General features: G+C 70.8%; 53 protein-coding genes and 1 pseudogene. 24 read left to right on the top strand and 30 right to left on the bottom strand.

Translation table 11 applies throughout. The annotated features are described in order from the left end of the window. Window positions 1-326 precede the first annotated feature (326 nt). The gene (locus tag ABZT02_RS37735) at window positions 327-539 is read right to left on the bottom strand and encodes a hypothetical protein (protein WP_356026015.1); all 213 of its coding nucleotides are present in this window, start codon (window positions 537-539) and stop codon (window positions 327-329) included. 532 nt (window positions 540-1,071) lie between these two features. Between ABZT02_RS37735 and ABZT02_RS37730 the strand changes: the two genes are divergently transcribed. Both ABZT02_RS37730 and ABZT02_RS37725 read left to right on the top strand, forming a co-directional pair. Next, a complete protein-coding gene (locus ABZT02_RS37730; protein WP_356026013.1) occupies window positions 1,072-1,629 on the top strand; it encodes a hypothetical protein in 558 nt (185 codons plus the stop codon). Window positions 1,630-1,693: 64 nt separating this feature from the next. Beyond that, a complete protein-coding gene (locus ABZT02_RS37725; protein ID WP_356026011.1) occupies window positions 1,694-2,200 on the top strand; it encodes a hypothetical protein in 507 nt (168 codons plus the stop codon). A gap of 344 nt (window positions 2,201-2,544) precedes the next feature. Here ABZT02_RS37725 and ABZT02_RS37720 read toward each other — a convergent pair whose 3' ends face one another. Then, window positions 2,545-3,732 carry a magnesium and cobalt transport protein CorA gene (locus ABZT02_RS37720; RefSeq protein ID WP_356026008.1) on the bottom strand — a complete coding sequence of 396 codons (1,188 nt, stop codon included), beginning with the start codon at window positions 3,730-3,732 and terminating at the stop codon, window positions 2,545-2,547. A 152-nt stretch (window positions 3,733-3,884) separates the two neighbouring features. Between ABZT02_RS37720 and ABZT02_RS37715 the strand changes: the two genes are divergently transcribed. Then, complete coding sequence (locus ABZT02_RS37715; RefSeq protein WP_356026006.1) at window positions 3,885-4,991, top strand: winged helix DNA-binding domain-containing protein; 1,107 nt, start codon at window positions 3,885-3,887, stop codon at window positions 4,989-4,991. A gap of 19 nt (window positions 4,992-5,010) precedes the next feature. On the opposite strand, the gene ABZT02_RS37710 is transcribed toward ABZT02_RS37715, so the two are convergent. From ABZT02_RS37710 to ABZT02_RS37695, 4 genes are all read right to left on the bottom strand, one after another. After that, on the bottom strand, window positions 5,011-5,658 hold the full coding sequence (locus ABZT02_RS37710) for a LysE family translocator (RefSeq protein WP_356026145.1): 648 nt from the start codon (window positions 5,656-5,658) through the stop codon (window positions 5,011-5,013). 117 nt (window positions 5,659-5,775) lie between these two features. After that, window positions 5,776-6,567, bottom strand: coding sequence for a serine protease (locus tag ABZT02_RS37705; RefSeq protein ID WP_356026004.1), 792 nt, complete (start codon window positions 6,565-6,567; stop codon window positions 5,776-5,778). A gap of 215 nt (window positions 6,568-6,782) precedes the next feature. Then, window positions 6,783-9,599, bottom strand: coding sequence for an AAA family ATPase (locus tag ABZT02_RS37700; RefSeq protein ID WP_356026002.1), 2,817 nt, complete (start codon window positions 9,597-9,599; stop codon window positions 6,783-6,785). A gap of 163 nt (window positions 9,600-9,762) precedes the next feature. Further along, a complete protein-coding gene (locus ABZT02_RS37695) occupies window positions 9,763-10,593 on the bottom strand; it encodes a helix-turn-helix transcriptional regulator (protein ID WP_356026000.1) in 831 nt (276 codons plus the stop codon). 116 nt (window positions 10,594-10,709) lie between these two features. On the opposite strand from ABZT02_RS37695, the gene ABZT02_RS37690 reads away from it, so the two are divergent. Then, window positions 10,710-12,377 (top strand): AMP-binding protein, encoded by a 1,668-nt coding sequence (locus ABZT02_RS37690; protein ID WP_356025998.1) that lies wholly within the window; start codon window positions 10,710-10,712, stop codon window positions 12,375-12,377. Beyond that, entirely contained in the window at window positions 12,374-13,963 is a 1,590-nt protein-coding gene (locus tag ABZT02_RS37685; protein WP_356025996.1) for an AMP-binding protein, read from the top strand. The genes ABZT02_RS37690 and ABZT02_RS37685 overlap by 4 nt, the downstream gene beginning before the upstream one ends. 120 nt (window positions 13,964-14,083) lie before the next feature. Here the strand turns inward: ABZT02_RS37685 and ABZT02_RS37680 are convergent, their stop codons facing one another. Continuing rightward, on the bottom strand, window positions 14,084-14,761 hold the full coding sequence (locus ABZT02_RS37680; protein WP_356025993.1) for a hypothetical protein: 678 nt from the start codon (window positions 14,759-14,761) through the stop codon (window positions 14,084-14,086). 165 nt (window positions 14,762-14,926) lie between these two features. Between ABZT02_RS37680 and gcl the strand changes: the two genes are divergently transcribed. Next, window positions 14,927-16,711 (top strand): glyoxylate carboligase, encoded by a 1,785-nt coding sequence (gene gcl, locus ABZT02_RS37675; RefSeq protein ID WP_356025991.1) that lies wholly within the window; start codon window positions 14,927-14,929, stop codon window positions 16,709-16,711. A 223-nt stretch (window positions 16,712-16,934) separates the two neighbouring features. On the opposite strand, the gene ABZT02_RS37670 is transcribed toward gcl, so the two are convergent. From ABZT02_RS37670 to ABZT02_RS37660, 3 genes are all read right to left on the bottom strand, one after another. Then, on the bottom strand, window positions 16,935-17,174 hold the full coding sequence (locus ABZT02_RS37670) for a hypothetical protein (protein ID WP_356025989.1): 240 nt from the start codon (window positions 17,172-17,174) through the stop codon (window positions 16,935-16,937). A gap of 510 nt (window positions 17,175-17,684) precedes the next feature. After that, entirely contained in the window at window positions 17,685-18,575 is an 891-nt protein-coding gene (locus ABZT02_RS37665) for a 2-hydroxy-3-oxopropionate reductase (RefSeq protein ID WP_356025986.1), read from the bottom strand. A 28-nt stretch (window positions 18,576-18,603) separates the two neighbouring features. Beyond that, a complete protein-coding gene (locus ABZT02_RS37660; protein ID WP_356025984.1) occupies window positions 18,604-19,425 on the bottom strand; it encodes a TIM barrel protein in 822 nt (273 codons plus the stop codon). Window positions 19,426-19,564: 139 nt separating this feature from the next. On the opposite strand from ABZT02_RS37660, the gene ABZT02_RS37655 reads away from it, so the two are divergent. The 7 genes from ABZT02_RS37655 to ABZT02_RS37625 all read left to right on the top strand — a co-directional run bounded on the left by ABZT02_RS37655 (window position 19,565) and on the right by ABZT02_RS37625 (window position 25,202). Then, window positions 19,565-19,816: a hypothetical protein gene (locus tag ABZT02_RS37655; RefSeq protein WP_355746640.1), complete on the top strand. Its 252-nt coding sequence runs from the start codon at window positions 19,565-19,567 to the stop codon at window positions 19,814-19,816. A 47-nt stretch (window positions 19,817-19,863) separates the two neighbouring features. Further along, window positions 19,864-20,172, top strand: coding sequence for a helix-turn-helix domain-containing protein (locus ABZT02_RS37650; RefSeq protein ID WP_356026143.1), 309 nt, complete (start codon window positions 19,864-19,866; stop codon window positions 20,170-20,172). A gap of 84 nt (window positions 20,173-20,256) precedes the next feature. Next, on the top strand, window positions 20,257-20,766 hold the full coding sequence (gene uraD, locus ABZT02_RS37645) for a 2-oxo-4-hydroxy-4-carboxy-5-ureidoimidazoline decarboxylase (protein WP_356025981.1): 510 nt from the start codon (window positions 20,257-20,259) through the stop codon (window positions 20,764-20,766). A 5-nt stretch (window positions 20,767-20,771) separates the two neighbouring features. Further along, a complete protein-coding gene (uraH, locus tag ABZT02_RS37640) occupies window positions 20,772-21,161 on the top strand; it encodes a hydroxyisourate hydrolase (protein WP_356025978.1) in 390 nt (129 codons plus the stop codon). A 4-nt stretch (window positions 21,162-21,165) separates the two neighbouring features. Continuing rightward, a complete protein-coding gene (gene pucL / locus ABZT02_RS37635; RefSeq protein ID WP_356025975.1) occupies window positions 21,166-22,086 on the top strand; it encodes a factor-independent urate hydroxylase in 921 nt (306 codons plus the stop codon). Between the two features lie 115 nt (window positions 22,087-22,201). After that, window positions 22,202-23,581: an 8-oxoguanine deaminase gene (locus ABZT02_RS37630; protein WP_356025973.1), complete on the top strand. Its 1,380-nt coding sequence runs from the start codon at window positions 22,202-22,204 to the stop codon at window positions 23,579-23,581. A gap of 256 nt (window positions 23,582-23,837) precedes the next feature. Continuing rightward, the gene (locus ABZT02_RS37625) at window positions 23,838-25,202 is read left to right on the top strand and encodes a nucleobase:cation symporter-2 family protein (protein ID WP_356025971.1); all 1,365 of its coding nucleotides are present in this window, start codon (window positions 23,838-23,840) and stop codon (window positions 25,200-25,202) included. Here the strand turns inward: ABZT02_RS37625 and ABZT02_RS37620 are convergent. Continuing rightward, a complete protein-coding gene (locus tag ABZT02_RS37620) occupies window positions 25,187-25,933 on the bottom strand; it encodes a chitosanase (RefSeq protein WP_356026140.1) in 747 nt (248 codons plus the stop codon). The two genes, ABZT02_RS37625 and ABZT02_RS37620, sit on opposite strands and share 16 nt — an antisense overlap. A 71-nt stretch (window positions 25,934-26,004) precedes the next feature. Next, window positions 26,005-26,805, bottom strand: coding sequence for a helix-turn-helix domain-containing protein (locus ABZT02_RS37615; protein WP_356025968.1), 801 nt, complete (start codon window positions 26,803-26,805; stop codon window positions 26,005-26,007). A gap of 87 nt (window positions 26,806-26,892) precedes the next feature. On the opposite strand from ABZT02_RS37615, the gene ABZT02_RS37610 reads away from it, so the two are divergent. Continuing rightward, entirely contained in the window at window positions 26,893-27,762 is an 870-nt protein-coding gene (locus ABZT02_RS37610) for an SDR family oxidoreductase (RefSeq protein ID WP_356026138.1), read from the top strand. A 127-nt stretch (window positions 27,763-27,889) separates the two neighbouring features. Here ABZT02_RS37610 and ABZT02_RS37605 read toward each other — a convergent pair whose 3' ends face one another. Beyond that, complete coding sequence (locus ABZT02_RS37605) at window positions 27,890-29,326, bottom strand: MFS transporter (protein WP_356025966.1); 1,437 nt, start codon at window positions 29,324-29,326, stop codon at window positions 27,890-27,892. A gap of 110 nt (window positions 29,327-29,436) precedes the next feature. On the opposite strand from ABZT02_RS37605, the gene ABZT02_RS37600 reads away from it, so the two are divergent. Further along, a complete protein-coding gene (locus ABZT02_RS37600) occupies window positions 29,437-29,832 on the top strand; it encodes a helix-turn-helix domain-containing protein (RefSeq protein WP_356025963.1) in 396 nt (131 codons plus the stop codon). Between the two features lies 1 nt (window position 29,833). On the opposite strand, the gene ABZT02_RS37595 is transcribed toward ABZT02_RS37600, so the two are convergent. From ABZT02_RS37595 to ABZT02_RS37570, 6 genes are all read right to left on the bottom strand, one after another. Next, complete coding sequence (locus tag ABZT02_RS37595; protein WP_356025960.1) at window positions 29,834-30,250, bottom strand: acyl-CoA thioesterase; 417 nt, start codon at window positions 30,248-30,250, stop codon at window positions 29,834-29,836. 55 nt (window positions 30,251-30,305) lie between these two features. Next, window positions 30,306-30,929, bottom strand: coding sequence for a hypothetical protein (locus ABZT02_RS37590; protein ID WP_356025957.1), 624 nt, complete (start codon window positions 30,927-30,929; stop codon window positions 30,306-30,308). A gap of 70 nt (window positions 30,930-30,999) precedes the next feature. Beyond that, window positions 31,000-31,599 (bottom strand): histidine phosphatase family protein, encoded by a 600-nt coding sequence (locus tag ABZT02_RS37585; RefSeq protein WP_356025955.1) that lies wholly within the window; start codon window positions 31,597-31,599, stop codon window positions 31,000-31,002. A 106-nt stretch (window positions 31,600-31,705) separates the two neighbouring features. Continuing rightward, complete coding sequence (locus ABZT02_RS37580; RefSeq protein WP_356025952.1) at window positions 31,706-32,098, bottom strand: hypothetical protein; 393 nt, start codon at window positions 32,096-32,098, stop codon at window positions 31,706-31,708. A gap of 9 nt (window positions 32,099-32,107) precedes the next feature. Then, on the bottom strand, window positions 32,108-34,417 hold the full coding sequence (locus ABZT02_RS37575; protein WP_356025950.1) for a hypothetical protein: 2,310 nt from the start codon (window positions 34,415-34,417) through the stop codon (window positions 32,108-32,110). A gap of 103 nt (window positions 34,418-34,520) precedes the next feature. Then, entirely contained in the window at window positions 34,521-35,729 is a 1,209-nt protein-coding gene (locus tag ABZT02_RS37570) for a pyridoxal phosphate-dependent aminotransferase (RefSeq protein WP_356025948.1), read from the bottom strand. Between the two features lie 87 nt (window positions 35,730-35,816). On the opposite strand from ABZT02_RS37570, the gene ABZT02_RS37565 reads away from it, so the two are divergent. Next, the gene (locus ABZT02_RS37565; protein ID WP_356025945.1) at window positions 35,817-36,443 is read left to right on the top strand and encodes a winged helix-turn-helix transcriptional regulator; all 627 of its coding nucleotides are present in this window, start codon (window positions 35,817-35,819) and stop codon (window positions 36,441-36,443) included. Between the two features lie 44 nt (window positions 36,444-36,487). Here the strand turns inward: ABZT02_RS37565 and ABZT02_RS37560 are convergent, their stop codons facing one another. From ABZT02_RS37560 to ABZT02_RS37550, 3 genes are all read right to left on the bottom strand, one after another. Then, on the bottom strand, window positions 36,488-37,303 hold the full coding sequence (locus ABZT02_RS37560; RefSeq protein ID WP_356025943.1) for a hypothetical protein: 816 nt from the start codon (window positions 37,301-37,303) through the stop codon (window positions 36,488-36,490). Continuing rightward, on the bottom strand, window positions 37,303-38,568 hold the full coding sequence (locus tag ABZT02_RS37555) for a VWA domain-containing protein (protein WP_356025941.1): 1,266 nt from the start codon (window positions 38,566-38,568) through the stop codon (window positions 37,303-37,305). Before ABZT02_RS37555 ends, ABZT02_RS37560 begins: the two co-directional genes overlap by 1 nt. Before the next feature lie 92 nt (window positions 38,569-38,660). After that, window positions 38,661-40,145: an IucA/IucC family protein gene (locus ABZT02_RS37550; RefSeq protein ID WP_356025938.1), complete on the bottom strand. Its 1,485-nt coding sequence runs from the start codon at window positions 40,143-40,145 to the stop codon at window positions 38,661-38,663. Between the two features lie 72 nt (window positions 40,146-40,217). On the opposite strand from ABZT02_RS37550, the gene ABZT02_RS37545 reads away from it, so the two are divergent. Further along, a complete protein-coding gene (locus tag ABZT02_RS37545; protein WP_356025936.1) occupies window positions 40,218-41,735 on the top strand; it encodes an IucA/IucC family protein in 1,518 nt (505 codons plus the stop codon). Between the two features lie 28 nt (window positions 41,736-41,763). Here ABZT02_RS37545 and ABZT02_RS37540 read toward each other — a convergent pair whose 3' ends face one another. Continuing rightward, window positions 41,764-42,420 (bottom strand): hypothetical protein, encoded by a 657-nt coding sequence (locus ABZT02_RS37540; RefSeq protein ID WP_356025934.1) that lies wholly within the window; start codon window positions 42,418-42,420, stop codon window positions 41,764-41,766. Continuing rightward, window positions 42,417-43,295 carry an ABC transporter ATP-binding protein gene (locus ABZT02_RS37535; protein ID WP_356026136.1) on the bottom strand — a complete coding sequence of 293 codons (879 nt, stop codon included), beginning with the start codon at window positions 43,293-43,295 and terminating at the stop codon, window positions 42,417-42,419. Before ABZT02_RS37535 ends, ABZT02_RS37540 begins: the two co-directional genes overlap by 4 nt. A 183-nt stretch (window positions 43,296-43,478) precedes the next feature. Between ABZT02_RS37535 and ABZT02_RS37530 the strand changes: the two genes are divergently transcribed. Together ABZT02_RS37530 and ABZT02_RS37525 are read left to right on the top strand one after the other, a co-directional pair. Beyond that, window positions 43,479-43,742 carry a hypothetical protein gene (locus tag ABZT02_RS37530; protein ID WP_356025932.1) on the top strand — a complete coding sequence of 88 codons (264 nt, stop codon included), beginning with the start codon at window positions 43,479-43,481 and terminating at the stop codon, window positions 43,740-43,742. Between the two features lie 75 nt (window positions 43,743-43,817). Continuing rightward, window positions 43,818-45,383 (top strand): multicopper oxidase family protein, encoded by a 1,566-nt coding sequence (locus ABZT02_RS37525; RefSeq protein WP_356025930.1) that lies wholly within the window; start codon window positions 43,818-43,820, stop codon window positions 45,381-45,383. 213 nt (window positions 45,384-45,596) lie between these two features. On the opposite strand, the gene ABZT02_RS37520 is transcribed toward ABZT02_RS37525, so the two are convergent. Next, window positions 45,597-46,016, bottom strand: coding sequence for an arsenate reductase ArsC (locus tag ABZT02_RS37520; protein WP_356026134.1), 420 nt, complete (start codon window positions 46,014-46,016; stop codon window positions 45,597-45,599). Window positions 46,017-46,421: 405 nt separating this feature from the next. Between ABZT02_RS37520 and ABZT02_RS37515 the strand changes: the two genes are divergently transcribed. From ABZT02_RS37515 to ABZT02_RS37505, 3 genes are all read left to right on the top strand, one after another. Further along, on the top strand, window positions 46,422-46,730 hold the full coding sequence (locus ABZT02_RS37515) for a metalloregulator ArsR/SmtB family transcription factor (RefSeq protein ID WP_356025928.1): 309 nt from the start codon (window positions 46,422-46,424) through the stop codon (window positions 46,728-46,730). Beyond that, entirely contained in the window at window positions 46,727-47,839 is a 1,113-nt protein-coding gene (gene arsB, locus ABZT02_RS37510; protein WP_356025926.1) for an ACR3 family arsenite efflux transporter, read from the top strand. Before ABZT02_RS37515 ends, arsB begins: the two co-directional genes overlap by 4 nt. Before the next feature lie 142 nt (window positions 47,840-47,981). Further along, on the top strand, window positions 47,982-48,104 hold the full coding sequence (locus ABZT02_RS37505) for a hypothetical protein (RefSeq protein WP_356025925.1): 123 nt from the start codon (window positions 47,982-47,984) through the stop codon (window positions 48,102-48,104). A gap of 160 nt (window positions 48,105-48,264) precedes the next feature. Here the strand turns inward: ABZT02_RS37505 and ABZT02_RS37500 are convergent, their stop codons facing one another. Further along, on the bottom strand, window positions 48,265-48,651 hold the full coding sequence (locus ABZT02_RS37500) for a metalloregulator ArsR/SmtB family transcription factor (protein WP_356025924.1): 387 nt from the start codon (window positions 48,649-48,651) through the stop codon (window positions 48,265-48,267). 204 nt (window positions 48,652-48,855) lie between these two features. Between ABZT02_RS37500 and ABZT02_RS37495 the strand changes: the two genes are divergently transcribed. After that, a complete protein-coding gene (locus tag ABZT02_RS37495; protein ID WP_356025921.1) occupies window positions 48,856-50,223 on the top strand; it encodes an FAD-dependent oxidoreductase in 1,368 nt (455 codons plus the stop codon). 97 nt (window positions 50,224-50,320) lie between these two features. Here the strand turns inward: ABZT02_RS37495 and ABZT02_RS37490 are convergent, their stop codons facing one another. From ABZT02_RS37490 to ABZT02_RS37480, 3 genes are all read right to left on the bottom strand, one after another. Further along, window positions 50,321-51,049 (bottom strand): spermidine synthase, encoded by a 729-nt coding sequence (locus tag ABZT02_RS37490; RefSeq protein WP_356025919.1) that lies wholly within the window; start codon window positions 51,047-51,049, stop codon window positions 50,321-50,323. A gap of 108 nt (window positions 51,050-51,157) precedes the next feature. Beyond that, a complete protein-coding gene (locus ABZT02_RS37485) occupies window positions 51,158-52,843 on the bottom strand; it encodes a ribonuclease J (protein WP_356025916.1) in 1,686 nt (561 codons plus the stop codon). Window positions 52,844-53,142: 299 nt separating this feature from the next. Continuing rightward, window positions 53,143-53,574, bottom strand: coding sequence for a MerR family transcriptional regulator (locus ABZT02_RS37480; protein WP_356025914.1), 432 nt, complete (start codon window positions 53,572-53,574; stop codon window positions 53,143-53,145). Window positions 53,575-53,871: 297 nt separating this feature from the next. Between ABZT02_RS37480 and ABZT02_RS37475 the strand changes: the two genes are divergently transcribed. Continuing rightward, entirely contained in the window at window positions 53,872-55,392 is a 1,521-nt protein-coding gene (locus ABZT02_RS37475; RefSeq protein WP_356025912.1) for a SulP family inorganic anion transporter, read from the top strand. A gap of 263 nt (window positions 55,393-55,655) precedes the next feature. On the opposite strand, the pseudogene ABZT02_RS37470 reads toward ABZT02_RS37475, so the two are convergent. Then, window positions 55,656-55,755, bottom strand: a pseudogene (locus ABZT02_RS37470) (3-isopropylmalate dehydratase small subunit); the annotation flags it as partial.

Raw genomic sequence — 55,755 nt, 5'->3', positions numbered from 1 at the left:
GCCCGGGGGAGGACGGGACACGGTGCCGTACCCCCTGCCGCTAGAAGGCAACCAGGGCCTACGCAGACCGACGCCCAGCTCCAGCAAAGCGAACCGCACTTCCACTGGCTGTAAACCCTGGCGCCGTTTCCCCGGGAGCAGTGCGGGAGACGGGTGCGCATGCCACAGCGGCATCTTTCCGACCGGGTTGCTGCTCGCCACCGCCGTCCGCGCCCCATGCTGCTGACGTCACCGCAATTCGCCCGGCTGCTCTGCGCCGCCTGTCCGGCATCATCGTGCGGGCATACGCCCGAGCCTTCCGCAGGAGAGCGCCGTACTCCCTGCTTCTACGCTGCTGCAGGCTGTGGTTCCGGCCGCGGACGCCGGGCCTTGGTTCGTACCGCGCCCTCGGTGTCGAAGCGGGGCCTGTCCGGCCGTTTGGCGTGAGCGGTGACGGCGGACTGAACCCCTCCGGCCAACTGCCGCCAGTGCTGCGAGGCCGTCTCGTACGCGTCGGTCAGCTCCACCGTCCGCTCCGCCTGCGCCATGGGATCGGTCATCGCCTGAGCGCTGGAGTGGGCAAGCCAGGCCGGTGAGGAGTTCGTCGCAGAAGGTCTCCAGTGGCTCGCGGGAGAGAGCGGCGGCGTACGGGCGCAGTGGGGTCATGCACGCATCCAGACCTTCGCCGCGGCGTTCGATCAGTCCGTCGGTGCGGAGCAGCACGGTGGTGCGGGCGGGCAGACATTCGGTGGCATGCGGGCGGTGAGGTAGCGGGCGTCGCCGTCGTGGGTGATCAGCAGGGGTGGCGGGTGCCCGGCCCTGGGAACTCCAGCATCCACGTACCGTCGTCGCGCTAGGCGGAGCAGGATGTTCCCGGGCGGTTCCTGACGGTCGCGGCCGATGCCGCGCAGCCGGCTCATCTCCGGTCTTGAGCTGTCCGGCACCCGCACTTTCGCAGTCGATGTTGTAGACCCCCTAGGGCCGGATATGCCTGTTCGTGGCGATTCGCCTGCGCATCTCCGTTTCAACGCGGAAGCAGCGGCAACTTGTCATAAAGAGGGCATATAGGGCGCGCGTTAGGGGGTCTGCCCGATGTCAACTGGGACGATGCTAGCGATCATCATTCCCATCGTGGTGGTGATCGCCGTGGTGGCCGTCATGGCCTGGCTGGTCGTGCGCCGCAAGAAGCTGCGCGAACGCTTCGGTCCGGAGTATGCACGAACGATGGAGGATGCCGACAGCCGCGCGGCCGGCGAGCGTGAGCTCAGGGCCCGCGAGAAGCGGCATGACTCGCTGGACATCAAGCCGCTGGACGGCACTGTCCGGGATCGGTACACCCGGGACTGGACCAATGTGCAGGAAGAGTTCGTGGACCGTCCAGAGGACGCCGTTCACGACGCGGACCGCCTGGTGACCTCCTTGATGCACGAGCGCGGCTACCCGACCCAGGACTTCGAACAACAGCTCAGGGACCTGTCGGTCGAGCACGGCCGCACGCTCGAGCACTATCGGGCCGCCCACGATGTCGATGCGCTCAGCACCCGGCACGAGGCGACCACCGAACAACTGCGGGGTGCCATGGTGCACTACCGGGCCCTGTTCGACGAGCTGCTCTCCGACGGTGGCGAACCCCGCCACGCCCGGGCCTGAACGGCTCGGCGAACAGCCCGTCGCCGCGATCCGGGAAGCCCCGGCGTCCGGGAACGGAGAAGATATGCAACGCAAAGACACACCGGACACCGCCGCCGCGAGCGGCCTGTCCACCGAGGACCTCGCCGAGCCCCGCGATACGTCCACGCGGGAGAGCGCGGCGAGCACGTCGGCCGAAGTGCCGACCTTCCCCGGCGAGAGCACGAACACGCCGAGCAAGCCCGTCGAGGACGGGGCCGCGGGAGCCGACCCGGGCAGTCAGCACCAAGCCAACGATTCTGGCGCGCGCTCCGAGGACGAGGCCCCCCAGCTGCTTACCCCGGAGGACGAGGAAGCGTTCCGCACACGCTGGCAGGAGGTGCAGAACGAGTTCGTGGACGACCCGCGCGACGCCGTGCACACCGCCGACGCCCTCGTCGCCGACGTGATGCAGAAGCTGGCCGCCACATTCGCCGACCACAAACAGGAACTGGAAGGACAGTGGAACCGGGGAGAACAGGCGAACACCGAGGACCTGCGTCTGGCACTGCGCCACTACCGTTCGTTCTTCAACCGCCTGCTGGTCACCTGACACGACCCTGGACCTGGAGCGCCAGCACTCGTTCTTGCTGACGCATCCACCCAGGAGGACGCCTGGCCCCGAAGTGGCGTAGCTGATTTCTGGCATGGCCCACGATCTCCCCGGCGCGGCGCGGCGCGGCTCGGTGTACAGGACAACCACACGAGCATCAGCTGGGACAGCCGGTCCGACGCGGGAGCGAGCACGCTGAAGGGCCGTACCGGGGTCGGGGCTCCGGCGGAGACTCGGTGTGCTCCCAGCCCGCGCCTCAGCGGCAAGGCTTCCACAGGTCAACGCCCCGTCTCGCAGGAGACCGCCCGCATCGGGGCGCGTCTCATTCTCCCCAGGGCGATTACTCAGAGCCAGTCTTTCCGCTTGAAGATGACGTACAAACTGGTGCATACAACCGCCATGAGGAGGATTGCGAACGGGTATCCAAGTACCCAGTGCAACTCCGGCATCCGGTCGAAGTTCATCCCGTAGATCGTCCCCACCAGCGTCGGGGCGAACAGGATCGCCGCCCACGACGAGATCTTCTTGATCTCCTCGTTCTGTTCGAACCCCGCCTCCGCCAACGCCCGCATCTCCGCGTTCTGTTGCTGGGTGACGAGGGTCGCGTTGACCGTGAGGATGTCGGTGAGGGCCTGGCGGAAGCCGTCGACGCGTTCGCTGGTGTGGGTGACGTGGTCGGCCACGTCCCGCAGATACCGTTGGAGTTCCTCGTCCGTGCCGTACTTGGCGAAGCCGGCCATCAAGGCGTGCAGCATGCCGACGAGGGGCCGGGTGGCGCGCTGGAACTCGACCATTTCGCGGGAGAGTTCGTAGATGCGGCGAGAGACCTCCGGGTCGCCGCGGAAGACCTCCGTCTCGATCTCGTCGATGTCGTTCTGGACGCCCGCGACGACCGGCGCGTAGCCGTCGACCACCGCGTCCAGGATGGCGTAGAGGACGGCCTCGGGGCCGAGTCGCAGCAGCTCAGGTGTCTTCTCCATGCGGTGACGGACCGCCGTGAGGTCGGGGGCCGCCCCGTGCCGGACCGTGATCACGAAGTCCGGGCCCACGAACACATGCAGCTCGCCGAAGTCGACCTCCTCGGGGGCGTCCAGATAGCGGGCCGCCCGGAGGACCACGAAGAGCGTGTCGCCGTAGCGCTCCAGTTTGGGGCGCTGGTGGGCCTCCATCGCGTCCTCGACGGCCAGGGGGTGCAGGTCGAACTCCGCACCCAGAGAAAGGAGTTCGCTTTCCGGCGGGCGGGCCAGGCCGATCCAGGCCATGCCGGACGGCTGTTCGCGCAGTTCGCGGAAGGTGTCCGCGAGCGTCGCGGGGGAGGACACGCGTACGCCGTCCCGGTACAGGGCCGCCTGGACGATGCTCGGCGGCTCGGCCGTCTCGGAGGCGGGTGGCCCGTCGGCGGGCAGCGCAGTCTCCGGGGGCGCGGTGGGCGGGGTCAGGGCGCGGCGCCAGACGGACTTCCTCGAGCCCTTGGAGGCGGAGTTCTTCGCGTCGGAGTTCTTCGCGGCGGGGCGGGCGCGTCGCTCGGACATCGTGGCTGCCTCTCGCTCTCGGGTCGAGCCGATGTCGGCGTGATCACGGAGCAGGGTATACGGGGCGAATCGCATCCAGGTGGGGTGCGACTCGGAAATCCGCAAGGGTTTGCGGACAGGACTTGTCCGCAAGGGCCTCTAGCGTGTTCCTCATGACGAAGACGACCACGTCGGCCCCCGTGCTCGGCGTCCGCGCCCTGAACCGCGCGACCCTCGACCGGCAGCTGCTCCTGCGCCGGTCCGGCCTGTCCGCGAAGGCCGCCGTCGGGCATCTGCTGGGACTCCAGGCCCAGAACGTCAGGCCGCCGTACTACGCGCTCGCCGCCCGACTCGATGGCTTCACCCCCGAGGCGCTGTCGGAGCCGATGGCCGACCGCGAGGTCGTCCGGATCGTCACCATGCGCTCGACCATCCACACCCACACCGCCGCGGACTGTCTCACCCTGCGGCCCCTCGTGCAGCCCGCACGCGACCGCGAACTCACCAACTTCCGCAAGGGACTTCAGGGCGTCGACCTCGACCGTCTCGCCGTTCTCGCCCGGGAGCTCGTCGAGGCCGAGCCGCGCACCATGAAGCAGCTGCGCGAGGCCCTCCTCACCGAGTGGCCGGACGCCGACCCGCAGGCCCTCGCCATCGCCGCCCGCTGCAAGCTGCCCCTCGTCCAGGTCACCCCCCGCGGGCTGTGGGGCAGGAGCGGCCAGGTCGCGCTCACCACGGCGGAGCACTGGCTCGGCCGTCCCGCCGAGCCGGCCCCCACCCCCGACGCCACCGTCCTGCGCTACCTCGCCGCCTTCGGCCCCGCCTCCGTCAAGGACATGCAGACCTGGGCCGGACTCACCCGCCTGCGTGACGCCTTCGAGAGGCTCCGCCCCCAGCTGCGGATCTTCCGTGACGAGAACGGCGTCGAGCTCTTCGACCTCCCCGACGCCCCCCGCCCCGCCGAGGACACCCCGGCCCCGCCCCGCTTCCTGCCGGAGTTCGACAATCTGATGCTCTCCCACGCCGACCGCACCCGCGTGGTGCCGAAGGAGTACTGGGGCCGCAGCTGGCAGGGCAACCAGGCCCACTGCACGCTCCTCGTCGACGGCTTCCTCGCGGGCGTCTGGAAGCTCACCGCGGACGCCGTCGTCGTCGAGCCCTTCGGCCGGCTCACCAAGGCGCAGCGGGAGGACGTCACCGCCGAGGGGGAGCGGATGCTCGCCACGCTGTACCCGGGGGCGTCGTACGACATCCGGTTCGGGACCGTCGTAGGGGAGTGACCCGACGGTCAGGGGACTCTCAGTCCGCCCGGCCCGTGACCGCGACCGTCAGTCCCAGCCCGATCATCGTGAAGCCGCCCGCGCCGCCGATCATCGAGAGGCGTCGGTCGGACCGGGCGAACCAGGTGCGGGCGGCCGAGGCGGTCAGGCCCCACAGGGTGTCCGTGACCAGGCCGATGGTGATCGGGACCAGTCCGAGCAGCAGCATCTGCGCCGGGACGTGGCCCGCGGAGTGGTCCACGAACTGGGGGAGCACGGCGGCGAAGAAGACGATGCCCTTCGGGTTGGTGACGCCGACGAGGGCGCCGTCGAGCACGGTCCGCAGGTCGCCCCGCGCCGGCCCCGCGGACCGGGAGGCGATCGCGGAGGCCTTCAGCTCACCCCGGTGGCGGAAGGCCTGGACGCCGAGGAGGACCAGATACGCGGCGCCCGCCAGTTTCACCGCCAGGTAGACGGCCACCGACCGTTCCACCAGGGAACCGATCCCGATCGCGACGGCCACGACGAGCAGATAGGAACCGAAGACGTTGCCGAGCGCCGTCGCCACCGCGGTGCGCCGGCCATGGGCGAGGGCCCGGCCGATGACGAACAGCACGCTCGGTCCCGGGATGACGATCACGAGCAGTGACATCGCGGCGAAGGCGAGAACGCGGTCCGTGGACACCATGGCGGTCATTCAAACACGGTTCGCCCCCATGGATAGGGGGCGCTGCGGGCCGCTCGTGGTGGCCCGCAACGCCCCCGGTCTCTCACCTGAGGAATGCTCAGGAGAACCTCTGGGGACCTATGAGTTGACCTGCGCGGTCACGAGGCTGGAGAAGGTGGTCAGCCGGGTGTAGACACCCGGGTAACCGGCCTGCGCGCAGCCCTCTCCCCATGAAGTTATCCCTGCCAGGACGCCCCCGATGAGCAGGGGGCCGCCGCTGTCGCCCTGGCAGGTGTCTACGCCGCCGGATGTGTATCCGGCGCAAACCATGTCGCTCGCGACGAAGTCGGAGCCGTAGGAACCGGCACAGCTGGAGTTGGACACGATCGGGACGGTCGCGGTCCGCAGCTGGTTGGAGGAGTTGCCGTTCTCCGAGGTGGTGCCCCAGCCGACGATGCGGGCCGTGGTGCCGGCCGCGTACACGCTCGTCTGGGAGGAGGAGACGTACGACGCCGTCGTGTACGGCATCGACGTCGACAGGGTCAGCACGGCCACGTCGTCGCCGTTGGTGGCGTCCGTGTAGCCCGGGTTGATCCAGATCTTGCTGACCTTGCTGACCGTGCCGTTGGTGCCGTTGAGGTAGGTGCGGCCGCCGACGACTCTGACGCTGCTGGTGGTCTCACCGACCATGCAGTGGGCCGCGGTGACGACCTTGGTCGCGGAGACCAGGGTGCCGCCGCAGAACTGGTTCTGCGAGGCGTCCGTGATCTGCATCATGAACGGGTACGAGCTCGTGGTCGTCGTCGTACCGCCGACGATGGGCTGGGGAGCGGCGACGGCGGTGGGGGCGCCGAGCAACGCGGTGGCGGCGGCGGCGGAGGTCGCGAGAGCGACGGCGCCGGCCTTCTTCGCACGGGTGAGACCGAACATCGGTGAGTCTCCTCAGGGTTGCCGGTGGGGGGTCGCGCGGGTGTGGGGGGTGGTACACGGGGGTCGCGGGACCGACCCCCGTATGCCCGGGCGAGCGGCATGTTCATAAGCTAGAACGCGGAAGTTCCCCCTCCCAATGAGGGAACCCCCTAAGGGAGTTGGGCAGGGAAAACCCTCGGTCGGCCCTGAGGAGAGCTGCGTTGAGGGACCCTCGGCTACGGTCGGCGGCCCGCCGCCAGCCGAACGATGTCCACGCGGGAGCGGATCCCGAGTTTGCGGTACACGCGGGTGAGTGTCGCCTCGACCGTCTTCACACTGATGAACAACCGGGCCGCTATCTCCCGGTTGGTGGCGCCCTCCATCACCAGCGCGGCCACCTGACGCTCCATCGAGGCCAGCCCTTCGAGGGTTTCCAGTCCGTCCGGCGCGATCGTCGGCGCGGGCTCCGGCTCCACCGGCCGGGCCAGCGCGGCCGCCTCCACCTGACGCAGCCACGGCAGCGCCCGGCAGCGCCTGAAGAGCCGGGCCGCCTCGTCGTACGACGTCGGACCGGGCCGTCGGGTGCGCAGCTGGGCCAGGGCGAAGGCGGCGCGGGCCTCCTCCAGGCCGTGCCCCAGCTTGGCGAGACGATCCTGCACCGACGTCAACTGCACCAGCGCCGCGTCGTGTTCACCCCGCGTCGCCCGCACGAGTGCCTCGGCCCGGTCCAGTACGGCGAGCACGCTCTCGCGGCCCAGCCGGAGCGCGTTCACCCGCGTCACGTCGATGACGTCCTGTGCCTCGCCGGTCTCGCCGATGCGTACGAGGGCCTCGGCGAGGTCGCCCTGCCAGCGGCCGCGCGCCGGGTCCGTGATGCCGAGCCCGTGCTCCAGCTCGCGCACCCGGCGCAGCGAACGGACCGTGCCCTGCGCGTCCCCGGCGACGAGCTGCGCGTACCCGAGGGCGGCCAGGCCCCGGGACTCGTACATCTGGTCGCCGTTCTCCTCGGCGTGGTCGACCGCCTCCCGGGCCAGCTCCAGTGCGCGCTCGACATTGCCGCCCGAAGCCTCGGCGAGGGAGGCGAGCACGGCCGAGGCCACTTCGCCGATCCCGGTGTCCCGGGCCATCATCAGGCTCTCCCGGGCCAGGTCGAGCGCCCGCCCGCAGTGTCCTGAGCGCAGTTCGGTCTCGGCCACCCCGCGCAGGAAGTGCACCTCGCTCTCGACCGACCCGCGCCGGCGCACCTCGCGCAGCAGCGCGGTGACCGTCGCGCGGGCCTCGGGCAGCTGGTCGCTCATGATCAGCCAGCGGAAGCGGGAGTAGCCGGCGCCGTTGTGATGGATGGCCACCCGGGGGTCCTGGGGTTCCTTCAGAGCGCGCTTGATGGTCGCGGGGGCGTCCGGGTGGCCCATCAGGGTCTCGATCTGGGCCTGGAAGGACAGCGCCATCAGCTCGTTGTACCGGTCGCCGCCCTGCGCGGCCAGCGCCGCCGAGCGGGCGGCCTCCTCGCGGGCCTCGTCGAAGTCGCCCTCGACCAGCAGAGCCCGCCAGGCCAGCTGGTAGCGGATCAGGGCGAGCAGCTCGGGGTCGTCGCCCGCGTCGGCGAGTGCCTGCGGGAAGACCGCGTCGACCTCCGTCATGGCGTGGCCCGCGGTGTCGATCACGATGATCCAGGCCCGCACCCGGTCCGCGGGCACGGTGGCCCGGGTGAGCACGTCCCGGGCTATGTCCCGGGCGAGGTCCAGCTCACCGGCCGTGATCGCGTCCTCGGCCGCGGTGAGGCGCCGTACGTCGGGCGCGGGCACGCTGTCGGCCGGAGTGTGCCGGGCCGACAGCAGTCCGAGGGAGGCGGCCATCGAGGGCGCGCCGCGGTCCCGGGCCAGGGCAGCGGCCTCGGCGAGCCGGGCGGCCACCTCCGGGTCGGTGCCGGTGGTCGCGAGGGCCAGATGGCGGGCCCGCTCGATCGGGTCGGAGGCGGCCGTGGACAGCGCCCGGTGCGCGTCCCGCCGGTCCTGCGCGGGCGCCTCCGCGTACAGCGCGGCCGAGATCAGCGGATGCGCGAACCGGACGGCGGGCCCCTCGGGCTCCGTCGCGAGCAGGCCCAGCGCGGCCGCCTGGGCCATCTCGGCCTCGGCGTCCCCGCGGCCGGCCGCGTGCAGCAGGGCCGGGGTGGGGCGGGCGCCCGCGCTCGCCACCAGGAGGGTGCGCCGGGCCTCCTCGGACAGCATCTCCAGGCGGCTGAGCACCAGAGCCCGCAGCGAGGTGGGCACCGGCAGCGGCTCGCCGGGGCGGGGCGGGGTCGGGTTCTCGGAGAGCGCGCGGCCGAGTTCAAGGGCGTAGAACGGGTTGCCACCACTGGTGCGGTGGATGTCCCGGACGGTGGAGCGCTGCAGGCCGGTGTAGCCGCGGTGGTCGAGCAGCGCGGCCACTTGGGCGCGGGTGAGCGGGTTGAAGCGGACGGCGAGAGCGTCCGGGGGCAACACGCGTAGATGGCGGTCGTACTCGGGGCCGTCCGTCCGGACCGCGCACAGCATCCGTACGGGGATGTCGCCGAGCCGGCGGGCGGCGAAGCCGAGCAGTTCCAGACTCGCCGGGTCCAGCCACTGCACGTCGTCCGCGACGACCAGGACCGGCCCCTCGGCGGCGAGGGCGCGCAGCGCCGACAGCACCGCCAGGCGCAGGGCGAGGCCGTCGCGCTGGAGAGTGGACTCGCCGCGTCCGGTGAGCGCCGACTCCAGCGCGGTGCGCTGGGCGGCGGGCAGCTTGTCGGAGATGTCGTCGAGGGCCAGGCCGAAGAGGTCGGCCAGCGCCAGGAAGGGCAGGTGCGATTCCGACTCGGTGGCCGAGCAGCGCAACACGGTGTGGGCCGCTTCGCCGTATTCCGCGGCCAGGGCCCGCAGCACGGTCGACTTTCCTATTCCGGCCGGACCGTGCAGCAGCACGCTGCCGCCGCGGGCCAGCTGCTCACGGGCCTGGCCGAACAGCTCGTCCCGGCCGATGACCAGGTCGGGGCGGCATCTCGCAGGCTCCTGGAAGTCGCGTGGCACGGTCACCGCTCCCCTCCCTGTGTCGTGTCCTGGCCAATATTAGGCAAGGTGCTTCGAAATTCGGCGAGAAGATGCGGTGAGGGAAATAACAACCGGTTCCGCATGGAGAGATTCAAAGCGCCCGTGAATGAATGGGATGTCTACGAATGTTACGGGAGCCGCCGGGTTGTCACGGGAGCAGTCCCGCCCGGCGTGCGGCGACCACCGCCTCGCCACGCGTCCTGGCCCCGAGCTTGCGCATGGCCGACCGCAGGTACGCCTTGACCGTCTCGGCGGTCACGCCCAGCCTGTCCGCCGCCACCGCGTTCGTCGCCCCGGTCGCCACACAGGACAGGACGTCCAGCTCACGAGGGGCCAGGGCGACCCCCTGCGAGGGCGCGGGATCCGTGCTCAGCAGCGCGCAGGCGTCGAGCAGCTCGGCCCGCAGCGCGGGGTCGCCGATCCGGGAGGCCAGCGCCCGCAGCGCCGTGTGGGCCTCCCGGACCTGCTCCCACGCCGAGGCGTCGCCGTGACCGGGCTCGGCCCGCGCCGCCATCAGCACGTCCCGCGCCTCGTCACCGACGACCAGCGCCTGCTCCACGTCCCGTGCCGCGTCCACCGCCGCCGTCAGCGTGCGGTCGCCCAGAGGCCGGGCGTCGCGCAGGGCGCCGTACAGCACGCCCCGCACCCGGCGCCGTACGACCACGGGCACGGCCAGCACCGAGCGCAGGCCCTCGGCGGCGACGGCGGCGTCGTACTCATGGCTGATCTGCTGGGACAGGGAGTAGTCCGCGACGGCGCACGGTCGGGCCAGCGCGACCGTCCTGCCGCCGAGGCCGTTGCCCGAGGTCACCGCGAGCGCGAGGAGTGAGGTGGTGGCCGTGCCGCTCAGCTCGCTGATCCGTATCTGCGGGCGCCCGGACTCGACCAGACCGCCGAAGGCCACCGGAAGGCCCGTCGTGCGCCGCAGCCGCGTGAGTGCACGCCGGATCTCCACCGCGCCGGCCGCGTCCACTGTCACCTGTTCGTCCCTTCACCGCGGCACACACCCCCGTTCGGGGGTAGTGAGAGCTGCATCACGGATTACACGATGGCAGAGAGCCGCCCGGCAATGGTCCGGTACGAGGAGGACGCAAGATGACGGCTACGGAGGACTTCCGCGGGGCGCGGGACTTCCTGCTCCAGCACCGCGAGGACTACGCCACGGCGTACGAGGGCTTCGCCTGGCCCCGCCCGCGGCACTTCAACTGGGCGCTCGACTGGTTCGACGTCATCGCGCGGGGCAACGACCGCATCGCCCTGCACATCGTCGAGGAGGACGGCAGCGAGGTCCGGCTGTCCTTCGCCGAGATGGCCGAACGCTCCGACCGGGTCGCGAACCTGCTGCGCGAACGCGGAGTGGAGGCCGAGGACCGGATCCTCGTCATGCTGGGCAACCAGGCCGAGCTGTGGGAGACGGCCCTCGCGGCCATGAAGCTGCGTGCCGTCGTGATCCCGGCGACCCCGCTGCTCGGCCCCGCCGACCTGCGCGACCGCGTCGAGCGCGGCCGGGTGCGGCACGTCCTGGTGCGGGCCGAGGACGCCGCCAAGTTCGACGAGGTGCCCGGCGACTACACCCGCATCGCCGTCGGCGGCGTCCCGGAGGGCTGGCAGCCGTACGAGGACGCGTACACCGCCTCCGAGGAGTTCCTGCCCGACGGGCCGACCCTCGCCGACGACCCGCTGATGCTGTACTTCACCTCCGGGACGACGGCCCGCCCCAAGCTCGTCGAGCACACGCACACCTCGTACCCGATCGGGCACCTGGCGACCATGTACTGGATCGGCCTCAAGCCCGGCGACGTGCACCTCAACATCTCCTCGCCCGGCTGGGCCAAGCACGCCTGGTCCAACCTGTTCGCGCCGTGGAACGCGGAGGCGACCGTCTTCATCCACAACTACACGCGCTTCGACGCCGGCCGTCTGATGTCCGAGATGGACCGGGCCGGGGTCACCACCTTCTGCGCCCCGCCGACCGTGTGGCGCATGCTCATCCAGGCCGACCTGACCCAGCTGCGCACCCCGCCCCGGGAGGTGGTCGCGGCCGGTGAACCCCTGAACCCCGAGGTCATCGAGCAGGTCCGGCGGGCGTGGGGCATCACCATCCGGGACGGCTTCGGCCAGACCGAGACGGCGGTGCAGGTCTCCAACAGCCCCGGGCAGGTCCTGAAGACCGGCTCCATGGGCCGCCCGAGCCCCGGCTACAAGGTGGAACTCCTCGATCCGGTCTCCGGCGCGCCCGGCGCGGCCGAGGGCGAGATCGCACTGGACCTGTCGGCCCGTCCGGTCGGCCTGATGACCGGCTACCACGGCGACCCGGACCGTACGGCGGAGGCGATGGCGGGCGGCTACTACCGGACGGGAGATGTCGCCTCGCGGGACGCGGAGGGCTACCTGACCTACATCGGCCGCAGCGACGACGTCTTCAAGGCCTCCGACTACAAGATCAGCCCCTTCGAGCTGGAGAGCGCGCTCCTCGAACACGAGGCGGTGGCCGAGGCGGCCGTCGTGCCCGCGCCGGACGAGCTGCGGCTCGCGGTGCCGAAGGCGTACGTGGTGCTGGCGGAGGGCTGGGAGCCCGGTCCCGACACGGCCAAGGTGCTGTTCGAGCACTCACGTCAGGCACTGGCGCCGTACAAGCGGATCCGGCGGCTGGAGTTCGGGGAGCTTCCCAAGACCGTGTCGGGGAAGATCCGGCGGATCGAGCTGCGTGAGGCCACGGCGGCGGGGTCGGACGCGGAGTACCGCGAGGAGGACTTCCGGTGAACTCGTACACGCACGGGGTGAGCACGACCGAGCTGCTCGGCGACACCATCGGGGCCGACCTGGACCGGGCCGTGGCCACCTGGCCGGAGCGTGAGGCGCTCGTCGACGTGCCGTCCGGACGGCGTTGGACGTACGCGCAATTCGGCGCCGAGGTCGACGAGTTGGCGTCCGCGCTGCTCGCCTCGGGGGTCGCCAAGGGCGACCGGGTGGGGATCTGGGCGGTCAACTGCCCCGAGTGGGTGCTCGTCCAGTACGCCACCGCCCGCATCGGCGCGATCATGGTGAACATCAACCCGGCCTACCGCACCCACGAGGTCGAGTACGTCCTGGGCCAGGCAGGGATCTCCCTCCTCTTCGCCTCGCTCAGCCACAAGAGCAGCGACTACCGGGCGATGGTCGACGAAGTGCGGGGCAGGTGCCGGGAGTTGCGGGAGGTGGTGTACTTCGGCGACCCGAGCTGGGGGGAGTTGCTCGGACGCGGGGGCCGCGCCGCCGCCGAGTACCCGGAGCTGTCCTGCGACGACCCCATCAACATCCAGTACACCTCGGGCACGACGGGCTTCCCCAAGGGAGCCACCCTCTCCCACCACAACATCCTCAACAACGGTTACTTCGTGGGTGAGTCGATCTCGTACAGCGAGCAGGACCGGATCTGCATCCCGGTGCCCTTCTACCACTGCTTCGGCATGGTGATGGGCAACCTGGCGGCGACCTCGCACGGCGCCTGCATGGTCATCCCGGCCCCGTCCTTCGACCCGGCGGCGACCCTGCGGGCGGTCCAGCAGGAGCGCTGCACCTCGCTCTACGGCGTGCCGACCATGTTCATCGCGGAGTTGAACCTCCCCGACTTCGCGACGTACGACCTCTCCTCCCTGCGCACCGGCATCATGGCGGGCTCGCCCTGCCCGGTGGAGGTGATGAAGCGGGTGGTCGCCGAGATGCACATGTCGGAGGTGTCCATCTGCTACGGCATGACCGAGACCTCCCCGGTGTCCCTGCAGACCCGCAGGGACGACGACCTGGAGCACCGCACCGGTACGGTCGGCCGCGTCCTGCCGCACATCGAGGTCAAGGTCGTCGACCCGGCGACCGGGGTCACCCAACCCCGGGGCACAGCGGGGGAGTTGTGCACGCGCGGCTACAGCGTGATGCTCGGCTACTGGAACGAGCCCGAGAAGACGGCGGAGGCGGTCGACCCGGGGCGCTGGATGCACACCGGCGACCTGGCGATGATGCGTGAGGACGGGTACGTCGAGATCGTCGGCCGCATCAAGGACATGATCATCCGGGGCGGCGAGAACATCTACCCGCGCGAGATCGAGGAGTTCCTCTACGGCCACCCGAAGATCGCGGACGTCCAGGTGGTCGGGGTCCCTCATGAGCGCTACGGCGAGGAGGTGCTGGCCTGCGTCATCCCGCGGGACCCGCAGCACCCGCCGACCCTCGAGGAACTGCGCGGCTTCTGCGAGGGGCGGTTGGCGCACTACAAGATCCCGAGCCGGCTGCGGATTCTGGAGTCCTTTCCCATGACGGTGTCCGGGAAGGTGCGCAAGGTCGAGTTGCGGGAGACGTACGCGGAGGGGTGAGCGCGCCGACGTGTGCGGGGTGCACACTCGACTAGGGTGCTGCCCGCGAGGGACCTCTACGGTGTGCCGTCCGCACGCCGGACGCCCTGACCTTGTGGACCACCCCGGACCGCCGAAGGCCTACCCCCCGTCCAGTTCGTCCGCCAGGCTGTTCGCCGGTTGTGGTGTGCCCGTCAGGTCCAGGACGAACAGGGGGACGCCGAGGGCGTCGGCGCAGGTGCGGGCCTCGGTGGTGTAGCCGGCCAGTGAGAAGTACACGCAGTGCGCGGACTCCGTCATGGCCGTCAGCCACAGGCACTCCACGTCCCGCGGTGAGGCCCGCCGCACGGTCGGGTCCACCTGGGCCAGCAGCCCGCGGGCCGCGAGGCCGATGCCTGACGGCGGCCGCTGGTCCGCGCGCCGGATGTCCTGGTAGCCGAGCCAGCGCAGATACAGCGCGGTGGCGGTGACGGCGTCACGCGCGGTGCGGATCGTGATCGGCTGGAAGGCGCGGCGCGGGGGAGCGGCGGCCATGTCCGGTTCCGCCCGCGGGCAGCTGTCCCCGGCCACCGCAATCCGCAGGACCGTCCCGCAGCCACAGCCCAGCTCCGGCTGCGGCCACTCGGCCTCGCGGCCGCAGACCGCGCACTCCACCGCGACCCACGCCTCGTCCCACACCTGGTGGGTGACGGCCGTGGGGGTGCCGCGCGGGTCCAGCGGCGGGCAGACGGGGGCGCCGCACTCGCACGGGTACGACGGCGCCGCGTAGAGGTGATCGCGCCGACAGACCGGGCAGCGCACCGACACGCTTTCGGACATGGCCACATCGTCCTCCAGTACGCGCCCGGTTGTCCGCCTCTTGACGCTCTTCACCCGCGCACCTACATTGCTTCCAGATAGCAGAAAAGTTATTCCGTATTGCGGAAGTACTTACCGCGGGGCGCGACGGGAGTACGCATCCGACAGTCGAAGCAGGAGTACTCGATGGCTCGAATGACCGCTGCCCGCGCGGCAGTTGAGATCCTCAAGCGCGAAGGGGTCACGGACGCGTTCGGTGTCCCCGGTGCCGCGATCAACCCCTTCTATGCCGCGCTGAAGGCCTCAGGGGGCATCCACCACACCCTCGCCCGCCATGTCGAGGGCGCCTCGCACATGGCCGAGGGGTACACGAGGACCCACCCAGGCAACATCGGTGTCTGCATCGGGACCTCCGGCCCCGCCGGTACCGACATGATCACCGGGCTGTACTCCGCGACCGGTGACTCCGTCCCGATCCTGTGCATCACGGGCCAGGCACCGACCGCCGTGATCCACAAGGAGGACTTCCAGGCCGTCGACATCGCCTCCATCGCACGGCCGGTGACGAAGATGGCGGTCACCGTCCTGGAGGCGGCCCAGGTCCCCGGCGTCTTCCAGCAGGCCTTCCACCTCATGCGCTCCGGCCGCCCCGGCCCGGTCCTCGTCGACCTGCCGATCGACGTCCAGCTGACCGAGATCGAGTTCGACCCGGAGACGTACCAGCCGCTGCCGGTCTACAAGCCGGTCGCGAGCCGCGCGCAGATCGAGAAGGCGCTCGCTCTCCTCAACGCGTCCGAGCGCCCGCTGATCGTCGCCGGCGGCGGGGTCATCAACGCCGACGCCGCCGAACTCCTCGTCGAGTTCGCCGAGTTGACCGGCATCCCGGTCGTTCCGACCCTCATGGGCTGGGGCGTCCTGCCCGACGACCACGAGCTGAACGCCGGCATGGTCGGCCTGCAGACCTCGCACCGCTACGGCAACGTGACCTTCCTGGAGTCCGACTTCGTCCTCGGCATCGGCAACCGCTGGGCCAACCGCCACACCGGCAAGCTGGACGTCTACACGGCCGGCCGGAAGTTCGTCCACGTCGACGTGGAGCCCACCCAGATCGGCAGGATCTTCGCGCCGGACTACGGCATCGCCTCCGACGCCAAGGCCGCCCTGGAGCTCTTCGTCGCGGTGGCCAGGGAGGTGAAGGCCGCGGGCCGGCTCCCCGACCGCTCGGCCTGGGCGGCCGCCGCGCAGGAGAAGAAGGCGACCCTCCAGCGCCGTACGCACTTCGACGACATCCCCATCAAGCCGCAGCGTGTCTACGAGGAGATGAACAAGGCCTTCGGCCCGGAGACCCGGTATGTCTCCACGATCGGCCTCTCCCAGATCGCCGGCGCCCAGATGCTGCACGTCTTCAGGCCGCGTCACTGGATCAACTGCGGTCAGGCGGGCCCTCTGGGCTGGACGATCCCGGCCGCGCTGGGCGTCGCCAAGGCCGACCCGGAGGCACAGGTGGTCGCCCTCTCCGGGGACTACGACTTCCAGTTCATGATCGAGGAGTTGGCCGTCGGAGCCCAGCACCGGATTCCGTACATCCACGTCCTCGTGAACAACTCCTACCTGGGCCTGATCCGCCAGGCCCAGCGCGCCTTCGACATCGACTTCCAGGTCAACCTGGAGTTCGAGAACGTCAACTCCCCGGAACTGGGCGTCTACGGCGTCGACCACGTCAAGGTCGCCGAGGGCCTCGGCTGCAAGGCGATCCGGGTGACCGACCCGGCGGAACTGGGCGCGGCCCTGGAGCAGGCGAAGAAGCTCGCCGCCGAGTTCCAGGTCCCGGTGGTCGTCGAGGCCATCCTGGAACGGGTCACCAACATCTCGATGTCGACGACGAACGACATCGGCAACGTGGTCGAGTTCGAGGAGATCGCGACGGAGCCGGCCCACGCGCCGACGTCGATCAGACCGCTGAAGGTCTGACCCCACGCACTGAAGGGCGGTCCCACCGAATGGTCGGACCGCCCTTTCCCGTGCCCGGCTCCCCCGAAGCCGTCCCCCGTCGCGAAGCCCGCCGCCCCCGTGCCGACGAGCCTCACCCGTAGAGAATGGCCCGCGGCAGGGTTCGGGTGAAGCCCCCTGAATCATGTTCAGAGGTTGATTTGAGGGTTCCGTAGCCGGCCTACGACCGCTGCCGTACCCCCGCTCACCGCTCTGGGTGCTCGGACAGCCCCGGCCAGTCGTCGGGACCGCCACCCTGCCACTCCACGATGTCGTCGTCCTCGACCTCGATCCGGTCCAGGTCGGCGAGCCGGAGCAACTCCACGACGTCGTCCAGGTGCGAGGCGACGCCGAGACTCTCGTCGTCCGCGGTGACCCGCCGCGAGCCGTCCAGGGCCGGGGCGTGCACCACCACGTGCGGATGCTGTGCTGGATGTGCTGCCATGACATCAGCGTCCTGCGGCCGGCCGGAATCCGCACCCCGGTGACCGTGCCCGCCGCACGGCAGAGCGCCGGATACGGGACCGTCCGTATCCGGCGCTCTGTGTGCACACCGGCCTTGCCGGGACCGCGGCGGCAGCGACGGAACCGGGGCGCGCTCCTTCCCTCAGGTCGAAGAAGGAGGGCCCGGTCCCTTCACCACCGCACTGGCTCGCACGCCGCCGCGGTCCTCCCCTGACCGCACCCGGTACCGGGCGACCACCCCTCATCCGGGTCGCCGGGCGCGTCGGGTGCGGTCAGGGAGTATCGGTCCTCGCGCACCTCCCCGCGTCGGCCGTACTCGGAGTCGGCGGCATGGAAGGGCCCGAGGCTGCTGAACGGGTGGACATGGTTCCGGGCGGCGCCACCGCCTGGGCGCGACAGGACAGATGTCAGCGGTGGCGCCGCCCGGAGTCTTCGGGGGGTGCCAGACCTGGTGTCAGATCTGGTGTCAGATCTGGTGTCAGATCTGGTGTCAGACCTTGGCGCCGGACAGCCGCTCCACGGCCCGCAGCAGCGCCGAGTGGTCCAGGCCGCCGTCGCCCTGCGCACGCAGACTGGCGACCAGCTGGGCGACCACGGCGCCGACCGGCAAGGCCGCGCCGACGTTGCGGGCGGCGTCGGTGACGATGCCCATGTCCTTGTGGTGCAGGTCGATCCGGAAGCCGGGCTTGAAGTCGCGCTGGAGGAAGTTGTCCTTCTTGCGGGTCAGAACCGTCGAGCCGGCGAGCCCGCCGCCCAGGACGTCCAGCGCGGCCTTCAGGTCCACACCCGACTTCTCCAGGAAGACCACGGCCTCGGCGCACGCCTGGATGTTCACGGCGACGATCAGCTGGTTCGCGGCCTTCACGGTCTGGCCCGAGCCGTGCGGACCGCACAGCACGATGGTTTTGCCGAGCGCGTCGAAGATCGGCGCTGCCTCGTCGAAGTCGGCCTGCTCACCGCCGACCATGATGGACAGCACGGCCTCGATCGCGCCGGCCTCACCGCCGGACACGGGCGCGTCCAGGACGCGGATGCCCTTGTCCTTCGCCGCCTTCGCCAGATCGACCGAGGTCTGCGGGGTGATCGAGGACATGTCGATCAGCAGGGCGCCGGAGCGGGCGTTGTCCAGGATGCCCTCGGGGCCGTACGCGATGGCCTCCACCTGCTGGGAGGCGGGCACCATCGTGATGATCACGTCGGCGTCCCGCACGGCCTCGGCGATCGAACCGGCCGCGGTGCCACCGGCGGCGGCCAGGCGCTCCAGCTTGTCCTGTTCGAGGGTGAAGCCGGTGACGTCGTAACCCGCCTTGACCAGGTTCTCGGACATGGGGGAGCCCATGATGCCGAGGCCTATCCAGGCGATCTTGGGAAGACTGCTCATGATGGGGTGTGCCTCTCAGTACGGGGGGTCAGCGGGACAGCCAGTCGAAGGCCTCGGCGCTCGGGCGGTCACCCGGCTTGTACTCGAGGCCGACCCAGCCGTCGTAGCCCGCCTTCTTCAGCTGGTCGAGGAGGTCTTCCAGGGGCAGCGAGCCGGTACCGGGCGCGCCGCGGCCCGGGTTGTCGGCGATCTGGACGTGCCCGGTCTTCGGGGCGAACTCCTCGATCACCGCCGGCAGGTCCTCGCCGTTCATGGACAGGTGGTAGAGGTCCATCAGGAAGCGCGCGTTGTCCAGGCCGGTCGCCTGGTTCACCTTGTCGACGATCCCCACCGCCGCGGGTGCGCTCACCAGCGGATACAGCGGGGACTCCGGCCCGTTGAGGGCCTCGATCAGGAGGATCGCGCCGATCCGGTCGGCCGCGCGGGCCGCGAGGACCAGGTTCTCCAGCGCGAGCGCGTCCTGCTCGGCCGGGTCCACGCCGTCGACGCGGTTGCCGTACAGGGCGTTGAGCGCCTTGGCGCCCAGTGATCCGGCGAAGTCGGCGGCCACGTCGATGTTGGCGCGGAACCGTTCCGACTCCTCGCCCGGGATCGACAGGGCGCCGCGGTCGGGGCCCGGCAGCCGTCCGGCGTAGAAGTTCAGGCCCGTGAGCTGGACGCCCGCGTCCTCGATCGCCTTCTTCAGGGCATCGAGCTCGGACCGCTCGGGGGTGGGGGTGTCGATCCAGGGCCACCACAGCTCGACCGCGGTGAAGCCGGCCGCGGCGGCCGCCGCGGGGCGCTCCAGGAGCGGGAGTTCCGTGAAGAGGATCGACAGGTTGACGTTGAAGCGCTGCTCCGTGAATCCCATGGGGTCCTGGCGCTCCCTTCCATGGCGAGTGTTTCCGTGATGCGGAAGTTAGTTTCTGCTTATTGGAAGATTGCCGCCGGGTCGAAGGCGTTGTCAAGAGGGCCCGCCGGAAATCGGCACCGCGGGTTAGGTTGTGCGCGTGCGATTGCGAGTGGAGTTCACGACCGAGCCGTTCGACCTCGACGAGGCCCCGGCGCACGCGCTCGTGGCCCGCGAGGTCATCGAGGCGGCCGAACTGGACGCGGTGGACGTCGGCCCGTTCGGCAACACGGCGGAAGGCGGCGCCGACGAGGTGCTCGCCGCCGTGGACGCCCTGCTGCGCAGGACCCTGGCCTCCGGCGCCACCCGGATCTCCCTCCAGGTCAACGTGGTCGGGGAGGCCGGCGCGTGAGCACCGACGAGCCGTTCATCGCGGCGGTCAAGCCGCTGGTCGACGCCATGGGCGGCGAGCTGCTCCCGCCGGACGAGGCCGGCCCCGAGGATGTCGTGCTCTCCTGGGAGGGTGCCGACGTGGTCGCCGTACGACTGCCGCAGCTCGCCGACTCCCTCGATCACATCCTTGCCGCCATGGAGCGCAAGCAGGGCAAGCCGCTCGCCGACCTGGACCGCAAGGCCAAGCAGGAGGTCGTACGCATATTGGAGGCGCGCGGCGCCTTCTCCGTACGGCACGGCGTGGAGACCGTGGCGAGCGCCCTCGGGGTGAGCCGCTTCACGGTCTACAACTACCTGAACCGGGACAAAGCGTAGGCAGCGAACCCCGGCGGGTTTCGTAACCCCGAATTTTCAACAAAGTGTTGACGCGATGTCGCGTGGGGGCGTTAGCTGACTCCCGTGACTTCGACTTCCACGTCCCCCGGCCTGGCCCGGTTCAACGTCCTGGAGGAGCACGCGGCCCACGCGGTCCTCCTCGAGGTGTGCGCCTCGACGGCGTGGGCTCGGCGTCTGCTCGCCGCCCGCCCCTACGCGACCGCGGAGGACCTGTACGCCACCAGCGACGCCGCCATGGCCGAGCTGACCGCCGACGACCTCGCCGAGGCGATGGCCGGCCACCCGCCGATCGGCCGCCCCAGGCCCGGCGACCCGGCCTCGGCCCGTGAGCAGCGCGGCATGGCGGGCGCCTCCGAGGAGCTGAAGGCGCAGATGCTGGAACTGAACCTGGCGTACCAGGAGAGGTTCGGTCATGTCTTCCTGATCTGCGCGACCGGTCGCACCGGCGAGCAGATGCGCGACGCGGTCGAGGAGCGGATCGGCAACTCGCCGGAGCGGGAACGCGAGATCGTCCGCACCGAGCTGGGCAAGATCAACCGTATCCGGCTCGCCCGCATCGCCGAAGAGGACTGAGCGACATGAGCACCAGCACCACCGCATCCGTGTCCACGCACATCCTGGACACCAGCATCGGCCGCCCCGCCGGGGGCGTCGCCGTCCAGCTCGCGGCCCGCAGCGGCCGGGACGCCGCATGGCAGGCGCTCGGCGGCAGCGCGACCGACGCGGACGGGCGGTGCAAGGACCTGCCGGCGCTGCCGGAGGAAACCACCCACGTACGGCTCGACTTCGCGGTGGAGCCGTATTTCGAGAAGAAGCAAGCCGATGCGCAGCAGGACGCCCCCGCGAATCGGGACAGCGGTCCGTTCTTTCCGGAGGTGGCGATCACCTTCGCCGTGAAGCCCGGCGAGCACTACCACGTACCGCTGCTGCTCAACCCGTTCGGCTACTCCGTTTACCGAGGGAGCTAGCTAAATGACTGTCAATTCCCGCCCTGCCCACCCTGTGATCCTCGGACAGAACCAGTACGGCAAGGCCGAGAACCGAGTCGTCAGGATCACGCGGGACGGCGCCACCCATCACATCAAGGACCTCAACGTCTCGGTGTCCCTGAGCGGCGACATGGACGAGGTCCACTACTCCGGCTCCAACGCCAACGTACTGCCGACCGACACCACCAAGCACACGGTGTTCGCGTTCGCCAAGGAGCACGGCATCGAGTCCGCCGAGCAGTTCGGCATCCACCTCGCCCGGCACTTCGTGACCTCGCAGGAGCCGATCAGGACCGCGCGGATACGCATCGAGGAGTACGCCTGGGAGCGGATCGAGGCGGCCGGCGAGGAGGAGCACTCCTTCGTCCGGCAGGGCCAGGAGACCCGCCTGACCCAGGTCACGTACGACGGCTCGTCCTGGGAGGTCGTCTCCGGGCTCAAGGACCTGACCGTCATGAACTCGACCAACTCCGAGTTCTGGGGCTACGTCAAGGACAAGTACACGACCCTGCCCGAGGCGTACGACCGCATCCTGGCCACCGAGGTCTCCGCCCGCTGGCGCTTCAACTGGTCCGACGACCAGCAGCAGGCGCCGGACTGGGAGACCTCCTACGAGCAGGTGAAGAAGCACATGCTCCAGGCCTTCGCCGAGACGTACTCGCTCTCCCTCCAGCAGACCCTGTACCAGATGGGCTCACGGATCATCGAGAACCGCGACGAGATCGACGAGGTCCGCTTCTCGCTTCCCAACAAGCACCATTTCCTGGTGGACCTGGAGCCGTTCGGCCTCAAGAACGACAACGAGGTGTACCTCGCCGCCGACCGGCCCTACGGACTGATCGAGGCGACCGTCCTGCGGGACGGCGTCGAGCCGAGGATCCCGGTGGACCTCACCAACCTCTAGCAACTCCGTCGCGGCACCCGTGGCCGGGCAGGGCCCTGGAAGGGCTCTCCGGCCGCGGCACTCAAACTCCCGGGGTCCTGCCGTGCCCTCTCCACCACAGCGCAAAGGACGAACCATGGCAGCAGACCGGCGCATCGTCATCGAGAACTGTTCGATCGCGACCGTGGACGCGCACGACACCGAGCACCCCAGCGGGCACGTCGTCATCGCCGGCAACCGCATCGAGTCGCTCGGCGCGGGCAAGGCCCCCGAGGGCCTGGAGAACGTCGACCGCCGGATCGACGCCACCGGCCACCTCGTGACCCCCGGCCTGGTCAACACCCACCACCACTACTACCAGTGGATCACCCGGGGCCTCGCCACCGACCACAACCTGTTCAACTGGCTCGTCGCCCTGTACCCGACCTGGGCGCGGATCGACGAGCAGATGGTCTACGCGGCCGCCCAGGGCTCCCTGGCGATGATGGCCCGCGGCGGCGTCACCACCGCCATGGACCACCACTACGTCTTCCCCGCCGGTTCCGGCGACCTGTCCGGCGCGATCATCCGCGCCGCCCGCGAGACGGGCGTCCGCTTCACCCTCGCCCGCGGCTCCATGGACCGCAGCGAGAAGGACGGCGGACTGCCCCCGGACTTCGCCGTCGAGACCCTGGAGGGCGCCCTCGCCGCGACCGAGGCGACCGTCAAGGAGCACCACGACTCCTCCTTCGGCGCCATGACGCAGGTCGCCGTCGCCCCCTGCTCGCCCTTCTCCGTCTCCACCGAACTCCTGCGGGAAGGCGCCGAGTTGGCCCGCCGTCTCGGCGTACGGCTGCACACCCACGGCTCGGAGACCGTCGAGGAGGAGCAGTTCTGCAAGGAACTGTTCGGCATGGGCCCCACCGACTACTTCGAGTCCACCGGCTGGCTCGGCGAGGACGTGTGGATGGCGCACTGCGTCCACATGAACGACTCCGACATCGCCGCCTTCGCCCGTACGAAGACGGGCGTGGCCCACTGTCCCTCGTCCAACGCCCGTCTGGCCGCGGGTATCGCGCGGGTTCCGGACATGCTGGCGGCCGGCGTCCCGGTCGGCCTCGGCGTCGACGGTACGGCGTCCAACGAGTCCGGCGAACTCCACACCGAGCTGCGCAACGCCCTGCTCATCAACCGCCTGGGAGCGCACAGGGAAGCGGCCTTGAACGCCCGGCAGGCCCTGCGGCTGGGCACGTACGGCGGCGCCCAGGTCCTGGGACGCGCGGCCGAGACCGGCTCCCTGGAGGCGGGCAAGCTCGCCGACCTGGTGCTGTGGAAGCTCGACACCCTCGCTCACGCCTCGATCGCCGACCCGGTGACCGCGCTGGTCTTCGGCGCGGCCGCGCCCGTCACGGCCTCCTTTGTGAATGGCCGTCAGATCGTTGAGAACGGCCGCCTGTTGCACGTCGACGAGGACGCCGTCGCGCGCTCCACGCGGGAACAGGCGCAGCGCCTGGCGCGAATCGCCGCGCAGGGCTGACCACTTCGCACGAGCGCTGCACCAGGTCGCTTCACCACACCACCGCACAAGAGCTCCGGTCGGGAGGGACGGCTCCCGGCCGGCGGCCGTGGACCCCGGTTCCGGGTTCCACGGCGGCCGTGCCCGGGGCGCGTGTTGGACGCACGCGCCCCGGAACGGTCTCCGTTCCCGGTCCCGCACGACCACTCGCACCACCTCCATGAAACCCACGGCACCGCTTCTCGGCAGCCGTGTAACCGCCCGGAGGCGAGCCGCAGTGTCAGTCCACCCCGTCGACGAAAAGCTCCCCGCCCTGAAGATGGCGACCACCGGCCTCCAGCACGTGGCCGCCATGTACGCCGGAGTCGTCGCCCCGCCCCTGATCGTCGGCGCCGCCATCGGTCTTTCCCCCGCCGACCTCACCTTCCTCACCGGCGCCTGCCTGTTCACCGCGGGCCTCGCGACCTTCCTGCAGACCCTCGGCATCTGGAAGATCGGCGCCCGGCTGCCCTTCGTCAACGGCGTCACCTTCGCCGGCGTCGCCCCCATGACCGCGGTCGTCGCCTCCACGGACGACAAGTCCGACGCCCTGCCGGTCATCTTCGGCGCGGTGATCGTCGCCGGACTCCTCGGCTTCCTCGCCGCGCCCTTCTTCAGCAAGGCGATCCGCTTCTTCCCGCCGGTCGTCACCGGGACCGTCATCACCCTGATAGGCGTCTCGCTCCTGCCGGTCGCCTTCGGCTGGGCACAGGGCCCCGACCCCGCGGCGCGGGACTACGGCTCCACGACCAACCTGGGCCTGGCCGCGGGAACGCTCGTGATCGTGCTTCTCCTACGCCGGTTCACGCGCGGCTTCGTCAAGCAGGTCGCCGTGCTGCTCGGCCTGGTGGCCGGCACGCTCCTCGCGATCCCCTTCGGCGCCACGGACTTCGGACCCGTCACCGACGCGGCCGTCGTCGGCTTCCCGACCCCCTTCCACTTCGGCGCCCCGCAGTTCCAGCTCGCCGCGATCCTCTCGCTGTGCGTGGTGATGGTGGTCTCGATGACCGAATCGACCGCGGACATGCTGGCGTTGGGCGAGATCGTCGAGCGCCCGGCCGACGAGCGGACCATCGCCGCGGGTCTGCGCGCCGACACCCTCGGCTCGGCGATCAGCCCCCTCTTCAACGGCTTCATGTGCAGCGCCTTCGCCCAGAACATCGGGCTCGTGGCGATGACGAGGATCCGCAGCCGCTACGTCGTCGCCACCGGCGGCGCCTTCCTGGTGCTGATGGGCCTGTGCCCCATGGCCGCCTCGCTGATCGCCGTCGTCCCGCGCCCGGTGCTCGGCGGCGCCGGAGTGGTCCTGTTCGGCTCGGTGGCCGCCAGCGGCATCCAGACCCTGGTCAAGGCGGGCCTCGACAAGGACAACAACGTCCTGATCGTCGCCGTCTCGCTCGCCGTCGGCATCATCCCGATCACCGCGCCGGAGTTCTACCACGCCTTCCCCGAGACCGCGAAGATCGTCCTGGACTCGGGGATCTCGACCGGCTGCGTCGCCGCGGTGGCGCTGAACCTGGTCTTCAACCACCTTGGCCGGGGCGGGGACGCCCAGGACGTCACCCACCCCATGGAGGCCGTCCCTGCTCAGCCGATCTCGTAACCGTCCCCGTACACCTTCCACTTGAGCGGTGTGTCCAGGTCGAGATTGCCCTGCTCCAAGAAGACCCGCTGGGCCGTCTCGACCCGGCTCACGTCACTGTGCGCCGCCTCCTGCCTCATCGCCCACACCCGGGCGTCCAGGAAGGCGTGCAGGTAGGCGACCTCACCGCCGCCGTCGGCCGGGGTGTCCGCGTTCTCGCGGGCCCGGTCACGGATGCCGCCGAAGCTCAGGGCGTCGGTGCCGGGCCCGTGCATGACCATCGCGTCGTAGTGGACGAACTGCCCGAGCGTGCCCAGGCCGTCCTTCTTGGCGCGGGCGACCGCCGGGTCGAAGTAGCCGCGGTCCCGTTCGTCGCGCTGCGCCCGGCGGAACGCGGAGGTCTTCGCCGCCGCCCGCCAGGCCGAAGGGAAGCCCGGATCGAGGCCGTCGTGCGAGTCGGTGCCGTCCACCGCGCGCAGGGCGGGCAGATACGGGGCCAGGGGATTGTCGGAGACCCGCCGCGTGTAGAGCTCGACGAGCGCCAGCAGGTCGCTCGTACCGGAGCAGAAACCGATGATGCCGGCGGTGTAGCCGCGGCCGTCCCCGATGTCCTCGATGTACGCGTACTGCGCCTCCCAGTCCAGCGAGGAGTTCTCCGCGCTGGACACCAGCCGCATCGCGAGGTCCTTCTTGACCGGGTTGTCGAGCCCGGTCGGGTCCGGGGCCTCGGCGGAGAGCCACTGGGTGCTCAACGCCCCGGATCCGAGGGTGGCGAGTAGGATGCGGCGGGCGGCGGTTCTGGGCAGGTCACTGTGGAATCGGGTCACTGTTTGTCGACCACCTGGCAGGAGCGGGGAGCGGGAAGCCGCCCGGTGAAGTAGGAGCGCGGCGGGACGCCCATCAGGGTGCGGAAGTCGGACGTCATGTGGGACTGGTCGTAGTAGCCGGTGACGGCGGCCAGTTCGGCCGAGCCCAGCTCGGTGGCGTGGGCGAGCACGGCGCGGACCCTGTCGATGCGGGCGTAGTGCTTGGGCGAGAGACCGACTCCCTCGCTGAAGAGGTTGCGCAACTGGCGCTCGCTGACGGCCAGTTCACGGGCGACTTCCCTGACCTGACCGGGTATGTGGCCCGAGCGCAGGGACAGTGCGGCGACGGCGGCCCGCAGCAGCTCGGTCCGTGTCCCGCGGGCCGGGGTGGGCAGCCGGTCCGGAAGGACGCCCGCGAGCCGGGCGACCACCTCCTCGGGCTCCAGCCACCTGAGCTCGTACGCCAGTTGCCGCGCGGTCCGGCCCGGCAGCGCGCCCAGCGGGACGATCCGGCCGACCATGTCGACGGCCGGCACGCCGAGCAGGGGCCGGACGGTTCCCGGCGCCAGCCGGACCTCCGTGCAGGACACCTGCCGCTTGCCCGCGTGGTACGTGGCCCGGACGCGGGGCCCGGAGACCAGCAGGGTGGGCCGGCCCTGCGCCTGACTGCGGACGATCACCTTGGTCGTGGGATCCGGCAGCTGGACGAACGGCACCCGCGGATCCGCCTCGTCGACGGCCAGCGTCTTGATCCCGGCGATCCACGGACGCAGCTCGTCGGGGGTGCGCAGAGCCCGCCCGGAAACGGAGTTGGTCACGCCTCCACGGTAAGCGCGGGGCCGGGGGGTTCGGCCGCGCGAAACGTGCCGGAATTTCCTATCGTCCGGGCCGGTGCGGGGCCCACGGTGGTGGTCATGATCCTTGTGACGGGTGCCACCGGCACCATCGGAAGTGATGTCGTACGACGGCTCGTGGCCCACGGGGAGAAGGTGCGCGCACTCACGCGGGACCCGGGGAGGGCCCAGCTGCCGCCGGGCGTGGAGGCGGCCCGAGGGCACCATCGCGACCTCGATTCCGTGGCGTCTGCCATGACGGGCGCCGACACCGCCTTCCTCGTCGGCGTCTTCGGCCCGGACGACGCCGACAGCGACCGGGGGATGGTGGAGGCCGCGCGGGCGGCGGGGGTACGACGCGTGGTGAAGCTTTCCGCGATCAGTGCGGGGGATCCCAGGACGGGCCTGGGCGGCATCGCACATGGACGCGGCGAGGAGGCGGTCCGGGAGAGCGGCCTCGAGTGGGTGATCCTGCGGCCCTCGGCCTTCGCGTCGAACACGGTGAGCTGGGCGGGGGCGCTCCGCTCGGGTGAGCCGGTGCCGAACATGCTGGGCTCGGGCCGGCAGGGGGTCGTGGACCCGCGGGATGTCGCCGAGATCGCGGTCGCGGCGCTGATCGGTCCGGGGCACTCGGGGCGGACGTACACCCTGACCGGCCCGGACACGCTCAGCCCCCAGGGCCAGGCGGCCGTGCTGGGCGAGGTGCTCGGCCGCCGGGTGGAACTCCGTGACCTGACCCCGCCCGAGACGCGTGAGCGGCTGGTCGCCTTCGGCTGGAGCGAGGAGTCGGCGGAGGGCATGCTGCGGAGCATCCGTTTCGTGGAGGAGGGCGGGAACGCGGTGGTCACGCCGGATGTGAGGGAGGTACTGGGGCGCCCGGCGCGGACGTACAGGGAGTGGGCGCAGGACCACAAGGGGGCGTTCAGCGGGGGCGGAGGCTGACGGTCGCATCTTGGCCGCGGGCCGGTGGGGGCGGAGCGCGCAGTTCTCCGCGCCCCCCGGTGGGTGCGGTCACGGCGTGGGTCCGCGCAGCCGCGAGACGGCACGGCGTGGCACATCCGCAGGCCCTTCAGCCCCGCGTGCCGGCCCGCGGCCGCAGTACCACCGCGGCCAGTACGAGAGCCCCCGTCGCGATCCCCGCCCCCACCCGGAACGCCAACTGGTACCCCTGTGCCGTTGCCGCGACCAGTTCCGTCCCGCTCTCCAGCAACCCCTGCGTCCGGCTCGCCGCCAACACTGACAGCACCGCCAGCCCCAGCGAACCTCCCACCACCTGCGTGGTGTTGAACAACCCGGACGCCAGCCCGGCGTCCTCCTCGCGAGCCCCCGACATGGCGAGCCCGGTCAGCGCGGGCATCGCGGCGGCGAACCCGGCGGCGAGCAGAAGCAGCACCGGAAGGACGTCGACCAGGTACGAGCCGTCGGCAGGCGCACGGCTCAGCAGCGCCATCCCGGCCACGATGAGAACGAGCCCCGCCAGCAGTACCCGGTACGGTCCGAACCGCCCGATGGTCCGTGCCGACAGCCCCAGCATCAGCACCCCGATCGCGATCGGCGCCGGCAGGAACGCCGTGCCCGTGAGCAACTCGCCGAACCCGAGGACGCGTTGGACGTACAGCGCGCCGAGGAACTGGAAGCCGTACATCGTGGCGATCATCAGGATCTGCACGACGTTCGCGCCGGAGAGCAGCCGGGATCCGAACAGCCGCAGCCGCAGCAGCGGGCGGGCGGCACGCGCCTGGCGCAGGATGAACCCCGTGAACAGGGCGGCAGCGGCCAGGGCCAGGAGAAGGGTGGTGAGCGGCGCGCGGTCGCCGGATCCGACGATCACGTACACCGTCAGCATCAGCGCCCCCGTCACCAGCGCGGCCCCCGGATAGTCCGCACCCCGGCCCAGGCCCTCCCCGTCCTCCGCGTCGAGCACCCGGACCGCCGCCAGCAGGGCGACGATCCCGATCGGCAGGTTGATCAGGAAAATCCAGTGCCAGTTCAGTGCCTGCGTCAGCGCCCCGCCGAGGAAGGTGCCCAGCGCCCCGCCCGCCGCACCCACCGCGCTGAACACCGCGATCGCCCGGGCCTGTTCACGTGGCTCGGGGAACAGCGCGACCAGCATGCCGAGTACCACCGCCGAGGTCATCGCCCCGCCCACGCCCTGCAGGGCACGCGCCGCGATCAGCACGCCCTGGCTGGTGGCCACCCCGCACAGCACGGACGCCGCCGTGAACACGGCCAGCCCCGCCGCGAACATCCGCTTGCGGCCGACCAGGTCGCCGAGCCGGCCCACCAGCAACAGCAGGCCGCCGAACGGGATCAGATAGGCGTTGACCACCCAGGCGAGACCGGGCCCCGAGAAGCCGAGGTCGCTCTGGATGGCCGGCATGGCGACCGTGACGATGTTGCCGTCCAGGATCGTCATGAGCGTTCCCGCGCACAGGACGACCAGGGCTGTCCAGCGGGAGTAGGTTCGGTGCAGTGTTCGCGTCGGGGTCTCGACAACGGCCGTCATGGCGGCGGGCCTCCGCATTCTCCGTGGGTTCCGGCACCTGGCTTTGGTGCACGACTTGTAACGGGGAACATCGTCAGTGACCATGGAGAGCGGCGTAAGGAGGCAGTTGGATGTCCCAGAGGAACACCGGTGTAACCGTCCAGGTCGTGAACGCGCACGCGTGCCCGGTGCGGGAAGTTCTTGACAGGGTCTCCGGGAAATGGAGCGTCCAGATCCTCGTCGCGGCCGCCCACGGGCCCATCCGCTTCACCGAGTTGGAGCGCAGCATCGAGGGCATCAGCCGCCGCATGCTGACCCTGACCCTGCGCAACCTGGAGCGCGACGGCCTCGTCACCCGCACCGTGTACGCCACGGTGCCGCCCAGGGTCGAGTACGAACTCACCCCGGTCGCCCGCGAGTTGCACGAGACCCTGCAACGCCTGACCGACTGGGCCGAGCGCAACAGGGTCTACATCGCCGAGGCGCGGGCCACCTACGACGCCGAGCGGGAACCCGAGCCGGCCTGAGCTACAGCAGGCTCGGGTCCGTGGCCAGGCCCTTGAGCACCTCGCCCGCGTTCGCGACCAGGCGCCGCTCCTGGAGGTCCATCAGCCCGCCGACCGCGGTGATCTCGGCGGCCACCGTGCCGTCCTTCTTGCGGATCGTCTGCCGTATTCGGAACGTCTTTCCCTCGCCCCACTCGAATCCGCAGGTCACCTCCACCTCGTCGCCCGCCAGCAGCTCGCGCAGGTAGCGGATGGTGGTCTCCAGTGCCACCGGGCCCACCCCGCTGCCGATGAGCTCGGCCTGGGTGATCCCGGCGGCCCTGAGCAGCGACCAGCGGGCGTGCTCCGCGTAGTTGAGGTACACGCTCTGGTTGAGATGGCCCTGCACGTCCGTCTCGTACCCGCGGACGGTCACCGGCACGGAAAACGGCTCGCTCACGTCAATCCCCTCTCACACCACGGCAGTTGCTGGACCCGATCCTGACACGTGCCCCCTACACCCGGCGCGGCGAGGCCAGCAGGTACCGGGCCCTGGTCCGCGGCTGCGTGTACTCGCCGACCTGCCAGCCGGCCCCCTCCAGGGTGATCGCGCAGGTCCGCAGTGCCTCGCCGTCCGGCGCGTGCACCGCCACGGCCTCGGGCTGCGGGGTCGCGCGCACCCGGTAGCCGGGCGAGCCCCCCGCTTCGGGCGCGTGCCCGGCCGCCTCCAGCGCCAGCGCGGCCGCCTGTACCAGGTGGGCGCGCTCCCAGCCGCAGGGCCGGTCCGTGGCGCCGTCGGGGTTGGTCATCCGGCGCAGCTCCAGCAGCCCCTGCCAGGCGCTGTGCACCTCACGCACCCGGGCCGGACCGGTGTCCGCGGCCTCCTGCGTGCCGCCGATGTGCGCGGCGAACACACCGGTGGCCGGTTCGGTGGCCGGTTCGGGCTCCTTCTCGACCGTCTCCCGGACGCGGTGCCCGGCCGGTGTCAGGAAGTGATCGTGCGGCGGCCGCGGATGCCGGAAGGCCAGCCCGCGCTTCACCAGCGCGTCCAGCTGCGCCTCGCTGCCCCGCAGCCGCCCGGTGACGGGATCGGCGGCGTCGATGACACGCCGCTGCGCGGCGGTGGGCGGTCGCGTCACGGCGTGCTCCTTCCACGGAAGGGGCCCGTACGACGGCCGTACGGATCACCGACCCCGTCCGCTTCGAAGGCTACGACGAGGGTCTGACATTCCACCCGGCGATCACCGGCCGCCCGTGCTCGGTCCCCAGTCGGCAGACCGTCCCCGTGGCCAGCTGGAACAGCGCCCCGGCCGACGGGGGCAGGCCGAGCCGGCGGGCGGTGAGCACGCGCAGGAAATGGCCGTGCGCCACCAGCACCACGCACCCCTCGGTGTTCGCGTGCGCCGCGTCCACCTTGGCCAGCACGCGGTCGGCCCGTTCGCCGACCTGCTCCGGGCTCTCCCCGGGGTGGTCGGGCGGGCCAGGAGTTACCCCGTCCGTGAACAGGAACCAGCCCGGCTGCTCGCGCTGGATCTCGACGGTGGTGACGCCCTCGTAGCCGCCGTAGTCCCACTCGCGCAGATCGACGTCGACCCGCGGGTCGTGCAGCCCGATGAGTTCCGCGGTCTCCCGGGCCCGCTGGAGAGGGCTGACGAAGGCGGCGCCGATGCGGTGGGAGCGGATCAGCGGAACCAGGAGGCGCGCCTCCTCCCGGCCGCGCTCGGTCAGCGGTACGTCCGTCCAGCCGGTGTGCCGCCCGGACCGCGACCACTCGGTCTCCCCGTGCCGGACCAGAAAGAGATCACCCATGCGCGCAGCCTTCCCGCTCGCCTCCCAGCACCGTGCCACACGGCTCCCGGGCCCCGCAGGACGGACTGGGCCGGACGGTCGCCCCCTGACTCCCGGTCCCTGCCTCTCAGAGCCCCGGCAGGCCCTGTACCGACTGAGCGAGTTGCCCCACCGCGACCACGAGCGGTGTCACCGGCTGTACGAACTCGTTGAGGCGGTCGAGGGCCCGGCGCAGGACCGTCGGCTGCGGTTCGGCCTCGTCGAGTTCCTCGCGCAGTCGGCGCAGCTCCCTGCTGCTCGCGTCGGGATCGGCGAGCGCCGCCCGGTGCTCCTCCAGCAACCGCTCCACGTACGCGAGGAGTTCGGCGGTGCGCTCGGCGTCCTGCGGCGGGAAGGAGACCGAACCGGAGAACGCCTGGGCGCGGTGCCCCACGGCCTGGTTGCCGACGTAGTGGGTGCCGCCGCTGATCATGAGGCCGTTGTTGACCGGAGGGTCCTGTCGTCCGTCGTCGCCCGTCATGAGGACCTCCTACTTGCCGGAGCCGGCGGCGGGCGCGGCCGCGCCGGACTGCTGCGGGACGTGCTGGTGGGCGGTCGCGCCCGTGCCGATCGCCTGGTTGCCGATGATGCTCGTGCCGCCCTGCTGGATGAGGCCCTGGTTGAGAATGGTCTGCTGCTGGGCGCGGAAGTCGGTGATGTCGTAGCCGCGCGTGTCGAGGAACTCGCGGATCATGGCGAGGGTGTGGCGCTCCACCAGGGACGTGATTCGCGCGGCGTCCACGACCTGGAAGTAGTTCTGGTAGTTCGGGCTCATCGCCAGCTCCCGGACGCTGAGGCGGGCGCCGAAGTCGTAGCCCGGGTCCTGCTCCAGGGCCTTCAGCTCGTCGACCATGCGTCTGCTGTGCCGTTCCTCGAAGCGGGCCTGCCGCAGCGCCCGGGACGGGGCGGCGAAGAAGGCCCTGCCGGTGCCGGGGACGGCGTCCAGCAGCAGCCCCCGCCGTGCGGCGGGGGAGAGGGGGCCGCGCAGCCGGTCCACGACGTGGTAGTCGGCTCTCACCGGGCCGAGCACGTGGTTGCTGCAGTGCAGGTGGAGCGTTCCGCCCTCGGTCGAGAAGTGCAGGAACACCGTCGGCACCACGTCCCCGCCCCACAGCGGCACATGGATCGCCAGACAGTGCCGGACGGCACCGGTCGGACGCTCCATGATCCGCTCGACCTGGTCGGCCGACAGCCGGGCGACCGGGGCGAGGCTCGTGGCCCGGATGAACCGCTCGTCGTCACCGACGGCCGTGCCGCTCGCGAAGACCCGGTCCTCCACGACGAGGGAGCCGAGGGCAGCCTCACCGTCCGCCGCCGCGTCGACCACGCCACGTGTGGCGGCCGCCCGCAACCGCGCGCGTGCGTGGTCGACGAGTTCGGTGACGGTGAACGGCTCCGGCCCGGCGGGCCGCGAAACCCTTCCGGCGGGATTCTCGGCGGGCAGCAGCGGCACGGCGATCGACCACTGCGAGGCGGCCGACGCATAGCCGAGGAAGGGCGTGTACCCGCTGTACACCGTGACGTTCCCGTCCTGCGCCTCCCGGATGGCCCTGAGCCGCTGAGCCATCCACTTGCGCGGCGGCACGCTGGGGCGGGGCTGCCGGGAGAACGCCTCGCGGGTCATGGTCGTGCGCAGCAGCCGGTCGACGGCGAGATCATGGCGGACGACCGTCATGTACGCGAGCGCCATCGCCGTGACGGACACCAGCGCGGCCGGCACCCCGGCCAGGTAGGACCCCAGCAGCCAGCTCACGAACGCGGGGGTGGGCAGCGACGAGAGGGCGACACCGAAGCAGAACGCGAGGAGCACCGCGATGCCCGCCGCGACGGCCGTGCCCACCAACACCCTGCCCTCGGGCTGGTGCCGGCCGCGGGTGGCCAGGCTGGGCCGCCCGCCCGCCTGCCGGGTGATCGACAGGAACAGCGAGACGAACAGCAGCCACAGCGGCGCGAACACGGCCACGAGGGCGAACGCGCCGGTCAGCCGCTGATCGCGGCGGTGCCGCATCTCCTGTGCCGTCAGACAGTGCCGTACGACCGTCACCAGGTCGACGTCGGGCGAGGGGGCCACCGCGCCGGCCTCGTCGGCCAGGACTCCCTCCACCACCCGGTCGGCGAATCCTTCGTCCACGTAGGCGGCGGCGCACAGATACCGGGTGACGTCACCCGACGCGCTCCCGACCGGCATGTGGACCGGCGCGGTCGTCATGCCGAGCCCTCCCTCTCTCCAGCGGCGCAGCGGCGCCGTCACGGCGCCCACCGAGCCCTTGACTGTTCCCGGCAGACCGGCGATCAGGATGGCGAGCAGCGTGCCGACCGCGAGGCCGAAGAGGAGAGCGCCGCGCAGCAGGTCCTTCGCCAGCGTGTCGGCCGGCGCGAGCGGCACGTCGTCGGCGAACGCCTCGTGCATGCCCCACCACGCCAGGTTGGCCAGCGCCGACGCCAGCACACCCGCGGCGAGGCAGCGGAGCGGGCCCCGCGCCCGCCCGGCCGACAGCCGCTTGGCGAAGAACGCGAGCCCCGCGAGCAGGACCAGAACGGCGAGGTCGTTCACGACCAGCGAGGACGTGCCGCCGTAGCGTTCGGCGGACACCTCCCAGCGGGGCAGGAACGCGGCCTCCACCAGCCAGCGCAGGACCTTGTCGTCGGACAGCTCCACGTAGAACTTCTTGACGTAGTAGTCCGAGAGCGGCCGCTGCACCCACGGGCTGCCCGCGAGGACCACGAGCAGGGTCAGCAGTGTGAGGCGGCCCCGTAAGGCCGAGGGCGTGCCCGACGCACGCCGACGAGACAAGAACATCTGGGGTTCCCCCATCCCCCGATCCCCCCGGCCCCCGGGATCAGTGGCCGCACTCTATGACATCCCCGCTCTCGCCGACCGTGAATCCCGCCAACATCACGAGCTACTGCCGGTACCCGCTCAGGAACCGCCCGATCCGCCCGATCGCCGCCTCCAGATCCTGCGCGTGAGGCAGCGTCAGGATGCGGAAGTGGTCCGGGGTCGGCCAGTTGAAGCCGGTGCCCTGGACGACCTGGATCTTCTCGCGCAGCAGCAGGTCCAGGACGAACTTCTCGTCGTCGTGGATCTTGTGGACCTTGGGATCGAGTCGCGGGAAGGCGTAGAGCGAGCCCTTCGGCTTCACACACGTCACACCGGGGATCTCGTTGAGCTTCTCCCAGGCCACGGCGCGCTGTTCGTGCAACCGGCCGCCCGGCGCGGTCAGTTCGTGGATGGACTGGCGGCCGCCGAGCGCGGCCTGGATGGCGTACTGCGCGGGCGCGTTGGCGCACAGCCGCATGGAGGCCAGCATGGTCAGGCCCTCCAGGTAGCTCCTGGCGTGCTGCCTGGGCCCGGTGATCACCAGCCAGCCCGAGCGGAAGCCCGCCACCCGGTACGTCTTCGACAGGCCGCAGAAGGTCAGGACGACCAGGTCGGGGGCGAGCGCGGCGACCGAGTGGTGCACGGCGTCGTCGTACAGGATCCGGTCGTAGATCTCGTCGGCGAAGACCATCAGGCCGTGCCGGCGGGCGAGGTCGAGGATGCCCTCGATGATCTCCTTCGGGTACACCGCGCCGGTGGGGTTGTTCGGGTTGATGATGACGACGGCCTTGGTGCGGTCGGTGATCTTCGAGGCCATGTCGTCCAGGTCCGGGTACCAGTCGGCCTGTTCGTCGCAGAGGTAGTGGACCGCCTTGCCACCGGCGAGGGTCGTGACGGCCGTCCAGAGGGGGAAGTCGGGGGCGGGGATGAGGATCTCGTCGCCGTCCTCGACGAGAGCCTGTACGGCCATCGAGATCAGTTCGGAGATGCCGTTGCCGAGGAAGACGTCGTCGACGTCGACCTCCAGGCCCAGGGTCTGGTAGCGCTGGGCGACCGCGCGGCGGGCGGAGAGGACGCCCCGGGAGTCCGTGTAGCCGTGCGCCTGCGGGAGCATCCGGATCATGTCCTGGAGGATCTCCTCGGGCGCCTCGAAGCCGAACAGCGCGGGGTTGCCGGTGTTGAGGCGCAGCACGCTGTGGCCCGCCTCCTCCAGTGCGTCGGCGTGCTCGATCACCGGGCCGCGGATCTCGTAACAGACCTCGCTGAGCTTGCTCGACTGCCGGAACTCCATGCGCTGCTGCCTCTCCGGTTTCCTGTGTTGCTTGGTTTTACCAAGCAGGAGCTTGGAAAGTCCAACAACTTGTCTAGACTGCGTCGCATGTCACCTCGCCGAAGCTACGACCAGTACTGTTCCGCGGCCCGTGCCCTCGACGTCGTGGGCGACCGCTGGACCCTGCTGATCGTCCGGGAACTGCTGGCCGGTCCGCGCCGCTACACGGACCTGCACGCCGACCTGCCCGGCGTGAGCACGGACGTACTCGCCTCACGGCTGAAGGACATGGAGCGCGACGGCCTGACCACGCGACGCCGGCTGCCCCCGCCGGGCGCGGCCTACGTGTACGAACTCACCGAGCGTGGACGGGAGTTGCTGCCGGTGCTCCAGGCCCTCGGTGCCTGGGGCGGGCCCGAACTCGGCGAACGGCGGCCCACCGACGCCGTCCGCGCGCACTGGTTCGCGCTGCCGCTCCTGCGCTCGCTGACGGGGGAGGGGCTGGTCGAAGTGCGGTTGGAGGAGGGGGACTTCCATGTGTACGTCGGCGCGCAGGAAGGTCCCGCGTACGGCGACGGGCCGGCCCCCGGGGAGCCCGACGCCCGGCTCGTCCTGGACGTCGAGACCTGCGGGGCCCTGAGCCGGGGGGAGTTGAGCCTGCCGGACGCGGTGCGGGACGGGCGGGTCGAGGTGACCGGGGACGGCACGATCGCCAAGATGCTGCGGGAGGCATGAGAAAGGCCCGCCGTACCTGAGCACGGCGGGCCTTCGACGGAGCGTCAGGCGCTCGGCGGCACCCGGTGCGGCCGTCCCGGCCCGCGCGTCAGCGCGTACCCGCCGACACCCGCCAGCGCGGCGAGCGCACCTCCGATCGCGGTCCACACCCACCGGTCGGACCACCAGCCGGAGGACCAGCCGTCCTCGGGCTCGATGGCGGACAGGACGGCGGAGGAGTCCTCCGAACCGTCCTTCTCCGCCTGGGACTTCACCGCGATGCCCGGCACCAGCGGTTCGGCCAGCGAACCGTCCACCGCGGCGGCACCGCCGATGTCCTTGGAGTCGACCCGTACCTCGGTGCTCACCGGGAGACCCAGGTCGGCCGTGGTGAGACCGACGGCCGTCAGGCGGACGTAGTACGTGCCCGGCAGCGGGTCGTTGGCCCAGGTCTCGGACCAGGCGCGGACCGTGCGCAGCGTGCAGGCCAGCTCCACCGAGGAGGCGCCCCCGGCGGCGGCGGTACGGGTCTGCGCGCCGTACTGGCACGACTGGCGGCGGCGCAGGCCGTCGTACACGTCGATCTGCCAGGTCTGCGCGGCCTGGGTCTCGGGCAGCTTCACCGTCGCCTTCACGGTGGGGCGCTGGCCGGCGTCCGCGGGGAACGACCAGTACAGGTAGTCGCCCGTGGAGCCGCTCGCCGTGGCCGTCTGCCCCTGCTCGACCTCGGTCGCCGTACGGAAGGACGTGCCCGCCTGGGTGGGCGCGTCACCGTCCGCCGAGGCCGAACCCGTGGGCGTCGGCGAGGAGTCGGCCGCGGCCGGTGCGACGGCCAGCCCGAGCATCAGCAGGGAAGCGCTGAACGCGCGTGTGATCCGCATCAGTTGGTCCTCCAGACCGCGACCCGCCAGCGTGACAGCCAACCCCACAGCAGGCCGGCGACGAAGCCGGCCAGGATCAGCGCGCCGAGCAGCCACCAGCCGCGACCGAGGCCGAAGGAGGCCACGTCGCTCGCCTTCGACGGCCCGTCCACGATGTCGACGGTCAGTTCGAGAGGCAGACCCGGAGTGGTCTTCACCCCGGAGGCCGCAGAGAAGGAGTTGGTGACCTGGAGGCACACGGTCTCGGCCGGGGCGTCCTCGTCGTCGCTCTCCGCCTTCGGGTACCTGAGCCCCGTGGAGAGCACGTCCGTACGGCCGTTGCCCGCGCCCTCGCCGCGCACGATCTCGCGCCCGTGCACGGTGACCGCCCGCAGCAGCACCCCGTACGAGGGGTTAACGGCCCGGTCGGCGCCGACGCTCACCGAGGCCCGCAGCTCCTGGCCCGGGTCGACGTCCACCCGGTACCACCGCTGCTGGGTGAACTCCTCGCGGTCGGTGTACAGCCCGGACTTCAGCGTGGGTGCCGTGGCACAGGAGCCGGCACCCTCGGTGGCCACCGGCGTCACCACCGGGTCGGCCGCGCGGTCCACCAACTGGTTGACCTTGTCGGTGAGTTCGTCGGCGTGCTCGACGGAGGTGTAGGTACCGCCGGTCGCCTCCGCGATGCAGCTCAGCTGCTGCCGCATCTTCGTGTTCGGGACCAGACCGAGGGTGTCGATGGTCAGCCCGATGCCCTTCGCGGCGATCTCACGGGCCACCTCGCACGGGTCGAGCGGGGCGCAGGTGTCCTCACCGTCGCTGATCAGCACGATCCGCTTGGAGGAGGCGCTGTCGGTGAAGTCGCCGGCGGACTTCAGCAGTGCGGGGCCGATCGGGGTCCAGCCGGTGGGCGAGAGGGTCGCCACCTGCGTCTTGGCCTCGGTGCGGTCCAGGGTGCTGACCGGGTAGAGCTGCGCGGTGTCCTTGCAGCCCGTCTTCTGGTTGTCGCCCGGGTAGTTGGCGCCGAGGGTCCGGATGCCGAGCTGGACCTCTTCGGGCGTCGCGTCCAGCACCTCGTTGAAGGCCCGCTTCGCCGCCGCCATCCGGGTGCCGCCGTCGATGTCCGCCGTCCGCATCGAGCCGCTCACGTCGAGGACGAGATCGACCTGCGGCGCGGTGCCGCTCGTGGGTTCACCGGCGACCGCCGCGACCGGGAAGACGATCCCGGCCGTCAGGGCGGCGAGCAGGGCGCACACTCCTGCCGCCGGCCGTTTTCTTGTGATCATCGCCGGATCCTATTGATCAGGTGCGCCGGGCTCCAAAACGGCCGCTCACCGGGCTGTCGAAACGGCCGCTCGCCGGGCTATGAAACGGCCGCTCAGAGAAGGGGGTTGGGAAGTTCGGTCCACTGGTCGCCCGGTGTCGCCGGGGAGAGCCGCATCAGCGTCAACGCCTTCGCGGGCAGCGGCTGTTCGAGCAGCGCGGCCAGATCGGGAGTGCGCGGAAGATCCCGTACGGCCGTCTGCAGCGCCCCTCGCAGCGCCGCCGCCGAACCCGCCGTACCCGCGAGGGCCCCGGCGACCAGGGAGCCGAACAGCTTGCGCCGCAGGGTCGTCACATCGTCCGTGACGACCCGTCCGGACAGTGCCGGAACGGGGACGCCGTGCCGTGCCAGTCTGGCCGGGCTGACCCGGATGTCGGCGAGGTCCCGGTAGACCAGCCCGAGCGGTGCGCCCGACTCCGACAGGACGACGAGGAGGTTCTGGCCGTGTGCCTCCAGGGCGACGCCCAGCTCCAGGAGCCGCAGCCCGACCGTGAGGGCCAGCCGGGCGAACTCGGCCAGCCATGCCGGGGATTCGGGCAGTTCGGTGGTGGCGAGGGCCGCCACCGGGAGGACCCGGTCACCGTACGCCTGCGGTGATTCGCGCAACACCGCTGCCAGATCGGGGGAGTCGGCCGTAACAGCCCCCAGCGTGCGGGTGAAGTGCAGGAGACCGCCCATACGCTCCGCCAGTGTCTCCGCGAACTCCGAGAGGGTCGCCGACATGCTGATCGAGTAGACGGAGATGTCCCGCACCGAGGACGTGAGCCGGGCACTCAACGCGGTCTTCACATGCGGTCCGCCCCTCAGGGCGAGGGTGCGCAGGGACATCAGCGGGTGCGCGTCGAGGCCCTCCGCCACGTGCCGCTTCAGCACATGTTCCGCCTGCCACGGGTGCACGGGCAGCAACAGCCGCTCACCGTCCCGCATCTGAGCCGGCCACGCGCCCGTCACCAGGCACTCGTCGGCCGGTACCGGCACGAACCCCAGCCGTACCACCGGTCGGTGCTCGGGGCCGTAGGCCAGCTGCTCTGCCACCGAGAAGCCGGGCCGGGACCGGCAGTTGGGGTGGTAGGGGTGCCCGTCGACGATCCGCTGCTCCCACTGCCAGTCGTGCGTGGGCCACTCCTGCGAGCGGGGCGGCTGCCCTGCCCTCGACAGCGCCAACGAGGCGACACTGTCGGCGAGTTCGGTCGCGAAGTCCGCTCCGTGCGGTACGCCGAGGTCGGTCATCAAACGCGCCGGATCCTCGTGCGCGACCTCGTCGAGCCGTACGACGGCGACCTGAGCGGCGGTGGCGAACGGGTCAGAATGCGGGCCGTGCAGCCGGCGGCCGTCCCGAAGGCGCAGGGTGACGCCCTCCCGGTCGGCCTCCCGACCCGTGACCCAGGGCAGCGGCTCGTGCGTGAGACCCCGCCACAGCCGGGTCAGCACGGCCGCGCGGGCGCCGGGCAGCTCGGCCGTGTACCGCGCCACGAGTTCGGGGCGTACGACGGCCAGCTCTTCGGCGAACTCGGCCTCGGCGGCGCGGGGACGGTGCACGGGGGACTCCTCGGGTACGACTGGTGTCACGGTGGGGCGTGACGGCAGACATACTGATCGTCATCGCCCCAGATGAACCGTAGAGAACGAGTGAACCGCGTGGATCTCCCGCCCCCGTCGGCCGACACCGCCGTCGCACACCGCGCCGACGCGTACGCGGCCGCGCCCCTGCTGAACTGCCTGCTGCGCGAGGTGGCCGTGCCGCTCCCGGAACCCGGCGAGCGCCCGGTCTACCGGCTGCCCGGCGGGCGACTGCTCAGGGCACGGGGCCACCGGCGGCCCGCCGAGCCCGAGGTGTACACCGGGGGTGGCTGGCGGCGGGTCGGTCACACCGAACTCGTGAAGCTGGTCGCCGAGGAACTGACCGGGCACACCGGCGTGTCCAACCACGAGCTGCCCGCCGAGATGATCGACAGCCGGGACGCGGTGGCCGCCCTGCTCACCGCCCGGGACCGGACGACGGCGCCCGCCGACCCGTATCTGCGCTCCGAGCAGTGCCTCGTCACCGGCCATCCCCACCACCCCGCTCCCAAGGCCCGCGGCGGCGGCCCCGTCGCCGCCTGGCTGCCGTACGCCCCCGAGGCCCATGCCCGTTTCCCGCTGGTCCTGCTCGGGGTGCGCGAGGACGCCGTCGTCGAGGAGGGCGACACCGCGGCCCTCGACACGCTCGGCGAGGCCCCGCCCGGCTACCGGCTGCTGCCGGCCCACCCCTGGCAGCTCGACCTGGTGCCCTGCGCGGAGGCCTTCGAGGACGGCCGCCTGATCCGGCTGGGCACGACCGACTTCGAGACCTGGCCGACGGCGGCGATCCGCACGGTGTACGCCCCCACGCGCGACCTCTTCCTCAAGTTCAGTCTCGACGTCCGCATCACCAACGACATCCGGCGGCTCTGGCGTCACGACCTGCTCACACTCCGCCGTACGGATGAAGCGGCCACGAGCGCCTTCGCCGCGAGCCCCGGTACCGCCGCCTGGCTGAGCGACCGCGGCTACCGCACCGCCGACTTCGCCTTCGAGGAACTGGCCGTCCTGGTCCGCGACGGTCTGCGCGACCATGTGCGGCCCGGGACGACCCCGCTGCTCGCCGCGGCCCTGGTGGAGGGCTTCGAAGGCAACCCGCTCGACACCGCCGAGGATCCGGCGTCCTGGTGGAAGGCGTACCTGGGCGCGGTCGTCCCGCCCGCCCTCACCGCCTTCGCCGACCACGGCGTCGTACTCGAAGCGCATCTCCAGAACACCCTGGTCGCGGTGGACGCCGACGGTACGCCCGTGCAGGCGCTGTTCCGGGACGCGGAGGGCGTGAAACTACTGCCGGACGTCCCGCGCGCGGCCGGGTGGGAGCGGCTGGTCTACTGCCTGGTCGTGAACCACCTGTGCGAGGTCGCCGCGGCCCTCGCCGAACGCCGGCCCGGCTTCGACCCCTGGCCCGCCGCCCGTAGCGAACTGTCCCGCCACGACCTCCCCGAAGCCACCGCCCTCCTCACCGCGCCCACCCTTCCCGGCAAGACGAACCTGCTCCTGAGGTGGACCGGTGCGGACGGGGCGGACGCCCGCTACCTGCCACTGCCGAATCCACTGGCCGGCACGTGATCCGACGTACCCGCTGATGGACGCCGCCTCAGTTCCGTCTGAGGCCGACGGCCTGGGTGACCGCCACCGCCCCCGCCAGCACTCCGGCGGCGACGACCAGCAGGACGCCCGTGGACCCGAGGAGGTCCGCGGAGTCCGAGGCGTTCTGCAGATCGCCGAGCAGGATGTTGACCGGGGAGACACCCCTGCCCAGCAGCGCCGCCAACAGCAGGACCAGCGAGGCCACCAGGGCGTGACCCTGGCGCCGGAAGAGCAGACGCGAGCAGAGCACGCCGATCGCGATGCCGGTCAGAGCGCAGGTCAGCTGTGCCTCGACACCCAGCACCGCGTCGGCCGCGGTGAACGTGTGCGATCCGAACAGCAGCGGCAGGACCAGGCCCGCCGCCGTCAGCGGCAGACACCACAGCAGGGCCGTGCAGACAGACCCGAGCAGCACCCGCAGCCGGCTGCCCGCGGTGACGACGACGACCGAGCGGTGCGTCGGGTCCTCCAGACCGATCAGCGCCATGGTCGACCAGACCGAACACACCAGCATGGCCCCGGCCACCGAGCCGTAGGTGGCCGCGAGCGGCCCCGAGTCGCTGCTGGTCAGCACGGCCAGCAGACCGACGAACAGCAGCAGCGGCGCGAGATGGCGCTGGGAGAGCAGCAGCACCGTGAACATGTACCGGATCAGGGCGATCACAGGGCTGCCCTTCTCGCGGCCACGCGGGCGGCCTGCGCGTCGTCGGCCCTCGCGACACCCTCCACCGACCACCGGTGCCGCAGTGCCGTGAGCAGGACGGTGTCCGAGTGCTCGCGCGTCACCCGCAGGACGAGCGCCCCGCCCCGGCGCTCCGTGTCCAGCACGCCCGGCAGCCCGTACCAGTCCACGTCGGTGGGCGGGACGCCGGTGAGCGGAGCTGTCAGGACCAGTCGGACCTCCAGTGGCCGCCCTTCGGTGTGCGTCCCGCGCCGCCGGGTGACCTGGCCGTCACTGATGGCGTAGACGCCGGTGGCGTGCGTCTCGGCGATCGCCTCGCGGTGGTCGGTGAAGACCACGGCCCCGCCCCGGGCGGCCACTTTCTCGATGAACTCGGCGAGCACACCGTGGGCCGAGGCGTCCAGACCGGACCACGGCTCGTCGAGGACCAGCAGATCGGGTTCGACGAGCAGGGCCTGAGCCAGGGCCACCTTCTGCGCGTTGCCCTTGGACAGGGTGCGCAGCGGGGCGTCCCGGTCGCCCACCAGGGACAGTTGCTCCAGCAGCCGGCCGGCCCGGACGCGCGCCACCGCCCCCGACAGACCGCGGACCCGTCCCATGTGCGTGAGGTAGGAGAGCGCCGACATACGGTCGTGGGCGGTGAAACGGTCGGGTACGTAACCGATGGTCGGTGGGCGGCCCGAGACCGTCCCCGAGGTGGGCCGCGACACGCCCACGAGGATTCTCAGCAGGGTCGACTTCCCGGAGCCGTTGCCGCCCACCACCGCGAGGACGTCCTCGGCCGCGACCTCCAGGTCCACGTCCCGGAGAACCCAACGCCCCCTGCCGTAACGCTTGGTGAGTCCTTCGCACCGCATCGCGGACCGTAACAAGTCCACTCCTCATTCGCTGTCCGGTGAGCCGCTGAACGACATTGTCCTCCGAGTCCTGCGACAACTGGATCGGAACTACTCGGCCGGTGGTGCGCCAGCGCAATCGGTACCCCCTGGGGGTAAGGTGCTGCGTTATCACTCATCGGCGGGAACGGCACAGGTGATCTCATGGCGAGGCGAGCGGGGCGCGGCGGCGGGGCCGTCCGCTGGGCGTACGGGGTGATCGTCCTTCTGCGCGCCGCCCTGGCCGGGCTCGTCCACCATGAGGTGTCCGCGACCGGAGCTTCCCCGACGTCCCTCATCTCCGGCATACCGCAGACGGTCATGCCCGCCATGGTTCACGCCGCGCACGGCGTGCCCCGCGAGCACGAACCGTCCTTCTCCGGCTCCGCGACGCGCGATCTGTCCGTCCCGCCGCAGCTCTGCATATAGGCCGCCCGGGACGGCGCTCGATGCGCCGTGCCCTCCGCGCCCCCATCCGCAGTCGCACAGCAGAGGACAACGAAAATGGACAGCCTCGACCGCCGCTCCGTCCTGTTCGCCGGACTGGGAGCCGTCGGCGCGCTCGCCGTCTGCGGCAGCAACTCCAGTGCCGCCGCCAACACCCTGGTCAGCGCCTCCGGATCCGCGGTCGCCGCCGCCGGGAAAAAGCGGCCGGGCACCGGAAGGCAGCAGAAGCTCACCCTGACCGCCGCACCTGCGGTGATCGACCTGGGCGGTGGGGTCACGCCGAAGACCTGGGCCTTCGACGGCCGTCCCCTGGGCAAGGAGGTCCGGCTGTCCGTCGGCGACACCCTGGTCGCCGAGCTGTCCAACCAGCTCCCGAGCGGGGCCACCACGTCGGTCCACTGGCACGGCATCGCCGTACACAACGACATGGACGGCGTGCCGCCCGTCACCCAGCCCCTCGTCCAGACCGGCTCCACCTTCACCTACAGGTTCGTCGCGGACACCCCGGGCACCTACTTCCTCCACCCGCACGTCGGAGTCCAGCTCGACCGCGGCATGTACGCCCCGCTGATCGTCGAGGACCCGAACGAGTCCCTCGGTTACGACGACGAGTGGGTCGTCCTCCTCGACGACTGGCTCGACGGTGTCACCGGCACGCCGGACGAGGTCTTCGCGGAACTCCGGCACGGTATGGGCGATATGGGCGGCATGGGTGGCATGGACGGCATGGGGATGGGGGGCGACTCTGCCTCCCCATCCGCCTCCTCGTCAGGCGACATGTCGACGAAGTTCATGCTCATGGGTGCGACCAGCGCCCTGCTCGGCGGCGACGCCGGTGACGTGAAGTACCCGTACCACCTGATCAACAGCCGCGTCGCGACCGACCCGGACGTCTACACGAGCAGGCCCGGCCAGAGGGTGCGACTGCGGATCGTCAACGCCGGCTCGGACACCGCCTACCGTGTCGCCCTCGGCGGCCACAAGCTGACCATCACCCACACCGACGGCTTCCCGGTCCAGCATCAGGAGGTGGACGCCCTGCTGGTCGGCATGGGCGAGCGGTACGACGTCCTGGTCACCCTCGGCGACGGCGTCTTCCCGCTCGTGGCGCTCGCCGAGGGCAAGGATGCGAACGGCCTTGCCCTGGTGCGTACCGGCTCGGGGGGCAAGCCCTCGGCGACCGTCCGCCCGACGGAACTCGACGGCATGATCATGACGGCGTCCGAGCTGCGCGCCGTCGACGAGGTGCGCCTGGCGTCCGCCGAGACCGACGTCACGCACCGCATCAGGCTGACCGGCAACATGACGGAGTACAACTGGGCCATCAACGGCACGCCGTTCGACATGAACGATCCCGGGGCGCATCCCATCGTCGTCGAGGAGGGGCAGCGCGTACGGCTCGACTTCATCAACGGCACGGACATGTGGCACCCGGTGCACCTGCACGGCCACACGTACCAGATCGGCGATCTCGGCCCCCGCAAGGACACCGCGATCGTGCTGCCCAGTAGGAAGGTGTCCGTCTTCCTCGACGCCGACAACCCGGGCCAGTGGATGCTGCACTGCCACAACGCCTACCACGGTGAGGCGGGGATGATGGCGAATCTGGCCTATCGAGTCTGACCGCGCCCCGCGCACTCCACCTCCGGGCCGATACCCCCGCCGACGCCCTGCTGCAAGGGCACCGTGACCGCCGTGACCGCCGTGACCGGCCTGCGTGGCCAGCGCCCCGAACACGTGTCGTGTCAGACCAGCACAGCGCGGTCGGCCCGCGGCGGGGCCCCGGTCCTGGCGCCGGGCGGTGACCCGGTCGACGCGCCGATGTCGGTCAAGGGGTCACGCATGCTGCTGGGCATCGATCTCGGTGATCAGGGCCTCGATGCGGGCCCTGATCTCGTCGCGGATCGGACGGACGGACTCGACGCCCTTGCCCGCCGGGTCCTCCAGGGCCCAGTCGAGGTACTTCTTTCCCGGAAAGATCGGGCAGGCGTCGCCGCAGCCCATCGTGATGACGTAGTCGGACGCCTGGACGGCCTCGGTGGTCAGGATCTTCGGCGTGGCCTGGGAGATGTCGACGCCGACCTCCCTCATGGCCTCGACCGCGGCCGGGTTGACCTGCTCGCCCGGGACGGAGCCGGCGGAGCGGACCTCGACCCGGTCGCCCGCGAGATGGGACAGGAATCCGGCGGCCATCTGCGAGCGCCCGGCGTTGTGGACGCAGACGAACAGCACGGAGGCGAGCGGGCTGGAGGACATGGGTTCTTCCTTCGTGAGCGGAATCAGCAGGTGGTGCGGGATCGGGTACGGGGGGCAGTCGCTCGGCAGGGAGGCAAGCGGCTCGGTGAGGTGGCCGTCGATCGCGTCGCGGACGCCGCGGGCCACGGTGAGCGGGCCGTCCGCGGGGGCGGGGACCGGCCGGTCCTGGTAGCGGTGGCCCGGGACGACCGGGCAGGCGTTCACGCTTCCCGAGGTGACGGCGATGTCGGCGGCCTGTACAGCCTCGTCCGTCGGCGGCTCGGGGGAGGCGTCGTCGAGCAGGACAGGAGGTGGGGATGCGGTCACGGGATCCCCTTCGGGCGTTGGCCCCCATGGACGGGGTTACGGATCTCAAGCATCAGCCCGAGCTGGTATCAGCGTAGAGTGATGTGACAGTGTCAGTCCATGATGACGTCAGTCGACACTGATCTGATGCGAGTCCTCGCCGACCCGCTCCGCCTCCGGATCGTCACCCTCCTCGCCAAGGAGACGCTCTGCTCGACGCACCTGATCGAGGAGACCGGCGCCCGTCAGACCAACCTCTCCAACCACCTGAGAGTGCTGCGCGAGGCGGGTGTCGTGGAGACCGAACCGTGCGGACGCTTCACGTACTACAAGCTCAAGCCGGACGTCATGGCTTCTCTCGCCGGCCAGTTCGCCGACCTGGCCGAGTCCGCTCGTAGTGCCGCCGACAACAAGAGGGCCTGCCCGTGACCCGCACCGAAGCACCCGCGACGTCCACCTCCGGGGATTCCTCGGTCGTCGCGAAGCTGTCGACGCTCGATCGTTTCCTCGCCGTCTGGATCCTCGCCGCGATGGCCCTCGGTCTCGGTCTCGGCCGCGCCGTCCCCGGCCTCGACGACGCCCTGGCGAAGGTCGAGATCGGCGGCATCTCCCTGCCGATCGCCGTCGGCCTGCTGATCATGATGTACCCGGTCCTTGCCAAGGTCCGCTACGACAAGCTCGACGCCGTCACCGGCGACAAGAGGCTCATGGTCTCGTCGCTGGTCATCAACTGGATCGTCGGACCGGCCGTGATGTTCACGCTGGCCTGGATTTTCCTGCCGGACCTGCCCGAGTACCGCACCGGCCTGATCATCGTCGGCCTCGCCCGCTGCATCGCCATGGTCATCATCTGGAACGACCTCGCCTGCGGCGACCGCGAGGCGGCAGCCGTACTCGTGGCACTGAACTCCGTGTTCCAGGTCCTGGCGTTCGGCCTCCTGGGCTGGTTCTACCTCGACCTGCTGCCCGGCTGGCTGAACCTGGGCGACGGCGAGCACCTGGACATCTCGATGTGGAAGATCGCCCTGAACGTCGTCATCTTCCTCGGCGTCCCCCTGCTGGCCGGCTTCCTCACCCGCCGGATCGGTGAGAAGAAGCTGGGACGCGACCGCTACGAGTCCGGCTTCCTTCCGAAGATCGGCCCCTGGGCGCTGTACGGCCTGCTCTTCACGATCGTCGTCCTCTTCGCCCTGCAGGGAAGGACGATCACCTCGCAGCCGCTGGACGTGGCGCGTATCGCGCTGCCCCTGCTGGTGTACTTCGCGGTCATGTGGTTCGGCACCTTCGCCCTCGGCAAGACCATCGGTCTGGCCTACGACCGCACCGCGACGCTCGCCTTCACCGCGGCCGGCAACAACTTCGAGCTGGCCATCGCGGTCGCCATCGCCACCTTCGGCGTCACCTCCGGCCAGGCCCTGTCCGGCGTGGTCGGCCCGCTGATCGAGGTGCCGGTCCTGGTCGCGCTCGTCCACGTGTCGCTGGCCTGGCGGAGGAAGTTGACGGTGGGCGTCGCCGAGCCGGGGGAGGTGACGCGCTGAACTTCCTGGACTGCACCGGCATCGGCGCGGAGGTCACCGCGGCCGGAACCGGCGCACAGGGCGAAGCCGCCGTGCGCGCCGTCGACTTCCCCAGCCCTTCCTGACCTGGACGAAGCCGATCTCCCGGCCGGTGGCCCATGTGGTGGCATATCCGCGCGACTACGAGAAGCGGTACGAGCCGGACGTACGGCGGCCGGTCCGCGTGCTGGGCGTACACCGGGACGTGCGGGTGGTGACTGAGTACTCGCCGCAGGGTGGGACCTGACCGACGTGTCCGCCGTCGAAGAAGGTGAGTCGCCGCGCTGCTTGTTGCGCGTGACGCAGATCGCCCGCTCAAGCGACGCCGGGGCCAGGCCAGGCGGTCCCGACATCATCCGTCGGGCCTGCTCGGCCTGCTCGGTCTGCCCGGCGGGAGCGTACGGAGGTCAGGCCGCGGTCGGCACCACGGTGAGCAGCTTGCCCATGGCGGTCAGCACGGAGGGCTCGACGCGGTAGTACACCCAGGTCCCGCGCCGCTCGGACGTCAGCAGCCCGGCCTCCTTGAGCTTCTTCAAGTGGTGCGAGACCGTCGGCTGGGACACACCGACGTCGGAGATGTCGCACACGCACGCCTCGCCGCTCTCGTGCGAGGCGACCGCCGAGAACAGCCGCAGCCGCACCGGATCGCCCAGCGCCTTGAACATCCGCGCTGCCGTCTCGGCCTCCTCCGCGGTGAACGGGCGCTCGGTCAGCGGCGGACAGCAGGGCGCCACGGCCTCGGGTCCGTCGGATGTCTCGGGTTCGAGCAACGGCAGCACCTTCGTATTCGACATGCGTCTATGTTGACATACGTCGAACCAGGCGGACCAGAGGGCGGGTCGGGCTGCGAGCGAGGCTATGCGGACGCCACGGCTCCCCGCCCTGATTCGGTGAATGTCTATGTTGACGTTCGTCGATACAGGTGCCATCCTGGGTCACGCAAGACATAGACAGACGTCGATACAAAGGGGAACGCCGCGGCTGTGTCCACTGACAGCGTGCCGACCACCGATCAACTGCCCGTCGTGGTCATCGGCGCCGGCCCGATCGGTCTCGCTGCGGCCGCCCATCTCAGCGAGCGCGGCCTGAACCCGCTGGTCCTGGAAGCCGGCCCCTCCGCCGGCACCGCCGTACGCGACTGGGCGCACGTCCGCCTGTTCTCCCCGTGGGCCGAGGTCACCGACCCGGCCGCCGAGAAGCTCCTTGCCCCGACCGGCTGGGTCCGCCCCGACGGCGCCACCTACCCCACCGGCGGCGACTGGGCGGACCACTACCTCCAGCCGCTCGCCGACGCCCTCGCCGACAAGATCCGTTACGGCGTCACCGTGACGGGCGTGGCCCGCGCGGGGCGGGATCGGATCGTCGACGCCGACCGCGACCAGCAGCCCTTCACCGTCCATGTCCACTCGGCCGACGGCGGTGAGGAACGCATCACCGCCCGCGCCGTCATCGATGCCTCCGGAACCTGGACCATCCCCAGCCCGATGGGCGCGGACGGCCTGCCCGCCCTCGGCGAGAAGGCGGCGGCCGACCGCGTCTCCTACCGCGTCCCCGACCTGAAGGACCCCGCCGTCCGCGCCCGGTACGCGGGCAGGCGCACCGCCGTCATCGGCTCGGGCGCCTCCGCCTTCACCGCCCTCGCCCACCTCGCCGACCTGGCCGAGGAGGAGGACGGGACGTACGCGGCCTGGATCCTGCGCCGTGGCCTCACCGGGTCCACCTACGGCGGCGGCGAGGCCGACCAACTCCCCGCCCGCGGCGCCCTCGGCCTGCGCGCCAAGGCGGCCGTCGAGGCCGGCCACGCCGGCGCGGTCACCGGCTTCCGTACGCGGGCTGTGCACCGCGACGGCGACCAACTGGTCCTCGCCGCCGAGGACGGCCGCCGCCTGGACCCGGTCGACGAGGTCATCGTCCTCACCGGCCTCCGTCCCGACCTGTCCTTCCTCTCCGGACTCCGCCTCGGCCTCGACGAACGCCTCCAGGCACCCACCGCACTGGCCCCGCTCATCGACCCGAACGTCCACTCCTGCGGCACCGTCTATCCGCACGGGGTCAACGAGCTCTCCCACCCGGAGAAGGACGTCTACCTGGTCGGCATGAAGTCCTACGGCCGTGCTCCCACGTTCCTCGCGATGACCGGTTACGAGCAGGTCCGCTCCATCGCCGCGGCGATCGCCGGCGACCAGGCGGCGGCGGAACGCGTCGAGTTGACCCTGCCGGAGACCGGCGTCTGCGGAGGTGCCGGCCTGTTCGACGAGCCCGAGGGGGCGGGGAGCGGCGAGGGCGGGAGCTGCTGCGCGGCTCCGGCCACCCTGCGGATCGGCGTCGGCGTCCCGGCCACGTCCGGCGACCTCCCACCACGGTGAACGATCTCGACGCCCGCGATGACGGCACGTCTGGTCCGCGGCTCCCTGTTCCTCGTTCCTGGTCGCGAGTACCTACTAGGCACCGCGGCGCTGGGCCCTAAGGCGTGACGGGTGCCTTGCCGGCCAGGTAGACCGTGTTGGTCGCGGTGCCGCCTTGCAGCGGGTTGTCGAACTCGACGACGTGGGCCGCCACTTGGGCGAAGACCGCGCTGAGCGTGGTGGTGAACTGGTCGTCGGGCGGATCGTTCGACCACAGGGCGAACAGGCCGTCGGGGTGCAGATGCCCGGCCAGGGCGCGGAGCCCGGCGGGCTCGTAGAGCGCCGCGTGACGTGGGTGGAGAACATGACGCGGTGAGTGGTCGACATCCAGCAGGATGGCGTGGAAGCGGCGGCCGGGCTGCTCCGGGTCCAGGCCGTGGGGATCGGCGGCCATGGCGAAGAAGTCACCGTGCACCAGGCGGCAGCGGGTGTCCGACGTCAGCCGGGCACCTAGCGGCACCAGGCCGCGGCGATGCCAGTCGATGACTTCGGCGAGCGCGTCGATCACCGTCAGCGAGCGGACCCGGGGGTCGTCCAGCGCCGCCCCAGCGGTGTAGCCGAGCCCCAGGCCGCCGACCGCCACGTCCAGTTCGGCGCCCGGCAGCTTGGCCAGGGCGAGTTCCGCCAGCGCGATCTCGCCGGCGGTGAAGAGGCTGGACATCAGGAACTCGTCGCCGAGCTTCACCTCGTACACGTCCTCGCCCGACTCCGGATGGCGGCGCCGGCGCAGGCTGATGTCGCCGATCGGCGTCGGTCGCCAGTCGATCTCCTCGAAACGCAGGCCCATCCGTTCACCTTTCCGGCGTTGGCGTCGTGGTGCTGGTGCCGGCATCCGGCGGGGTGGCGCCTGTCCGTCACTGCCTGGGCGCAGTGACGGACTCGGGGCGCGGTCCGGTCAGGCGTCGATGATGACGGGGATGATGAGAGGCCTGCGGCGGTGGGTGCGGAACGCCCAGTTCGCCACGGCCCGGGCGAGGAGCTGTTCGAGCTGATGCGCGTCCCCGACGCCTTCCTCGGCCGCGGTGGCCAGGGTCTTCTCGATGACGGGGACGACCGGCTCGAAGGTGGTGTCGTCGTGGACGAACCCGCGGGCCAGGAAGTCGGGGGCCTCGGCGAGGGCACCGGTGTCCGCGTCGACGATCGCCACCACCGTGACCACGCCCTCGGCGGCCAGGGTGAGGCGGTCCTTCAGGGATGCTTCGGTGGCGCCGCCGACTTCCATGCCGTCCACGTAGACGTTCCCGGCGGGAACCTTGCCGGTGATGGACGCGCGCCCGTCGACGAGGTCCACGACGACACCGTCCTCGGCGATGACGACCCGGTCGGGGTCGACACCGGTACGGATGGCGAGGTCGCCGTTGGCCCGCAGGTGACGCCATTCGCCGTGCACGGGCATGACGTTGCGGGGCTTGACGATGTTGTAGCAGTAGACGAGTTCGCCGGCGCTGGCGTGCCCCGAGACGTGCACCTTGGCGTTGCCCTTGTGGACGACGTGGGCGCCCCACCGGGTCAGTCCGTTGATCACCCGGTAGATGGCGTTCTCGTTCCCGGGGATGAGGGAGCTGGCGAGCAGGACGGTGTCGCCCTTGCCGATGCGGATCTGGTGGTCGCGGGTGGCCATCCGCGACAGCGCGGCCATCGGTTCGCCCTGGGAGCCGGTGCACACCAGAGTGATCCTGTGGTCCGGGAGCTTCTCCAGCTCCTTGGTGCTCACGACCAGACCGGACGGGACCTTCAGATAGCCCAGGTCACGGGCGATGCCCATGTTGCGGACCATCGAACGGCCGACGAAGGCGACCTTGCGGCCGTGCTGGTGGGCGGCGTCCAGGACCTGCTGGATACGGTGCACATGGCTGGCGAAGCTGGAGACGATGACCCGGCGCGGCGCGGTACGCATCACCTGCTCGATCGCCGGGTTCAGCTCACGCTCGGAGGTGGTGAAGCCCGGTACCTCGGCGTTGGTGGAGTCGGTGAGGAACAGGTCCACGCCCTCCTCGCCGAGGCGGGCGAAGGCGCGCAGATCGGTGATGCGGTCGTCGAGGGGGAACTGGTCCATCTTGAAGTCGCCGGTGTGCAGCACCATCCCGGCCCCGGTGCGGATCGCGACCGCGAGGCCGTCCGGGATGGAGTGGTTGACCGCGACGAACTCGCAGTCGAACGGCCCGAACCCGCGCCGGTCGCCCTCCCGCACCCGCACCGTGCGCGGCCGGATGCCGTGTTCCTTGAGCTTGGCCTCCAGGAACGCCAGCGTCAGCTTGGAGCCGACGACGGGAATGTCGGACCGTTCCCGCAACAGGTACGGCACGCCGCCGATGTGGTCCTCGTGCCCATGGGTGAGCACCACGGCCACGACGTCGTCCAGCCGGTCCCGGATCGAGGTGAAGTCCGGCAGGATCACGTCCACGCCGGGCTGGGTCTCCTCGGGGAACAGCACGCCGCAGTCGACGATCAGCAGCTTGCCGGCATGCTCGAAGACCGTCATGTTGCGGCCGATCTCACCCAGACCGCCCAGGGCGACGACGCGCAGCCCTCCCTCGGGAAGAGGCGGGGCAGCTTTCAGTTCGGGGTGTGGATGGCTCATACCTTGACGTTACCCGGAGAGTGGGACGTGTTGATCCACCGCCTGCTGTGTGATCTTCACTTCCCCACGGCGGGGACAGTCACAGCGGGTGCCCCGGCACGATCTCGGCCGTTCGCCAGAAAGCCGCGGCGGCGCCGCCATGGACGAGGGCGGCAGCCAGGGCGAAGCCGCATCTGCTTCCACTCACTCGCGAACCAACCCTGACGTGACGGTAGGTCCAGCCGCGCCGTCAAGCGGAGGGACGGTCCACCGCCCGGACCTGGCCTCCTGCCGTGAGCCGCGTCGGGCAGGACTTCGGTTCAGGCGCCGGAGCGGTGGAAGGAACGGACGTCGGCCCGCAGACGGCGGCGCAGGGTGGCGGCGAAGTCCTCGGCCATCTCCAGGCGAGCGCGCAGCGTCTCGCAGCGCGCGTCGGCCACCTTGCGGTACGAGTCCAGCCGCTCCCTCAGGCGCTGGAGCTCTTCGCCGGCGGGCATGCTGTCGTCGGTGGCGGCGAGCCGGTCGGTGATCTCCAGCAGGTCCCGCATCTCCTCCAGGGAGAAGTCCAGCGGCTTCATCCGGCGGATCACCATCAGCCGCTCCACGTCGGCCTCCGTGTACAGCCGGAAGCCGCCTTTGCTGCGGGCGGAGGGGAGGACGAGGTCGACCTCCTCGTAGTGGCGGATCGTGCGCAGCGACAACCCGGTTCGCTCGGCCACCTCGCCGATCTGCATGTGCCGCTGATCCGTCATCGCCCCATGATCCCCTGTCGCACTCTGCCCTCACGTCAGGGTAGAGTTTTACGTGTTCGCCCGCACAGTACAGGGGGATGCAGGGGGAACCGGCCACAGCGCGAGCCCGACCGGGCCCCGGTGGCATCCGAAGACTTCCGGGCCATGATGCCCGACCGGCAGCCGGACGGCCGCCACACAGATCGGCCGGGCCCCGCTGATGCGGCCGGGCCGCCGAGATTCCGCCCCTGACTGCGCGGAGTCGTGTACGACGCGCGCGTCCCCGCCGGTGATCCGCGCCCGAACAGAAACGGTTGCATGTCCTCACCGCTGTCCGCGGCCTCCGAGCTGCGCGCCCGCTTCTCCAAGAACGCGGTCAAGCCCGACTGGCTCGGCTCCCCGAAGATCCTGCGCACCGAGGTGCTGGCCGGCCTGGTCGTCGCCCTCGCCCTGATCCCCGAGGCGATCTCGTTCTCGATCATCGCCGGGGTCGACCCGAGCGTCGGCCTGTTCGCCTCCTTCACCATGGCCGTCGTCATCTCGGTCGTCGGCGGACGCAAGGCCATGATCTCCGCCGCGACCGGCGCGGTCGCCCTGGTCATCGCCCCGCTCAACCACAAGTACGGCCTCAGCTACCTGGTCGCGGCCGTCATCCTCGCCGGCGTCTTCCAGATGATCCTGGGCGCGCTGGGGGTGGCCAAGCTGATGCGGTTCGTGCCGCGCAGCGTGATGGTCGGCTTCGTCAACGCCCTCGCCATCATGATCTTCATGGCGCAGGTGCCCGAGATGCACGACGTGCCGTGGCCCGTCTACCCGCTGATCGCCGCCGGTCTGGCGCTGATGGTGTTCTTCCCGAGGGTCACCAGGGTGATCCCGGCCCCGCTGGTCTCCATCGTCATCCTGACCGTGATCACCGTCGCGGCCGGCATCGCCGTCCCGACCGTAGGCGACAAGGGCGAGCTGCCCTCCTCGCTGCCCGTGCCGGGACTGCCGGACGTGCCCTTCACCCCGCACACGCTGACCGTCATCGCACCGTACGCGCTCGCCATGGCACTGGTGGGCCTGATGGAGTCGATGATGACGGCCAAGCTGGTCGACGACATCACCGACACCCGCTCCAACAAGACCCGCGAGGCGATCGGCCAGGGCGTCGCCAACATCGTCACCGGCTTCTTCGGCGGCATGGGCGGCTGCGCGATGATCGGCCAGACGATGATCAACGTCAAGGTGTCCGGCGCCCGCACCCGCCTGTCCACCTTCCTGGCGGGTTCCTTCCTGATGGTGCTGTGCGTGGTCTTCGGCCCGGTCGTCTCCGACATCCCCATGGCCGCCCTCGTCGCCGTCATGGTCATGGTGTCGGTGGGCACGTTCGACTGGCACTCCATCGCCCCGAAGACCCTCCGGCGCATGCCGCTGGGGGAGACGGTCGTCATGGTCGTCACCGTGGTCGTCGTGGTCGCCACCTCCAACCTCGCCATCGGTGTCGTCGTCGGCTCCGTCACGGCCATGGTCGTCTTCGCCAAGCGCGTGGCCCACCTGGCCGACGTCACCTCGGTCACCGATCCGGACGGCACCCAGGTCGTCTACTCGGTCACCGGCGAGCTGTTCTTCGCCTCCTCCAACGACCTCGTCTACCAGTTCGACTACAAGGACGACCCCGACGACGTCGTCATCGACCTCTCCGGAACCCATATCTGGGACGCCTCATCGGTCGCCGCCCTCGACGCCATCGAGACCAAGTACGCCCAGCGCGGCAAGAAGGTCACCATCGTCGGCCTGAACGAGCCCAGCGCCACCATGCACGAGCGCCTCGCCGGCCGTCTGACCTCCGGTCACTGACCCAACCGGCCGCCAACCGGCGGCTCGGGCACTCCTCCCCGACGATCACCCTCGGTTACTATGCTCACTCCATGCCGGAAGCCGGCAGCGAGGGGCCGGCGGGTGATTCCCGCCACGGGCGGCGTTGCGCGGCAGGAGCTGACTGCCCGCTGCTGTGCCTTGCGCACGGCGTAGCGACCCTTGACGGACAGGCTGGCTTAGACCACGGCGAGCGTCGGCTCGCCCGGGGCGGTCACTTGCGTTAGTGCTGTGCCGGATCGAAGTCAGACCTGCAGCGTCCGCGGCTTGTACGAGGGCCGCTTGGCCTCGTACGCGGCGATGTCGGGCTCGTTCTGGAGGGTGATGGAGATGTCGTCCAGGCCG

Source organism: Streptomyces sp. NPDC005402, from assembly GCF_040606575.1.
Lineage (GTDB): Bacteria > Actinomycetota > Actinomycetes > Streptomycetales > Streptomycetaceae > Streptomyces.
The sequence above is the reverse complement of the archived record's forward strand: the minus strand, read 5'-3'. Positions and strand labels throughout refer to the sequence as shown.

Bases quoted from the DNA above. Each gene is read 5' to 3' on its own strand.
- ABZT02_RS37490 (WP_356025919.1), bottom strand. From the start codon at position 51,049: ATGGGCCTGCGTTTCGAGGAGATCGACTGGCGACCGACGCCGATCGGC.
- uraH (WP_356025978.1), top strand. From the start codon at position 20,772: ATGAGCACCAGCACCACCGCATCCGTGTCCACGCACATCCTGGACACC.
- ABZT02_RS37665 (WP_356025986.1), bottom strand. From the start codon at position 18,575: ATGAGCAGTCTTCCCAAGATCGCCTGGATAGGCCTCGGCATCATGGGC.
- ABZT02_RS37735 (WP_356026015.1), bottom strand. From the start codon at position 539: ATGACCGATCCCATGGCGCAGGCGGAGCGGACGGTGGAGCTGACCGAC.
- ABZT02_RS37580 (WP_356025952.1), bottom strand. From the start codon at position 32,098: ATGACGGGCGACGACGGACGACAGGACCCTCCGGTCAACAACGGCCTC.
- ABZT02_RS37630 (WP_356025973.1), top strand. From the start codon at position 22,202: ATGGCAGCAGACCGGCGCATCGTCATCGAGAACTGTTCGATCGCGACC.
- ABZT02_RS37530 (WP_356025932.1), top strand. From the start codon at position 43,479: ATGGCGAGGCGAGCGGGGCGCGGCGGCGGGGCCGTCCGCTGGGCGTAC.
- ABZT02_RS37715 (WP_356026006.1), top strand. From the start codon at position 3,885: ATGACGAAGACGACCACGTCGGCCCCCGTGCTCGGCGTCCGCGCCCTG.
- ABZT02_RS37525 (WP_356025930.1), top strand. From the start codon at position 43,818: ATGGACAGCCTCGACCGCCGCTCCGTCCTGTTCGCCGGACTGGGAGCC.
- ABZT02_RS37730 (WP_356026013.1), top strand. From the start codon at position 1,072: ATGTCAACTGGGACGATGCTAGCGATCATCATTCCCATCGTGGTGGTG.
- ABZT02_RS37650 (WP_356026143.1), top strand. From the start codon at position 19,864: ATGGGCGGCGAGCTGCTCCCGCCGGACGAGGCCGGCCCCGAGGATGTC.
- ABZT02_RS37515 (WP_356025928.1), top strand. From the start codon at position 46,422: ATGATGACGTCAGTCGACACTGATCTGATGCGAGTCCTCGCCGACCCG.
- ABZT02_RS37575 (WP_356025950.1), bottom strand. From the start codon at position 34,417: ATGTTCTTGTCTCGTCGGCGTGCGTCGGGCACGCCCTCGGCCTTACGG.
- ABZT02_RS37480 (WP_356025914.1), bottom strand. From the start codon at position 53,574: ATGACGGATCAGCGGCACATGCAGATCGGCGAGGTGGCCGAGCGAACC.
- ABZT02_RS37560 (WP_356025943.1), bottom strand. From the start codon at position 37,303: ATGCGGATCACACGCGCGTTCAGCGCTTCCCTGCTGATGCTCGGGCTG.
- ABZT02_RS37720 (WP_356026008.1), bottom strand. From the start codon at position 3,732: ATGTCCGAGCGACGCGCCCGCCCCGCCGCGAAGAACTCCGACGCGAAG.
- ABZT02_RS37535 (WP_356026136.1), bottom strand. From the start codon at position 43,295: ATGCGGTGCGAAGGACTCACCAAGCGTTACGGCAGGGGGCGTTGGGTT.
- ABZT02_RS37605 (WP_356025966.1), bottom strand. From the start codon at position 29,326: ATGACGGCCGTTGTCGAGACCCCGACGCGAACACTGCACCGAACCTAC.
- ABZT02_RS37570 (WP_356025948.1), bottom strand. From the start codon at position 35,729: ATGGAGTTCCGGCAGTCGAGCAAGCTCAGCGAGGTCTGTTACGAGATC.
- ABZT02_RS37725 (WP_356026011.1), top strand. From the start codon at position 1,694: ATGCAACGCAAAGACACACCGGACACCGCCGCCGCGAGCGGCCTGTCC.
- ABZT02_RS37670 (WP_356025989.1), bottom strand. From the start codon at position 17,174: ATGGCAGCACATCCAGCACAGCATCCGCACGTGGTGGTGCACGCCCCG.
- ABZT02_RS37705 (WP_356026004.1), bottom strand. From the start codon at position 6,567: ATGTTCGGTCTCACCCGTGCGAAGAAGGCCGGCGCCGTCGCTCTCGCG.
- ABZT02_RS37710 (WP_356026145.1), bottom strand. From the start codon at position 5,658: ATGGTGTCCACGGACCGCGTTCTCGCCTTCGCCGCGATGTCACTGCTC.
- ABZT02_RS37485 (WP_356025916.1), bottom strand. From the start codon at position 52,843: ATGAGCCATCCACACCCCGAACTGAAAGCTGCCCCGCCTCTTCCCGAG.
- ABZT02_RS37565 (WP_356025945.1), top strand. From the start codon at position 35,817: ATGTCACCTCGCCGAAGCTACGACCAGTACTGTTCCGCGGCCCGTGCC.
- ABZT02_RS37520 (WP_356026134.1), bottom strand. From the start codon at position 46,016: ATGTCCTCCAGCCCGCTCGCCTCCGTGCTGTTCGTCTGCGTCCACAAC.
- gcl (WP_356025991.1), top strand. From the start codon at position 14,927: ATGGCTCGAATGACCGCTGCCCGCGCGGCAGTTGAGATCCTCAAGCGC.
- ABZT02_RS37545 (WP_356025936.1), top strand. From the start codon at position 40,218: ATGAACCGTAGAGAACGAGTGAACCGCGTGGATCTCCCGCCCCCGTCG.
- ABZT02_RS37500 (WP_356025924.1), bottom strand. From the start codon at position 48,651: ATGTCGAATACGAAGGTGCTGCCGTTGCTCGAACCCGAGACATCCGAC.
- ABZT02_RS37555 (WP_356025941.1), bottom strand. From the start codon at position 38,568: ATGATCACAAGAAAACGGCCGGCGGCAGGAGTGTGCGCCCTGCTCGCC.
- pucL (WP_356025975.1), top strand. From the start codon at position 21,166: ATGACTGTCAATTCCCGCCCTGCCCACCCTGTGATCCTCGGACAGAAC.
- ABZT02_RS37660 (WP_356025984.1), bottom strand. From the start codon at position 19,425: ATGGGATTCACGGAGCAGCGCTTCAACGTCAACCTGTCGATCCTCTTC.
- ABZT02_RS37475 (WP_356025912.1), top strand. From the start codon at position 53,872: ATGTCCTCACCGCTGTCCGCGGCCTCCGAGCTGCGCGCCCGCTTCTCC.
- ABZT02_RS37600 (WP_356025963.1), top strand. From the start codon at position 29,437: ATGTCCCAGAGGAACACCGGTGTAACCGTCCAGGTCGTGAACGCGCAC.
- ABZT02_RS37585 (WP_356025955.1), bottom strand. From the start codon at position 31,599: ATGGGTGATCTCTTTCTGGTCCGGCACGGGGAGACCGAGTGGTCGCGG.
- ABZT02_RS37690 (WP_356025998.1), top strand. From the start codon at position 10,710: ATGACGGCTACGGAGGACTTCCGCGGGGCGCGGGACTTCCTGCTCCAG.
- ABZT02_RS37680 (WP_356025993.1), bottom strand. From the start codon at position 14,761: ATGTCCGAAAGCGTGTCGGTGCGCTGCCCGGTCTGTCGGCGCGATCAC.